Origin of the sequence: Enterococcus sp. DIV0421 (assembly GCF_051713745.1) — a bacterium.
GTDB lineage: Bacteria > Bacillota > Bacilli > Lactobacillales > Enterococcaceae > Enterococcus_D > Enterococcus_D casseliflavus.
Map to the genome: position 1 here is coordinate 2,192,058 of NZ_JBIOQM010000001.1, position 40,443 is coordinate 2,232,500.

The window sequence follows — 40,443 nt, forward strand, 5'->3', positions numbered from 1 at the left end:
AGAGTGTCAAAGAAGCAGCGGATCAAGGACTATTTGATGTAACGTTAGCTGTCAAAGGCAATCAGACCAGTACCCCTGTTGATCTGGTCATGGTGATCGATTATTCTTCCTCTATGACGGGAGAAAAATTGACCAACGCCTTGTTGGGGTTGCAGCAGTTTGGAAATGAATTGGCTGATTCGCTGGCGAATGGTTCCATTCGGATCGGGATCGTTGCCTACAATCGGGAAATCTACACCACCAATGGTTTTTCTACCGATATCGCCTACTTAGAACAATTTCTGCGGGAGACGGCCGAAACCCATTCTGGAACCTTCATGCAAAAGGGCTTGCTGGCAGGGCAACAGCTATTACTGGAAGAAAGTCGACCAGAAGCGGAAAAGCTGTTTATCCATATTGGTGATGACAGTGCCAATCGTAGTTATTTGCCAGCAGATGATGCAACAGTTTATCAAAATACTGGCGCAATCCGCGATTACAATGGCTATCACACGGAAAGCTATGTCGAGTCATTTCAAACATCGGCTACTGCTTACCATACGACAAGTAAAAATCCGTCAGATCCGCAAGCCATTCCTGTTAGCAGTAAGGTGGTGACCGACGAAACCCTTGGCACGATCGTCGCGCTTAAAAAATCTGGGTTTACCTATTATTCGGTAGCAACGGCGCCTTCCGCACGAGGGGAATACATTGGGCGTAATCTGGCGTCTGCACCAAGCAATTACTTAACGACGGATGAAAACCTGAGTGGATTGGGTTCAGCATTGACGGAGATCGCCAATCATATCGATAAAACCATCCCTGATGGGACGATTACGGATCCGATGGGCGAGGGTATTCTTTTGCAAGGAGCTGGCAATTTTGATGCTGACTCGTACCAGCTAGTCGGGTGGCGCAAAAATGCGCAAGGAGAGTGGGTCGAGGCGCCGGAAGTTGCAACTGGAGTAACCGTTTCTGAAAAGAATCAGACCATTACGGTCAGTGGGGTAGCTTTAGGTGAAAATGAAAAACTGACGTTGATCTACCAAGTTCGTCTGAATACGGAAGCCCCAGATTTTAAAGGAGAGACGTGGGTGTTGTGCAATGGCCGTACGACCTTAACCCCAGCAAGCGGTGATGAAGCATTAGATTTCCCAATTCCTTCCATCAAAGCACCCAGCGTTTCCCTTGAGGTTCTTAAAAAGTGGGTCAATGTTTCAGCAGCTGAGATTCCCGACCAAATCGATTATCAAGTCAAAAGAACCACTACTACGGCAGCAGACAGTTGGCAGCAGTCAGACCGTTTGACCCTTGAAAAAGCCAATGATTTTCAAGCATCATTCACAAAACTACCCGTTGCTGGTCAAATGGCAGACTTACCAAAATACAACAATCAAGGGGAAGACTTCGTGTATTGGGTTGAGGAAGTCAATGTCCCCGACGGCTTCGAAAGCAGTGTGACGACTGAGGGAGATACCCTTGTAATCACCAATACAAAAAAAGAAACCGAACCAAGCACGACGGAACCAAGTACCACAGAACCAAGCACCACAGAACCAAGCACAACGGAACCAAGTACCACGGAACCAAGTACGACGGAGTCAAGTACGACGGAACCAAGCACGACGGAGTCAAGTACGTCGGAATCAAGTACAACAGAATCAAGCACGACGGAACCGAGTACAACGACCACAAACAGTGACGGTGCCACACTAGGAAATTCCCATGAGAGCCAATCCACTGACACGAGTGCTGGTAGCGAAGCCACGAAATCTTCCAGTCAAGAAAAAGTAAAGGCTCTTCCTCAAACGAATGAGCAACGGGCTGCATGGCTGGTGATTCTAGGTGCAATCATGGTAGGCGGTGTGTTTATAAGCGTACTGAAAAAGAAATAGGAGATTGCTCTAACTTATAATTCTATATAGTCAGCTAGACAAGTGTCTAGCTGCTTTTTTGTGCTTCAATCAGTTGAAATCGGCGCTGTTACTAAAAAAGCTGTGGCTTATTTGTGAGTATAGCTAGAAATTGATGAAGGAGAAACAATAAACAAAAACGTAGCGGAACTATTTAAAATAACACTTAATATTTACCTTTGAGAGCCTGCAAAATAGATGAATATTGATAGAAAGTCAATATTTTTGCACCCTCGTGTGCAAATGCTGGATAAAAAATAGGTGGTAATTTTGTTAGAATCAAACAAGAAACATTGCAACGATTCGAAGGCAGCGCTAAAGGAGGGACCTATGATTTGATAAATAATTTATAGGAAATTTGCTAAAGGAGATTAAGCCCGTGAACAGTCTTACATTCCAATTGGTAACGAACTCAGTGAATCGAAGAAGCCTGATACTATTGGCGTACATGGAAAACGAACAGATTTTGAGTGTCAAGCAGCTCTCAGAAAAAGCGAGTATTTCTCGGCGGACGATCTTAACGGACTTAAAAGCACTACGCACATTTTTTGGTGATACGATCTCTTTTGAAGGGACCCATCACGGCATGAAGTTAGTGATCAAGGATCATGGTGAGTACTATAAAAAACGACGCTCTTTCTATGAGCGAGAACCACTGATTTTATTAGTACAAGCTTTTTATGCGGGACAAACGTTTCCTTTTCTAGCTTGGATACGAGCCATGCATATTTCAGAATCAACGGCAAATCGACTCTTAAAAAAATTACAGCTGATTCTTGATGAATACGGTTTGGTGGTAACCAAAGCACCGATTGGGCTGATGGGAGAAGAAATCAATCAGCGAAAGTTCTTCTGGGATTTTTATTGCGAAACGCACTATTTTGAGTTGCCAGTTATTGATCATCAGCTCCAAGAAACGCTTTTAAAAAGAATTGAGCAAAACGTGGGGATCGTTTCAAGAAAAAAGCTTCTCAATATTATTCGTTTGTCTTTTCAGCGTGCCACTTTTGGAACCTTGATCGTTGATCCTGAGGTCCAAGCAGTGATCCAGCAAGATCCGCTTTTTCTGACGATCAAGGAAACACTTCAAGAAAGTAGCAGTCTTCAACCCATCGCAAAAAAACGGCTCCTTCAGGAAGCGTGCTTTATTTACCTAATGCTCTATGCGCAGTGGGCGCTTCGGGGGAAAACGAGGATTCCCCTCAATACCTTTTCAAAAACGAGTAAGCGATTCGTTGAACTTTTTGTTGCTTTTTTTGAACAGCACAATTCTTACCTTGACGAACCTTGTGCAATTCAACAGGTCGTTGAAGATTTTTTAGTACGACAATATGCAAAAGTTGGTTTAGCACCTATCTACCTAAAAAATCCGGATAGTACGAATCAATTTGTGTTTTCTTTGCCTTTTGATCTGTATGAGCCTTTGATTAGGTTTATGGAAGTGAATGAGATTCCGCAATGTTTCAAAAATCAATTTTTTACGGACTTTTGTTGTTCCTTCGTTCTTTATCTTTTTGGCAATCAATTGATTCGGGTTTCGCAAAAAATCGTGGTGTTGCTTGCCAATAATTATGTGATCGATGAATGGGTCTATAGTATTTTTGAACATCATTTTAGTGGTCGGATGGCTGTGCTCTATGAAGAGCAATTAACATCGGAACAGATCAACCAACTTGACTGTGATATTTTGATCACCATTATCATCCCATTTGATTACTCCATAGAAAAGCAACCGCAGGTCTTTTTTTTGCCTAAATACATTGGGTATAAAGAAGCGATTAAAATGGTTGTCTCCATCCTAAATGAAGGATTGGAGGACTTCGTTTGTGTCTGAAGTATGTTTTTTGGAAGAGAAAAAGGAACGAGAGGAAAATGAGGAGGAATACATGGCGCTTCGTAAATTGAGGTATTTTATTGTACCAATGTTGCTGTTAAGTTGTCTGCTAGTCGCTGATTTCGTAGAAGCCAAAGAAGTGTCCACCGCTAGAACAGAAGGGGTCATCCGTTTTGTTGGTGGCCAGGAACCTGAAAAGCCAGAGCCAAAACCGCCGACAGGGGAATGGCGAGCACCTGAAGAAGATTCGTCTGATAGCGCAAAAAATGATCGTTTTCCGCAAACGAACAGTCACCAACGACTACTTATTTGCTGGATAGGTCTGCTGCTCGTCATCTTGAGTGTGGTTGTTTACTTGAAACGATGCGCAGGGCGATCCGCTAACGAGAAAAATGGCCTTTAGGCAATACGGTTGCGCACTTGTTTTAGGATAAGGCAGTTGTGGATTTTGAAGAAAAGGAAAGATTAGTAAGTCATCTGGCAACCAATTCTAGCGAAAAAAGGTTTATGCATCGATCAATAGTAATCATCGTAGATTCTTTCTGCGAATAATAATAGGAAAAGGAGTAATTTTTTATGAAACGTATTTATTTAGCAACAATCAGTATCATGAGTATCGCTGTGTTATCTGGGGGAGTGACCGCAGCAGCAACACCCATCCTGCAAGGAAATACCGAAAATGAAGTAGATTTCATCCCTGGAGAAGAGGAAGAGATCGATGTTGAATTACCTGAAAAAGAGCCAGAGGTAGAAATTGATCCGATCGATCCAGAGGTAATCGGTCCATTCACTTTGGTGCATGTGCCAAAGCGCTTCGATTTTGGGACCCAAGTGATCAGCACAGGTCCTGGAAAATCCGCCATGTTTGCGGAGCTAGAACGACTGTCTGATGGGTCAGGAACCGCGCCATATGTCTCTTTTGCTCAAGTATTGGATACCCGTGGTGGACATAACGGCTGGACGTTAAATGTCGGTTTGGATCAAATTTACAAGTACCGATGCCACTTCGAATCATGAATTACGTGGGGCTTATATCGAATTTCAAAATCCACAGATTCGTTCGAATGCATTAGATCCGGCTACCTTTCCAACGGCACCTAGCAATCAATTTAACCATCAAACCATCGATGTTGGGACGGAAGGCAACACCTTGATGTCTGCAGCTCCTGGCCAAGGGGCGGGTCTTTCAACGGTTCAATGGGGTGATCAAACCCTGCTAAATCAACAGCATGCAGCTGGGGAAGAGGATATTCTCAATGAAGCGATTTGGCTCCATATACCGACAGGAGCGAATCCGCAAGCAACCGCTTATACGGCTACTCTGACTTGGCATTTAAGTGCCACTCCTGGCAATTAAGGAATAAGTTTTTTGGGAAGAACACAGCAAAGAAGCCAGTCTTTTAGCTTGGCTCAAAAGCACGAATATGGGCACATGGTTTTAACGGATCATTTTACCAGTAAGCGCGAGAGCAAATAATCAGCATGTTGCGATTAGGGAAAAACGAGTCGGGAAGTGGGCAAGGGATATAGGGAATAGGCAGGAGACGAGTCGTTCCTGCCTATTTTGAAAGGAATGATTCATTATGAAGACACAAAGCAAGAGATCAATCAAAAAGAGGCTAGTAGCTGGGTTTGTTTTACTGGTGATGGTACTCGTTGGATTGCCGATGACAGGTTGGGCAGAAACACAATCAGAATTGCCATTTCATGTGGTCCCCAATTTACCGAAAAGCCAATTACCAGATGGGAATAGTGGCTATTTTGATCTAGAACTAGCGCCAGGGACCGATGATGTTCTAGGAGTGACGATTCAAAATCGTGCGGAAAAGGAAATCACGATCGAAATATCCGCACATACGGCGTTCACTAACGGAAATGGCGTCGTGGAATATGGCAAAGATGCCGCAGAACCTGACCCGACTTTGCCTTATTCGATAGCTGATCTAATCGAATCACCAGGAGAGATCATTTTGTCAGCCAAGGAAAAAAAGACGATCGAGTTACCCATACATATGCCTGAAGAAGCCTTTACTGGTAGTCTAGTCGGCGGTTTACGTATTCGAGAGGTCATCGCAGAAGCGACTGGATCAGAGGAAGAAGGTGTTGCGATCCAAAATCGGTTTGCTTATATTCTAGGCGTCGTTGTCCGCAATGAAGCTTCTATTATTGAACCAGAGCTTGCGTTATTGGATGTGTTTGCCGGTCAAGTCAATTATCGCAATGCGTTTCGGGCAACGCTGCAAAATCCGTTGCCGCGTTTTGTCAATCGCCTAGAGGTAGAGGCAGCTGTTCGACGAGCGGATCAGGAAGAAGTTTTATATGAAGCACAGCGTGAAGGGATGCAAATGGCGCCAAATTCACACTTTCATTTTCCCGTTTCATTGCAGGGGGATCGTTTTTACAGCGGAGAATATGTAATGAGCCTAACCGCTCGAGCTGAAGGCGAGGAGTGGACCTGGGAATTTCCGTTCACTGTGGAAGCAGACACAGCACGACAGTTGAATCGTGAGGATGTCACCATTGAAGAGGAGCAAAACTGGTGGTTGATCAGCGCATTAGGACTAGTAATTTTCCTTCTTGGCATAATCATTTGGCTGTTATGGAAGAATAAAAAGCCGACCATGGAAACGTAAGAAGTAAAGGAGAGCATGGAATGAAAAAGCAAAACTTGAAGTATTGGATTCGCTTGCTGCTTGTTTTTATGGGATTACGCTTGATGAGTGTCCCTCTCATCGTTGTTTTTGCTGAAACCGAGCCGCCTTACCTTGCACAAACGCTAACGGATGAGGGCGTTCTTGAGGAGTTTGCCGCAGAAACATCTGAGCCTGAAGGGACGGTGCAGTTCAAAGAGCCTAAATTTGCTGGTACGGTAGGTCAACCGCTTACGCTCGATTTGGTCAGCGACCGAGCAGTGGCAGAAATCTTCCTAGAATTACCAGCAGAAGTCAAGCTGATGACTGATGCATTGGCTCCCGGACAAACTGCAGTAAAACAATGCGATCAAGGCTGGCAGATCAAAGCAAGTCAAGCACAGCAGACATTTTCTGTTTTGGTCGTTGCCGAACGTCCTGGAAGTTTTGTTGTAGCCAGTGTAGGGAGTGAAGCGATCGTCGAAATAGCTGCCGCAGAGACAGAAAATGAGGAAACACCAAAAGACATGGAAAACGAGTCCCAAAAATCGCCAGAAAAGGACAATGATCCTGCTGAACAAGCAGCAGACGACGAAAGTTTGCAGCAAGCGGCAGAAGTGCAGGCGGCTAGTGCGATCGTACCAAGCGCCTTTGATGGCGGCACAGCTTTTGTAGCGAACATGTCGGAGTTTAGTAGTGCTTTACAAGATCCAGCCGTATCAATTCTTTCCTTGCAAGCAGACCTTGTCCAATCTACTTCCAGCATAATGACCATCGATCGTCCGATAATGATTCAAGGAAATGGCCATACATTGACCTTCACTAACAATAGTACCTATTTTCAATTATTAGCAGTTAATGAAGAAACGATTTTTCGTATCGAAAATCTCACGTACCAAAAAACAGGCAACACCGCTTTGATCCAGACCACCAATGCGTTGAGTCGAAACTGGGTCGTTGAACTAGAGGGAGTGGAAGAAGCCTCGGAGAATCGGTCGCCTTTTATTTTAGCACGAGAAGCGAAGGTTCATTTTACAGGCGGTATCAATCGCTTTGAAGCAATGACGATGGATTCTGATACTCTGTTCAATTTGAAGGAAGTAGAAGCGGGCAATCAAGCACAGGTGATCATTGATAAGCCGAATATGTGGATTTTTTATACAGCACCAGATATTCAAGAGCCACGATTTTTGCTTGGCGCAGAGACCCAAATGACCATCACTACGCGACAAGGGGACGCAAATACGATCGACCTGCGTGGGGATAATGGTCAAATGACAATTAACCACGGTGCCTCTTTAATCATTCAAAGCCCTGGAACAGCTGCTGATGCGACTATTTTGAATAACAATGCTGTTATCCTATCTGGGAAAAATCCCCGATTTATTGTAGCAGAGAATTCAGTTTTTTCCATCGATGTTGCGTTAAGAAAACGCGGGCTTGTTCTGACTGGCGAGCAGCCAGAATTGACGATCCAATCTGGTGCAAACGTAACGATAAACACAATGAATGCGAGCGCCATCCTCTTAAATGGCTTCTTTCCTTCCGCTACGATCGCAGGAGATGAAACGCAAGTGCGGGTAAACAATGAGACGGCAACAGATGCCAATGCGATCGAACTATTAGGAGATGACAGCAATTTTTATCTGATTGATGGAGGTACGCTCATTGTAGAAAGTCAAGGAGTAGCGACGGACACTTCTGAAGAACAAAATATTGCACTACTCATGAAGGGCGCTGATCCAAGAATGATAGTGGGGGAAGCTGCCTTATTGCAAATTGAAACGACACAAAAAAGGCGTGGCATATATCTGACTGGAGAGAATCCTGAGTTGACGGTCCAGAACGGTTCAAAAGTACGCTTGACAGCCGAAAATGCAAATGCTTTACGAGTCAACGGAAAAAATGCCGACGTCACCATTAGTGGCGAAGACACACATGTACGGATTTTCAGTGAGATTGCAGCGGCAGAAGGAGCAGCAGCTTTTGTTTTAACCACACCGTCGAATGCGGCAGAAGCTGGCGTTCTTACTTTGAGTCAATCAGCAATTTTAGAGGTTGAAAGCATCACTGCTAGTGCGATCAATATCACCAGTCTCAACTTTACCTTTGAAGTGCAAAGCAATGGACAACTAATAGCTAGCAGTCATGAGGCTGACGGTGACCATGCTGTGATTCGCTTTTTATACTTCGGTATGGTGACGTTTCATGTGACGGATGGTGGAATAGTAAATGTTCATAAAAAAGGGGGCAGCGCACCCTTGATTCGAATTCCTAGTGGAGGAAATTCTTTTGAGATCACCGAAGGCGGCATCGTTGATCTTTATAATCCAGGAAATGGCAACGCGCATGATGGGAATGTTGCTGGAGGAAACCAAGGGATTTTTTATGCCAGAGGTATCCATGATAACGGGACAGAGAATAATTTTTCAATCGTAGGTGTCGATAGTAAATTTATGTGTGTAGCAGATAGTGGCCCAGGGATCGACATGCACACCTACTTCAATTCAACGATTTACGTTGAACAAGGATATTTCCAAGTGGAAGGGCGGACAAGTACCCCGGATGGTGGGGTGTTTCGTTCAGGCAAACTATCTGTGTTCTTGAATGATCCAGTCTTTTTTGATTTTCGTAACGATCGGCTTGATGGAGGAAACATCTTTAGTGTTTCTAATCTTTCAACATTAACGGCGACGAATAGTGACTTAGCTGTCTGGAAAAATGGGTCAAATCTTTTAGGAGATCCCGATCTAAATTTCCCAACCCTTGATTTTGCTTTTTCAGGAGCTGATTTTGGCCTGTTGGGTTTGACGAATAAGCCCGAGATATTGAATACGGAGACCTTTGGCAATCAGGGACTGACAGCGTACTCTCGCGTAAGTTCAAACAATGCGCGTTGGGCGATCGTTGATGAGTTGCGGGTGCCGACGAATGCGGACAAAAAAATTCATGGGCGAGTCAGCTTGCCTGTTGGGTTTGACGGGACTCGACCAGCTTGGGACGATGAAGCGAAAGTGACCGTTGAAATTGAAACAGCAGATGGTCAGAAGGAAAAAGCCACTGCAAAAACCGTTGGACATACAGAAGACACACCGGGGATCAGTATCTACGGAGAAGAGGCGCAAGGAGGAATTTTTGAGATTCCTCTTGAGGCTCCCTTGGAAGCAGGAACCATCGTCCGAGTCATCGCCGTCGAATTAACCAGCGGCGAACTGACAGAAGGTGCCCAGCATCAAATACGAACCGAGCCTGTGCAGGTTTTCCCCATTTTGCCGCCAACGCCCGCAGCTTTTGCTTCCTACGTTCTTCTTGAAGAAACAAACGAGATCCATGGTCACACGGAAGACACAAAGGTTGAGCTAAGTGCTACCCATAATGGTATCTGGTTTGATACAGAGGCGGTGGTTATCGATGAAGAGGGAACGTTTACGATTGATGTAAGTGATCGGCAGTTAAAAGCAGGGGATGAGATCCAAGTCTTTCTGAAAGATTCTGCTGGTTCGGCAAAAGAAGCTGGAGTGATCAATCCGCCGTCAACGAATGACGAACAGGGCAATCAGAATCCAGCTTCAGAACTCGTTTTTCGGGATGCTGTGTTTCCCGCTACAACTACCCTGCGAATCGCCCAGACTGGCCCACTGCCGCCGGTTGATCCATTGGAACCGGATGTAGAAGTGAATCCAGAAAATCCACCGGTCATTCCTGAAGACCAAGGATTACTTAGTCTTGATTTTGTTTCTCAGTTCCGTTTTGGTCAAGCGCCGATCCGCAGTACCAAAGGAACGTATCACGCATTGCCTCAGCAAATGATTCCTGCTGAAGGGGCAAGCGAAACTAAGGAACGTCCAAATTATGTACAGATCACGGATCAGCGTCAGGATACAGAAGAGACGAGTTGGCGTCTATCTGCGACTCTTAATTCACAGGGCTTTCGAAATGAAGACAATGAGCCCTTGATCGGTGCTCAAATCAGTTTAGCCAATCAACGGCTTATGACGACTTCAGAAAATTCCAATGCTAGTATGCCAGAGCTTTCAACGATGAAGGATAGGGTAACTTTGGCGCCAGGCGAAGCGCAGCCTCTACTAACTGGCGATAGTCAGAGTACGGGAACATGGGTCTATCGTTTTGGTGATCAAGAGACGGCAGCCACCAGTGTCACCTTAGAAGTACCTGCTGGTGCAAATCCCAAGTTGGGACGGTACCGTGCAACGATTGAATGGTCGTTAAGTAGTGTGCCAGAGTGAAGAACAAATACTACTCGTCCATAGAAACGAATGGAAAAGACGTGTGCGGCGTTCAAGTGCCGCACACGTCTTTTCAGTTATAGAAGGAGCTTTTTTCGGTGTTTTGCAACGCAAAATTATGGATGATTTTTGGGTTGATGATTTTCAAGAAATTGTTCCAATCATCTGCATCTGGGATCGATTTTATTAGGAGGCATTCAACATCCAGAATATACTCTTCCAAATACTCTGCGTAATTCGTCACGACTAGATCAATCTTGTTTCGTTCCACATAATCCAAAGAAAACTCACTGGAATCAGGGAATTGTAAAACATGATATCGACCAAAATATTTTACAGCAAAAGCATTGATGTGAAGGCAAATATGCGCATCCCCTTCTAAAAGAAAGGCGATTCGGCGTGGGTTGCCCCAGTATTTTTCTTTTAATCCTTCAAAGTACAAAGTGAAGCGGGCACTGATTGCTGGCAGAGCAGTTGCTTCAAAGAGAGGCTGTCTAAAAAGAAACCGTGTATTTTCCTCATACTCTTTAGGGTATTGTGTTTGTGCGTAATTGGAAATTTCTTCCATGCTTTGATTGTAGGTAGGGGAAATCAGCTGCTTTATTTTTTCCGTAATAAAGAAAGAATGGAGAAAAACAAACTCTCGGGACTGATCATGATCGGAAATCTGCTGGAGCTGGCAAAAATTGGCAGTCAGTTCTTTTAGCTCAGGCCAATGGTCAAAGCGGGTAACAAATGATATTTCTCTAAGATAGTTGTTTATCCCACGGTTACTTGCTAGTAGAGCGAAAAGATAGACCAGCTCCTCTGATGGTAAAGACAAGGAAAAAGCGGTTTGGAGTCGTTGATTGAGGGGCTGGATTTCTTGGAAGAGTTCATCTGCCAAGACGATCTTTTTTAATTGTTCGGAGACAACGACAGTTTCTCCCGCTTGATAACGCTCAAGGATAATATACAACCAATAACTGATATACCAAAATGAAGCCGTATTATTGGTTTTGCCGCGTATATTGCGAAAAAAATCTAAGACGATATTTTGCACAGCAATGGTTGGACGTACCGTATGAGGCGTAGCGTCCGACTCATAATAAAAGGCATGGAAAAATTTGCGAATATCCGCTTCTGATCCGATCAGACGGAAATTCTTATGGTCAACAGATAACTGAAAGGGCTTCAGGGCTTTTTCAAAAAGTGTCAAATAGCGTAAAAGGGAACTCTCAGAAAGATAAAAATAGTCTGCCCATTCGGAGACTGTCCGATATTCTCCCTTAAACAGATGCTCAAGAATAACGAATAACGGTTCATTTTGAAGGAGCGCTCGTTTTCGTTCCAGATATTCTTTCGGTAGTAATTCATGAAGAGAATAGCCATTCGACGTGGATTCGATCATTAGCGTACTTCCAAAGTAGCTCCGTAGCCCCTCCATATCATAAATGATCGTGCGCCGCGAACTCTGGACAGCTTTTGACAACTCACGATTCGAAAGGGTCTTATGCCGTTCCAAAAGATTCAATAGTTTCAACCAACGAATGGTGGTCGTAGAAGTAATAAACGTCATCTGAAAATTTTTCATTTGCAACACTCCCATACGGTCTGTTTGATGGATCATCGCTCACGTCTGATTATGGAATATGGATACGGGCAAGGCAAGGGAAAGGTTTTTGGATTCAAATTATCGAAATGGGCGCAGAGTATAAGGAGAATTTCACCAATTCAACTTTGCTTTCCCTAGCTTTCATTGTATATTTAGGTGAAAGCGTATTTAGGAGGTAGCACGAATGGAAAATAAAGGAACCTCAGTCAGAAGTCTTTTGTTGCGCTATTTAAATAATCAGAAAAAACAAGACAATAATTACTTTATTGCACAGGCGATTCTAAGAAGTTTTTCGAAAATCCCTAAGATGACCATTTATGAACTCGCAGAAGAATGCTTTGTGTCGACTGCAGCGATTTCGCGATTCATTCGAATTTTGGCTTTTTCATCTTATACGGAATTCAAACAAGCGGTTGAAAAAGAGATCGATATCGTCAGCGATTATTCCAAAAAAGTGATCCAGCCCGTGGAACAAAGGGAGGAATTTCTGGACGAATTCACCTCAAATCTTTTGATCAATTTGAGGTACGCCAAAGAACATCTCTCGATTTCAGAACTTGAAACAGTGGTCTCTGCGATCCATGAAACAGAAAACGTTGCTGTGTTTGGCTTAGAATTTGCTGCTTTTATGGGACAGCATTTGCAAAGCAAATTAGCAAGCATGGATAAAATTATTCGGATTGGTTTTACAGTGGAAGAGCAATTAAAAATTGTGGAAGAAAGCTCGCCAGATAGCTTGGTTTTGATTTTTTCGATGGAGGGTGGTTTCTTTTACTTTAGTGAAAAAGTGATTGCAGCCTTGAAGAAAAAGGGAATCAAAATTATCGTCTTTACGTTTAAGCATTCTCCAATCATTGAGCGAAGTGCAGACCAAATTATCCTCTGTGGAGAGATCAACGAAAACACCGAAGGACGGATTGCTATTCTATATATGATGGAGTTACTGATTTATATGTATATGAAAAAGTTCTATTTGCCTCAATAGTTTCATATTTTGAAACAAGACCTTTGGATTTGAAACCAGAGGTCTTGTTTTGTTGTCGTTAGAATTAATTCTGAATGGTATCGTTTTCTTATAAGGGAAAGGTGGAAGGAACAATGGTCAAAAAAGATTTTTATTGGGGGGCATCAACCTCAGCATTTCAAGTAGAAGGAGGCTTTGGTGAAGGTGGAAAAGGGATTGCAACAACAGATGTGCGTCACGTACCGGAGGGAATTGCAGATTCGAAGATCGCGTCCGATCACTATCATCATCTAAGCGAAGACATTGAATTAATGGCAGACTTAGGGATCGATCTCTATCGTTTTTCGTTCAATTGGACACGTGTCATGGGTGATGGTGATCAGCCGAATCAAGAAGGCATCGATTTTTATAATCGTTTGATTGATGGGTGTCTTGAAAAAGGAATCACACCTTTTCCTACCCTCTATCATTTTGAAATGCCGCAAGCATTAGTAACCAAATTTGGCGGATGGAAATCAAGAAAATGTATTGATTATTTTGTTGCTTATGCAAAAGTTTGCTTTCAGCATTTCGGTGATCGCGTCAAGCTGTGGGGAACGATCAACGAGCAATTGATCGTCACAGCAGCTTCTGATTTAAATGGCAATCACGAAACGGATGCAGATGAAAAAATGAAGCAGATGTATCAAATGAGTTACAATATGTCGCTAGCTGAGAAAAAGACAATTCAAGTTTTTCGAAAAATCGTAAGAGATGGTCAAATTGGTCCCGTGTGCTCTATGCAAGTTGTTTATCCTGAAACACCTTCGCCAAGGAACATCTTAGCAGCTAAGAACGCCGAAGACTTTTTACAAAATTGTTTTCTCGACATGTCAGTATTCGGCGAGTACCCGAAAAGCTACTGCAATTATTTGAATGAAAAAGGTTGGTATCCAGAAACGGAACCAGCTGATCGAGAAATTTTGAAGAAGAATAAACCAGATCTTATAGGGATAAACTATTACTGTAGTACCTGTATTCGTGCCGTTGAACCGGGAGAAGATACAAGCAAACTACCACCATTTTATCGAAATGAGCGATTTACGTTAGGGAACAATCCTTATTTAACGAAGACGAAATGGATGGAATTTGGTATTGACCCTGAAGGATTATATATAGGTATGCGGTCGATTTATGAAAAATACCATTTACCAATGATGGTAACTGAAAACGGTTTAGCGTATTCTGATAGTATTGAAGACGGGCAAATTCACGATGTCTATCGTATTGATTACTTGGAACAGCATATTAAGCAATGTGAGCGTTTTACAGAGGAAGGATATCCTTTATTGGGTTATAGTCCTTGGTCACTACTTGATTTGGTTAGTTCACACCAAGGGTTTAAAAAGCGATATGGTTTGATTTTTGTTGATCGCACAGATGAAGATCCGAAAGAATGTCGACGAATTCCCAAAGACAGTTACTATTGGTACCAAAATAAAATAAAAAACACTAAAAAGGGGTAAGAAAAATGAATGCATTTATCCACTTTATGGAAAAAAGATTTATTCCCGTTGCGAATAAAATTTCTTCGAATCGCTATTTAAAAAGTGTGAGTACAGGTTCGATGTCATTACTAGGCGTTATTATGTTAGGTGCCATCTTTACAGTTATTTCTAGTTTAAGCTGGGAACCGTATCAAAACTTTCTATCAGTGACCAACATTGGAACAGTGATGAATTATATTCCAGCTTACACAATTGATTTATTAGGTTTGTATATGGCATTTAGTATTGCCTACTGTGGAGCAGGAATATTCGGGATCAAAGAACAAGCTTTAGGGACGGGGTTCATCTCATTGGTATGTTTCCTGTTATTAACGCCACTCACTGAAAATCCCGAAGCAAGAGCTTCATTTTTAAGTACCAATTATTTAGGCGCGCGCGGGGTCTTCGTGGCAATTTTCGTTTCACTGATCACGATTCAACTGATGAAATTGTTTGTGGAAAAAAATATTACGATCAAAATGCCTGATGGGGTGCCAGAAATGGTGACCAAGTCATTTACTTCTTTAATTCCAGCAGTTGTGATTGCGTCACTTTTTGGAATTGTTAAATTTGGCTTTAGTGTAACTAGTTATAATTCGGCGACAGATTTTGTTTATACATTGCTTCAAGAACCATTGCAGCGATTGACGGGTTCCTTAACTGCCTTTTTGATTCTTATTTTGATCTCGAATCTCTTATGGTTTTTCGGGATCCATGGTTCAATGACCGTATTGCCGATTCTCATGCCAATTTTCTTGGGTTATCTTGCAGACAATAGTGCTGCTGTGGCGGCGGGAGAAGCAGTCCCTCATGCCATTAATTTTGGGTTATACGATTTGGCATGTTTAGGGGGCAGCGGTGCAACGATTGGTTTAGTGACTGACATGTTTTTATTTTCCAAGAGTAAGCGCTACAAATCATTTTCAAAAATCGTATTTCCAAGCGGTCTTTTTGGTGTAAATGAACCAGTTGTCTTTGGAATGCCGGTAATGTTGAATGTGATGCTTTTGATTCCGTTCTTATTGACGCCATTAGTGATCACTTCTCTTGGGTACGCATTGATTTCCATGGGAATCATTACCGCACCGATTGGCATCCTAGGGGCGGGCTCGTTACCTCCGCTGATCCACGGCATCGTTCAAGGGAGCCTCTCTTTTGGTATCTATCAACTATTTGCAGTTGCTATTTCTATGGCTATCTATTACCCGTTCTTTAAAACCTTAGATAATCAAGCAGTTCAAGAAGAACGTTTAGCACAAGAACAAGCTGGATAAGAAACTCGCACAGGATTTACAGTTAACCATAATAACAACAAACGAGCGCAAGAGTGAAGTGATTCTTGCGCTCGTCGTCTGTGAAACTATCGATTGGAGGACAACTCAGTGAGAGAGACAAGAGAAACACTTTTCAAATTTACAGAGACAAGGAAAAAACAAATTCAGAAGATCGTAGAAAACATGTCAGTTATGGAAAAAATTGGTCAGCTTTTTTTCGTGATTGGACAATCAGGTTCTTTAAAGGAATTGACGGCTTTTATTAAGAAATACCAACCGGGAGGAATGATGTATCGCCCCGACAATGCTGAAAAATTGAAGGATCAGCTAAGAGCAGTCCAAGATGCTAGCACAATACCGTTATTTCTTTCAGCAAATTTAGAGTCAGGTGGGAATGGTATTCTTACGGAAGGGACATGGGTCGGTAATCCTATGCAGATTGCCGCTACAGATTGCACCGAAAATGCCTATTACTTAGGAAAAATTGCTGGGCTGGAAGCGGCTCGAATTGGTATTAATATGGCTTTTTCACCGATTGTCGATATTGATTATAACTTCAAGAACCCAATCACGAATACTCGCACATTTGGATGTGATCAAAAACGAATTATTCGCATGGCTCAAGCGCAGATAGACGGTTTTTCTGAGAGTAACATCATTCCAGTGATCAAGCATTTTCCTGGGGATGGTGTTGATGAAAGGGATCAACATTTACTGAGTTCGATCAATTCACTCTCCGCGAATGAGTGGATGGAATCGTATGGGACTATTTATCGCCAGTTTATTGAAAAAAACGTCAGCTGTATCATGGTGGGACACATTTATCAGCCTGCGTGGGAGCGAAAACTTTCACCAACGATCAGAGAAACCGAATTGATGCCTGCTTCTTGCTCGAAACTTCTAGTTAACGGGTTACTAAGAGATACACTGGGCTTCAATGGTTTGGCTATCACTGATGCAACACCAATGGTCGGTTACACGACGATCATGCCTCATAGAGAGCGACTCGTTGCTTCAATCAATGCAGGAATCGATATGTTGCTTTTTAATAAAAATATTGATGAAGATTATGAAGTAATCACATCTGCTGTAAAAGAGGGAAACATTCGTATGGAACGTTTGGATGAAGCAGTCGCACGAATTTTAGCAGTCAAAATGTACCATGGTTTATTGACTGAAGTAAGGGAAGAGACAGTCAATAGTACTCCTAAAAGTGTCATCGATCGTACTGAATATCAGTGGGTAACGAAAAAAATTGCTGATGAGTCGATTACATTGGTCAAAGACAGAGAAAAACACTTACCACTCACCCCACAACGATACCCTCGAATCCGTCTCGTTATTTTGGGTGATTCTGACGACGGTGGATTTAAAGAGGGAGGACGAGTGGGTCCGCTTTTTAAAGCTGGATTAGAAGCTGCTGGATTTGAAGTCAACCTTTTCGATAATCAACAATTGGATTTCCAAGAGGTTTTCGAAGCAGGGGTTGAGGATCTTAGAAATAAATTTGATTTGGCATTGTATGTTGCTAATGTTGAGACCGCCAGCAATCAGACAACAGTTCGTTTGGATTGGAATCATTTGATGGCCGCAAATGCTCCCTGGTATGAAAAGGATCTCCCTACCATTTTTGTTTCTACTGCCAATCCCTATCACTTATTTGACATCCCTTATGTTTCAACTTTTATCAATGCGTATACAGGAAATCCAGAAACAGTGGAGGCTGTAATCCAGAAATTGCTAGGGAAAGAACCGTTTAAAGGTAAGAGCCCGATCGATCCATTTTGTGGGGACTTTTTAGCTAGAGCAAAATAACTTTTATAAGAAGGAGGAGAAAAAATGAGACAAAATCGATTACTGAATGATGGCTGGCAATTTCACTTAGGTGAGATAGAAGAGCCAATGAAAACAGTCAGAAAAGCCGCAGCTATCGGTGGCTTGGCAGCTCCGCTTGAAAATGAAGCGGGGGATACTGTTTTGATAGGTGCTGGTGGAGAACATTTTCTACGGCTGATTGCTCAAGGTGATCGTGAAAAAGGCTTGAGAATGTTGGCGAACACTGCTTTGGGAAGTGAACTTGACGAAGATTGGGTATCTGTTGATCTCCCTCATGATTGGAAAAATGAACTTCCGTATGTTAATGATCCCGATTTACTGATGAGTGGATCAAAGCCAGATGGCATTGCCTATTACCGTAAGACTTTTGCGTTAACTCTAGATGAAGTGAACGAAAAGCAAGTGACTCTCCACTTTATGGGCGTCATGCGTATGGCATCTGTCTGGTTTAATGGTGTATTTCTAGGTGATCATTACAGTGGATACTCTGATTTTTCTTTTGATGTCTCTGAACTGATACGCATCGGCTCAGAGGGAGTGAATGTGGTGTTGATCAAAGTGGATACGACGAAAGGCGCGGAAGGCTGGTGGTATGAGGGAGCAGGTATATATAAGGATGTATATTTAGAAATAAAGCCAAAGCTTCAGATCGTGGCAGAAGCATCGTTTATCGAAACAACTGAAATAAACCAGCAGGAAGCGCTCCTTAAAATCACCGTTGGTCTTGCTAACCATCATTTTGAGAAAAAACAAAAGATAACGATCAAAAGTCAGGTGGCTGATCAACAAAATATCCATGAGTGTAACGTGGATCCTTTGGCGACAACAGAATGGAGTTATTGTCAAAAAATCTGCGCGCCTCAGCTATGGTCTCTCGAGAATCCACATCTATACCAAGCTACTTTTCAACTATTTGATGGCGAGAACCAAATCGATGACTATCAGCTTTTTTTTGGTATTAGGACAGTCGCATATACTACGAAAGGTTTTCTGCTTAATGGGGAACGTAAAGAATTAAGAGGGGTCTGTGAGCATCAAGATTTTGGTGGTCTAGGTGTCGCATTACCAAAAGATATTTTACGGTATAAGCTGTTGAAAATGAAAGAAATGGGGGTAAACGCCTATCGCAGTGCACATCACTTTGCTTCTAAAGACCTCCTTGAATTATGTGATGAGTTAGGTATCATCGTTATGAACGAGAACCGCATCTTGGAATCTAGTGAGTGGCGGACAAATGAGCTGGCAAAAATGGTGAAGCAAACACGTAATCATCCTTCTCTTTGTTTTTGGTCCCTTTGTAATGAAGAGGTGATTGGTCATACGCCGCTTGCTTACCGAATGGCACAAAAATTAGCAGCTGTGATCCGAACCCATACTTCGCAAAGTCTTATTGTTTCAGCGGAATTACTTAATCCTGCTGGTCAGGTGGATGCTTCTTATATGCGTATTTTTGATGTGAACGGGGTCAATTATCCTGAGTCTGCTGTAAATGGGACAGGTTTAGTTGCTGTAAAGGAAAAGTATCCGCTATTTTCATATCTTAGTACGGAAAGTGCTTCTTACTTTTCGACAAGAGGGGTCTATCAAGATAACAGCGAAAAATGTCATACTTCAAACTTTGGTTCTCTTTATTCTATGGTCTTACCTGGGAAACGAAAGCCTGAAGAGCCAGGAACCGGTGGTACGGCTAAACCGAAAGAAGTACTGCGTTACTTAGAAGAACATGCCTATATGGGAGGTGTCTTCTTGTGGACATTTATGGATTACTACGGTGAGCCAGCACCGTTTCGCTGGCCTGGGATCAGTTCTCAATTTGGAATTACAGATACGGTCGGATTTGAAAAGGATTCTTTTTATTATTATCAATCAAGGTGGACTGAAACACCAATGGTTCATGTGTTTCCTCACTGGAACAAAGAAGGGTTAACAATTGACCAAGGGGTTACGGAGGTGAGGATTTTTTCTAATTGTCATACTGTTGAGTTGTTTCTGAACGGGAAGAGTTTTGGAAAGAAAAAAAATGATAAAGATGGCCTATCTTGGCGTATTCCTTATGAACCAGGTTGTTTAAAAGCCATTGGTGTCAAAGAGGAACAAACAATTGAAGCAACTCGAAAAACAAGTGGTCCGACTGATTCTGTCACAGTTAAAGAACGATTCTGTGGAGCGGACTACTCTCTATTTGAGATCCAAGGAATCGATTCAGAAGGGATCGAGGTGCCAACTGCAGACGAACTTGTAGCGGTTTTGGTAAAAAATGGCACAATCCTCGGACTTGCTAATGGCGATCCCGCAGATCTAGACGGGTATAATTGCCAAGAGAAAAAACTTTTTTCAGGAAAATTAATGGCAATCATAAAAAAAGAACCAGGAAAAGTACCACTTATCCAAGCAGCACTAAAAAAAGTTGAGTAAAAGAGAAACAATTGAAGGTAATAGTAGTTAGCTTTGGTGCTCACAGATTTTAACGGAAAAAGAAAAAAGCCGAACCACAACCTCGACAGTTTATAAAGTCATTGGTTGGTGGTTCGGCTTTTTCATCAAGCTGTTGCAAACTGGCTGTTATATAGTTGGGCGTAAAGGGAATCTTGTGCCAATAATTCTATATGGGAGCCTTTTTCGACGACGGAGCCGTCTTTCATCACTAAGATCAAGTCAGCGTTTTTGATGGTAGAAAGACGATGGGCGATGATAAAGCTGGTTCGTCCTTGGGTCAAACGATCCATCGCCGTTTGGATCATTTGTTCCGTCCGCGTGTCGACACTGGAGGTGGCTTCATCAAGGATCAGAATCGTTGGGTCTGCTAAAATCGCCCGAGCGATCGTCAATAATTGTTGTTGTCCTTGTGACAGTTCGCTTTCGGAACCAATGACGGTATCGTAACCGTTGGGCAGGGTCCGCACGAAGTGGTCGCATTGGGCGGCTTTGGCGGCAACCAAGATGTCTTCTCGAGTGGCATCGGGATTGCCATAAGCGATATTTTCAGCGATGGTTCCTTGGAATAGCCACGTATCTTGCAGCACCATACCGAATTTTTTCCGTACTGCTGGTGCCGAAAAGGACATCATGTCTTGATCGTCCAGCAAGATCTTCCCACCATTTAATGGATAAAAGCGCATCAAAAGATTGATCATGGTGGTTTTTCCAGCACCTGTTGGTCCAACGATCGCGACCGTTTGTTTTGGTTTGACGGAAAATTCGACGTTTTCCATCAAGAGTTTTTCCTTGCTGTAGCCAAAGGAGACGTGTTGAAAATCGATTTTTCCTTTGATAGTTTGTGGAACTGGCAGTTGTTGGGTCGCAGTTTCTTCTTCAGGATAATCAAGGATCTCAAAAATTCGTTCGAGAGATGCTAAGGCACTTTGCAAGGTGTTCATAATATAAGAGGCTTGCGTGATCGGTTCAGACACTTGGTTGATGTATTGCAGATAGGCTTGTACGAGACCAATGGATAATTGCCCTTGCAACACCATTAGACCACCAACGACGGCGCTTAAGATAAAGCCGATTTGATTGATAAAGCGCACGAATGGATTGATAGCTGCACTGACGAACTGTGCTTTCCGAAAGGCTTTAAATTGGGCTTCACTCAATTCCGCCATTTCCGCTTCAACGGCAACTTGTTGGTTGTAGGATTTGATCAGCGGATTTGCGGTATAAAACTCTTCCGCACGACTGCTGACTGCACCTAATGTTTCTTGGTTTTTGGTAAAGTAGCTCAAGTTTTTTCGTGCGAGAACGGTAGTCACAAAAGCACTCAAAAGCAAAATCAGGACCACGCCGATCGTCAGTAATGGGCTGAGATAAAGCATGGCGATCAAGCCGAAGGTAATGCTGATGGTTGCGGTGATCAGCTGCATCAAACCGACTTGTAAGACCTCGGATACTTTATCTAAATCGAGAATCACTCGGCTTAAAATATCGCCAGTATGATGTTTGTCGTAAAAACTGATAGGCAGGCGATTGAATTTGTCACTGATTTGTTTGCGTAAAGTCAAGGTCAGGGTTTCACTGACACTGGCCATTGTATACTCTTGCAGCAAGGAAAAGAGACTGATCAAAAGCCACGTTCCCGCTAAAAGGACGACTGGACCTAAAATACTTTGCCAAAAATCATTGATCTGCCAGCCTTCTTGTTGAAACAAGGCAATCAGATTATCCAGTCCACGCCCCAAGATCAAAGGGGCGATGGACATTAGTAAGGAAAAGAACAAGGCGGAAGCGATAATCAGTAGAAAGCGGGCTTTTTGTTCCATCAGCAAACGCAGCAAGCGTCGGCTTGTATGTTTCATGTTTTTTGGGGTATCCATTGTTTGTTTACTCATCCTTCATTCCTCCCATTCCTTGAGATGAGGCAAACTCTTGATAAGTTTGGCAATTGCGTAATAATTCTTCGTGGGTTCCTTTACCGACCATTTTGCCGTTATCCAAGACAATGATTTGATCGGCATTTTTGACGGTCGATACCCGCTGAGCCACGATAATGACGGCGGCATCTTTCGTGTATTCTTTCAATGCACGCCGCAAGTTGGCGTCTGTTTGATAATCCAAAGCAGAAAAACTGTCGTCAAAGAAGTAGATTTCTGCTGGCTTTGTCAGCGCTCGGGCAATACTCAGTCGTTGCTTTTGACCGCCAGAGAAATTGCTGCCTTTTTGAGCAACCGGACTTTCATAACCTTCAGGTAAGCCTTCAATAAATGACTTGGCTTGAGCAACTTCAGCGGCTTTTGCCATCGCCTCATGGGTTGCTGGACGATTGCCGAAACGCAAGGTTTCTTGAATCGTGCCGCTAAGCAAGAGCGCTTTTTGCGGGACATAACTAATTTGGTCCCGTAATTCGGCTTGTGAGATCTCTTTGATGTTGCGGCCAAAAAGCGTGATCGAACCAGCAGTCACATCTTTGAAACGCAACAGCGCTTTGGCGATGGTGCTTTTTCCAGAGCCAGTTCCGCCAACGATCGCTGTCGTTTTGCCTCGGTGGATCTCAAAGCTGATATCTTCTAAGACAGGTTCTTCGGCGCCTTCATACGTAAACTGCACGTGATTGAAAGCTGCGATCGTTTCTGACACGGCAGTCTTGTTTAAGGTTTGGTCACCGTCGATCAAATCAATTGGTTCTTCCAAAACTTCTGTGATCCGTTGCAAGGAAGTCAAGCCTTTAGGCACCATCACGATCACCATCGCTGCCATAGTCAAAAACCAGAGACTCAGGATCGTGTATTCGATGATGGCAGTAATACTACCAATAGCAAGGTGGCCCTGCAGACTTTGATAGCCGCCGTAGACAAGGATAGTCGAAATCGAGAGTCCCATTACTAAATTGACGGTCGGATTCAAGACAGCAAAGAGGCGATTGACTTGGATCATGGTTTTCGCATATTCCGTCAGTGTTTGATCTGTCCGTTCTTTTTCGTAAGCAGCTTTGTCGAATGCTCGAATCACCCGAGCGCCAGTAAAGGTTTCTCGTAAGATCCGCATCATTTTATCGACTAGTTTTTGCGTGATTTGTGATAATGGGATCGCTTTGCGAATCACTCCATAAGCGATCATTGAAAAACATAGGATCGCTACGATTGGGACCCAAATCATCCGTAAAGAGACGGTGCCGGTTAGAAAAATTGAAGCAGCGACGATCATTGGGGCTGGTAAAATCATTTGCAGCGCCATCATCAAAATTTGTTGGATGTTGTTGATGTCGCTGGTGGTACGTGCCAGCAAAGTGGGCGTACCATAGCCATCAACAGCGGATACAGAGAGTTCTTGTGTTTTTTTGAAAAGGCGCATCCGCAAAAAATGCCCGAATTTTCCTGAAAGGTGGGCAGATAAATAACTACCGCCTACAGAGACGATCACGGTGCCGATGGCAATGGCAAACATCCACCAGCCATTGTGCCAAATGGCTGTCGTGTCGACTTTCAAGATCCCTTCGTCAATGATTTTTGCCAAAAAATACGGCAACAGGAGTGTGCCGAAGGATTGGACCAGCATCAAAAGAAATAAACTGAAAAAGAAGCGTCGTTCTTCTTTATAAAATAACTGTAATTGTTTCATGATTTCCCTCCAAAAATGTCGTTCTATGGTAGAATAAACTGTAACGTTACGTTACAGTCAAGCAAGGAGTGAAATTTTTTTGAAAAAACAATTGACCATCAGTGAGATGTCCGCTTATGCTGGCGTGAGTCGGCGCACATTGATTTATTACGATCAGATCGATTTATTCAAACCGCAATCGATTGGTGAAAACGGCTATCGCTACTACGGCTTTGAACAATGCCTTGAGTTAGACGTGATTTTGCTCTTGCGTTCTTTAGACATGCCCTTGCAAGACATTCGACAATTTTTGAAAAACCGCAACCCTGAATACACGCAAAAGGAACTTGTGGAACGGCGAGGAGAAGTTCGTGCCAAAATCGCTGCGCTGCAAGAATTGGAACGAACCTTCGATCGCTACATCCAGCGCTATGAAAAAGTACAGAAAGCCGATTTTGAGACCTTTACGATAGCGCACCACGAAGCAGAGGCGTTTATCGTTTCCGAAGAGATCGCTGGCGATGATCCGGAATCTGCTTATCAAGTGTACGCCCGTTTTTATCCGCTAGTGGATTATAAAGATGCCTTCAGTGGCTACCCCATCGGCTTTTTAAGTGCTGGAACGACATTAGAGGATCAGACCTTTCACGCATCGCCTTATCGGGCACTGATCTTGATTCCACAAGATCGGCTGCATCTCTATCCTGAAAAGCTGATCATCACGCGTCCTACTGGCACGTATGTGTCTGGTTTTGTCAGTGAGGGAGAGGAGCAAATTGCTGCTTTTACCCATCGCATCCAAGCCTTCCTAAAAGAGAATCAGTTAAAGATCGATGGCGATGTTTGGGAATTGTTATGGCAAGATGAAGTCTTTACCGCCCAAAAAGAATTGCAGATATTTGAAGTGATGGTTCCAGTGAAGCCCGAGTAATGGACGAGGCACGCATATCTGTAGGAACCGAAAATCAAGATACGCAATGGCAATGGTTGTTGCGGGCTTTTCAATGGAAGCAAAATAGAAGCAAAGGAGATGGACGAAGCTAGATCGTATCCCTACAAAGAGCCCTGTGAAGCGTTGAAATTCCCATTTTCCTTTTTTCTCGTTATACTTGAAAGAACAGATGAGAAAAAAGGGGAAATTTTAATGAAAAAAGAAACAGGATTACGCTCGCTTTATGCGTTGATTGGTGTCGCCATTTTAGGATTCGGGGCGGCATTGCTGCGGGTCGGCGGAGTGGGACTAGACCCATACACTGCAGCCAATATCGGTGTCGGCGAGCTGCTAGGGTTATCCCTTGGGGTCTATCAATTGATGATCAATATCGCTGTCCTAGTATTGATTTTTATCTTTGGCCGTCGCCATATCGGTATCGGGACGGTCATCAATATGGTGCTGACAGGATTTTTCATCGACTTTTATACCAACGTTTTTGATTGGTTATCCGTCGGTCCAAATAACTGGTGGCAGCAAGGCTTGTTCTTGTTGATCGGGATTATCTTCTTTACCTTCGGTGCGTCGTTTTATATGTCAGCGAATTTGGGCAGCGCCCCCTATGACGCGATCGCCCCAACCATCGTCGATCAGACGAAAGCCAACTATCGAGTGGTGCGGGTGATTCAAGACGTTGCCTTTGCCTTGATTGGCCTCTTCACAGGCGGGCCTATTGGGATCGGAACCTTCATCAGTGCCTTTTTAGTGGGCCCACTGATCAAATTCTGGGACAACCGTGTCTCTCAGCCATTCATCGAAAGCAGTGTCAAAAAAGCGATTTTTAAATAAAAAAGATCTGCAGCAAAGAGAAGTCGAAGCGATTTAGTCGCCCACTTCACTCAGCTGCAGTTTTTTTGCCATTTGATCAAGGAATTCTTGCATAATTGCTTCTCAGTCGCTAGAATAAAAAAGCCGAGGAGGGGTAAGTATGCAATTACCAACACCATTTATTGAAAAATACCAACGGTTGTTAGGAGAAGAAGCACCAGCTTTTTTTACCGCTTTGACCGATAATCAGCCAGTCAAAGGCTTTCGCTTGAATGTTGCTAAGCCGCACGCACAAGCGATGCTGGCAAAATATGGACCCGCCGCTGTACCCGCCCCCTATGCAGAAGCTGCTTATATTGGCGAAGTCAAAGGCCGTTCGCTGCTCCATCAAGCTGGCTATGTCTACAGCCAAGAACCTAGTGCGATGATCGTAGCAACGATCGCAGCCGCTCAACCAGGGGAGCGGGTCTTAGATTTATGTGCGGCACCAGGGGGCAAAACAACGCAGCTGGCAAGCCAATTACAAGGGAAAGGGCTGCTTGTAGCAAATGAGATTTTCCCCAAGCGTGCCAAAATCCTATCAGAAAATGTGGAGCGTTGGGGCTTTCCGAATGTAGTCGTCACCAATCAGGCTCCACAAGAATTGAGCCGCCATTTTCCTCAGTTTTTTGACAAGATCGTAGTGGACGCCCCATGTTCTGGTGAAGGGATGTTTCGTAAAGATCCCGTCGCCTTAGAAGAATGGCAAGCAGAAACACCTGATCACTGTGCGATCAGGCAAAAAGACATTTTGGCACAAGCCGTTACGATGCTAAAACCGGGGGGCCAGCTGATCTATTCCACCTGTACCTTTGCCCCAGAAGAAAACGAAGCGATGATGGCTTGGTTAATGGAGGAGTATCCCTTCACGATTGAAGCGATCGACTTGGACAATGTATCTCATGGGCGCAGGGAGTGGGGAGCTGCACCTGGGATTGAGAAAACCATCCGCTTATGGCCGCATTTAAACCAAGGAGAAGGTCATTTCGCTGCGAAATTGACCTCGCTAGCAGAAGCAGCGCCAGTGAAAAAGAAGAAAAAAGGCAAAGGAGCGACAGCCAAGAGTCCATTGGATGCAGCGACTCAAAAGTTGTGGCAAGCCTTTCGCAAGGAGTTTCCTTTTTTACAGGCACTGAATGCGACGCCTCAGCTGCTAGGAGAAAACCTCTGGCTCGTTCCTGAAGAAATGCCTTCTTTAAAAGGGATCAAGTTTATGCGCCCAGGTTTGCACGTCGGCGTCGTTAAGAAGAATCGGATCGAGCCAAGTTATGCGTTGGCATTGGCGATCCATGCAGAAGAAGGGGCACCGATAGTGCCGATCACTTTGCCGCAATGGCAGCATTATGTGGCGGGTGAAACCTTGAGCGTGCCAGGAAATGCTGGGTGGGTGATTTTGACAGTCGATGAGATCCCAGTCGGTTTTGGAAAACAAGTCCAAGGAACCGTGAAAAACTTCTTTCCTAAAGGATTAAGATTCAAAGCGATTTAAACGAAATAGTGTTTTTATTTCAGTCCTCGTGCTATGATGGAAGTAGCAAAATAAGGGAGCTGATCGATATGAAAACATCATCAAAAGTAACGATTGGATTAAGCATTGCAGCGATCGCTGGGATCACTACTGCCGTCGTTGTATCAGACAAAGTATTCAATAAAGTACGCTTCGCTTGCAACCGACACAAAGTAAAGAAATTTGTCGATGACAAATTCAACGGCAATGAAAAATTGCTGGATGTCGTAGACGGCTTATCTGACAATGAATTGGATTCGTTGTTAGGTGTGATGAAAAAAGTCAATGAGGGCCGCAACAAAATCTCTGTTTACGGAGACAATATCAAAGATTCGACAGAACATGTCAAAGACAAGTTGACGAGCTTTGTTGATTCCGTCTTTTAAGCCAATCATGCCATTTGAAACTCGCAGGGACATCGGTCTTTGCGAGTTTTTCTCGTCTTTCTAAGCGTTTTTCGTTATACTAACAAGGAAATGCACGAAATGGTGCGAGGTAGAGGAGTGAAAGTGAAGTCGTGGAAAAAACAAGTACCTTGACTGCCGAGGAAAAAGCGTTCTTTATGGAAGAAGCAATCAAAGAAGCCCGAAAAGCAGAAGGGTTGGCAGAAGTACCGATCGGTGCTGTCGTCGTCTTGGATGGTAAAATCATTGGTCGTGGACACAATCTACGAGAAACGCAGCAGCAAGCCGCAGCGCATGCGGAGATGTTTGCGATCGAAGAAGCCTGTCGCACTGTCGGAAGTTGGCGCTTAGAACAAACGCAGCTGTTTGTGACCTTGGAACCATGCCCGATGTGTAGCGGGGCGATGTTATTGGCACGGGTGGAAGAAGTGTATTTTGGTGCATACGATCCCAAAGGCGGCACTGCTGGTACATTGATGAATTTATTGGAAGATGAGCGCTTCAACCATTGGTCCTATGTGGAAGGCGGCATTTTAGAAGAAGCATGCGGCCAGCTGCTAACAGATTTTTTCCGAGCATTACGAGAAAAGAAAAAACAAAAAAAGGCTGGCAATCTCTAACGAAATACGTTATACTAAGTTTTGCCGAAAGGCTAGGACAATGGAGGTCTTGTGAAGCGTGTCAGATCCGGAAGGAAGCAGCACTAAGCAGGATTCTCCATGTGTCTGATTGAAAAACTGCCTGCTATTGAAGAAAGCAGTAGTACTAATTGAATCGATGATCATTCAAACCTGAGACAGACTGTCTTAGGTTTTTTTATTTTTGAAATTCTTTGTGACACCAAGGACTGTTCTAATTGTATTCTGCTTTAAATCTAGGCAATCGATAGCAGCGCTCAGAGGGCTAAGTTGTATTTTTGATACAAAGGCTTTATTCCTGTTTAGAACCTTACTCTGATAACTTTTGCGTTGGCGATTTTTATACTCTCAAAAAATCAGTAATGGTACGTATCATAGTGGTGGATGATGATAGAGAATATCTGTTTTTGTGCTCTCAAAGAATCAGTAGTTCTGACGAACTGAAACATGGATTACCTGCTCTCGATATTCGTTAGAATATTCGTTTCAAGAACTCTTTATTTTCGCTTCAACGAATTGCCGCCGCCGTGTTATCGATAGAACTTTCCAAAAATAACCAGAAAAAATCACTTTCCTTTTTACAGTCAGAAAAGTGATTTTTTCTTTTGAACAACTGTCACTGCAGCTGGTTGTTTTTTACAAAAAGTCACCATTCTTTTCCAAGCATTCCAATGGTTTCCCAGAGATTTTATGCTATGCTTATTTTGTAGAGACTTCCGTCGTCTTTCTACTGGCAACCCTTGATGCCAAAAGAAATGGATAGTGATTTCAGGCGACGTATTTGAAAAGAGGCGCACAATGGAAAAAATTACGATTATCCATACCAACGATCTGCATTCCCACCTAGAACATTGGCCGAAGATGCGGCGTTATTTGGATCAAAGAAAACGAGAAGCGGATACGACCGAAGAGACAGTGATCGCAGTCGACTTAGGCGACTTTGTCGATCGCTGGCATCCTTTGACAGAAGCAACTGACGGCAAGGCAAATGTCGATTTGATGAATCAAGGGCATTACGATGCGGTGACGATTGGGAACAATGAAGGGGTCGGCAATCCTAAAGAGGTCTTGCAGCATTTATATGACCAAGCAGAATTTCCTGTCATTTTAGGCAATTTATTTGATAAACAGGATTTACGTCCGCCAAAGTGGGCACAAGAATACAAAATCATGGAAAGCAATCAAGGAGCTAAAATCGGTCTGATCGCTTTTACAGCACCGTTTCCGCTGACATATGCCCCAAACGGCTGGGACATTCGCGAACCCTTGGAGATTTTGCCTTCATTGGTGCAGCATTTGCGCCCCGAGGTCGATCTGCTGATCTTGATGAGCCATCTAGGCATCAATGCTGACCGTCAGATTGCGAGGGACTTTCCAGAACTAGATGTTATATTAGGTTCCCACACGCACCATTTGTTTGAAAAGGGCGAAGTCATCAATGGCGTTCAAATTGGGGCAGCTGGCAAGTTTGGTTTTAACATTGGCGAAGTCGAAGTGGTCTTAGATGGTCACCACCGCCCGATCAAGCATCGCGCCCGTGTGATTCCGACGGATTCGTTGGTGGCTTTTCCGCAAGATGAGGAAGAGATCGCCGAATATCTATCGATCGGCCATCGCTTGCTGCGGGCAAATCAGGTGGCAGAAATTCCAGCAGCGTTTACGAGGGATTGGCAAAGTGAACATTCCTTGGTTCGGGAGGCGCTTTTGGCATTATGTGCCAAAGGACAGACAGATGCCGCCATCTTAAATACGGGGCTATTCTTAGATGATTTGCCACAAGGACGGGTTGATCAAGATCAATTGCACACGATTTTGCCCCATCCGATGCATTTGATTCGGGTGACGCTGCAAGGCGCGGATGTCATTCGATTGGTCTTAGAGATGGAAAAAAATCGCAACTTTTTGCGCAATTTCCCAATTATGGGAATGGGTTTTCGAGGGAAGATTTTTGGCGAACTGGTTTATGAAGGCATCCGCTTTGATGAAAAAAACCACCAAGTATTGTGGAAACAAGAGCCCGTCGATCCTGCTCAAAGCTACACGTTGACCCTTGTGGATCACTACTTGTTTATTCCGTTTTTCCCGACGATCGAGATTGCTGGAACCGTTGAGTTTCTTTTTCCAGACTTTATTCGCACAGTGGTCGGTGATTACCTGAGTCAGAAATACCCCATCCAGTAGTTCGTCACTCCTCCAGCTGGATTTTGCGAGAAAACCGCGACTATCATTGGGGAATAAAACAAGGTATAATAAACAACAGGTGGTGAAAAAATGACCGAAAAACAAACGATCACAGATGAAATGACATCTGTACTAGAAGAAATTATTGAAGAACCAGCGAAACAACCGCAAAAAGGCGAGTTGGTGACTTTGTTAAATGATGAAGAATTAATGATTGGCAATCGACAATACAAATTGGTCATGGATTATCGTGAAGGCTTCAATCCAGAAAAACTTGGCGAGCGTTACAGTGAAGTGTTGGCACGTTATGATTATATCGTAGGCGATTGGGGTTATGAACAGTTGCGTTTGAAAGGCTTTTTTGAAAAAGATAACCGCAAAGCATTACCCGATCAGCGTATCGACATGCTGGAAGACTATTTGTATGAGTATTGCAACTTCGGTTGTGCCTATTTCGTGATCCAACGAGTTGGCGGCAAGAAAGAAAAAAGTACCTCCCGCCGACGCAAGAAAAAGCCAACCCAAAACAATCAAAATCAAAACGCACAACAAAACGCCCATATAGAAGAAAAGCGTGACACAGTACCGCAGAAAAAAAGCAAACCAACGATCAAAAATCGTAAACCAAAAGAAAAGAACGTCAAAAAAACCGAAACAACCACGGTGAAAAAAGGCAAAAAAGAGTTTACGATTCGACAAAGGGAAGAATAAGATGAAATATAAAGGCTATTTGATTGATTTAGACGGCACGATTTATTTAGGAAAAGCGCCGATCCCTGCTGGGAAACGTTTCGTAGAGTCCTTACAAGAAAAAGGACTGCCCTATTTATTTGTGACCAATAATACGACCCGCAGTCCTGAAGTCGTGGCGCAGCGATTAGCGGATGAATTTTCGATCCATGTGGCACCAGAAACGATCTATACCGCAAGCTTGGCGACAATCGATTTTATGAAAGACCATGGCAAAGGCCGCAAAGTATTTGTGATCGGCGAAGCGGGGTTGATCGATTTGATTTTAGCTGCTGGGTTTGAGTGGGAGGAAACCAACCCAGATTATGTCGTGGTTGGCTTAGACAACCACGTGACGTATGAAAAATTTGTTCTAGCAACGTTAGCGATCCAAAAAGGAGCAACCTTTATCGGGACCAATCCCGACAAAAATATCCCAACGGAAAGAGGTTTATTACCTGGTGCAGGTTCACTGATCGCAATGGTGGAGACTGCCACCCAAACGCAACCGATCTTTATTGGCAAACCAGAAGCCATCATTATGGAAAAAGCGGTGGCACACATCGGCTTATCAAAAGAAGAGGTCTTGATGGTGGGGGACAATTACGAAACCGATATTCGCTCGGGGATCCAAAACGGGATCGATTCTTTGCTCGTATTATCTGGCTTTACCCCGAAAGCGGCAGTTCCGACATTACCAGTAGCACCAACCTATGTGGTGGATTCTTTAGATGAGTGGGATTTTGAACAATGAAAAAACAAGTGTGGCTTGAACGCTTAGGATTTGTCTGCTTGTTTTTGTTTTTGGTCAGTCTAGCGATCACCCTAACGATCAATTTTCGACCGTTATATTGGTTTGATGTCGATCACTTGAATCTGCTGGATTATACCTCGCTAACAAGAGAAGAGTTGTTGAAGAACTATGGCTTATTGTTAGATTTTCTAAACAATCCCTTTGCAAGTACGCTCGCCTTGCCAGATTTTCCAATGTCTGAAGCTGGCGCTGGGCATTTTTACGATGTGAAACAGTTGTTTCTATTAAATTATGCCGTCATGATCGTCACTTTGCTGCCCAGTATCTGGTTCGTCAATCGGTTACGGCGAAAACAACAGCAATGGCGCTTGATTCGTCCCTTTCAATGGGGAATGATTTTGCCGCTGACTTTCGGGTTTTTGATGGCTGTCGGCTTTGACCGCTTTTTCGTTACGTTCCATGAGATTTTCTTCAGTAACGACGATTGGCTCTTTAATCCAGCCACCGATCCGATCATCAACGTGCTGCCAGAAACGTTTTTCATGCATTGCTTTATTCTCTTTTTCGTCTTGATTGAAGTCTTCTTTTTTGCCTTCTATTGGTGGGGCAAACGAGGCTTGAAAAAAACAGCGTAATGAAAAAAAGACCAACGATCCCCTTCCTTTGAGGGAGGCGAATCGTCGGTCTTTTTTTTATTGCGTAATGTAATGAGATTTACTTGGGTGTTGATGGGCTAAGCGACTTGCGGCAGAAGCTGCGATGGCACCTACGATATCATCTAAAAAGGTGTGAACGCGGGGACCGTCGTGCTTGTTCAGTTCTTTCAAAATACCCGGTTTGACTTTATCAATGTATCCGTAGTTAGTAAAGCCGATCGAGCCGTACACGTTGACGATGGATAGAGCGAGGATCTCATCGATCCCATAAAGCCCTTCGTCTTCTTTAACGATTTCTTGCAGTGGATGCAGCAGTTGATTTTCTTCTGCCAAAATATCTAACTGGACACCCGTTAAAATCGTATTGTGGACTTCCCGCTTGCTTAAGACAGCGTTGACGCTTTCGATACACATCTCCAAGGTGATGCCTTCAATGTAATCTTTTTGCAAGAACATCACCAGTTCACCGATGTCTTGCAGCGAGACACCGCGGTCGGCCAACAATTCTCTTGCTTTGTCTTCAAGTGTTTTGCTTTCTAATACCATATAGTTCCCCTCCATGTAAAAATAGTTTATTCAAAAGTCAACATGCGACTGATGGATTGCGATCATAAGTAGTGGCCTATTCCAGTTGCAGGCCATGCCGTTTGGTTTTTAATCCCTTCTGACATCCACTGAAACACAGGTGTTGGCTAGTTCTGCTTTGGCTGCCACTGCCCAAGGATGGGGGACCACCAAGTCACCAGCAAAAAGCCAGTCCATATAATACCCAGCGGCGGCTTCCAAGGAATCATCGAGGCGGTCTAATAAGCCGGTTAAGAAAGGCGCTTGATCTTTGCGATCCCATTTGATTTTGTCGGCTAAAAAAACAACTAGATCGAGACGACGATAATGGGCCTTTAAGGTGGTATGACAGCTGATGGCGGACAGAATGTCTGGATCAGACACCTGAAAAACCGTTTTTGCCAACAAAGCGGATTGCTGCTGATGCAGCAAAAAAGGTGCTTGCCGCTCCGCATCTAAGATCGGTTCGCCTACCGCTATCTGCAAGGCGATTCGCTGGTCATGAGGGATGACGACGCTGACATCGTGCAGCAGTCCTGCCAAGTAAGCTTTCTCCGCATTGACTTGAAACCGTTCTGCCAATCGTTTGGCTTCTTGGGCAACGGCTAGATTGTGGACTGCCGTTTCGGCATGATCGAAGGCTTCCAGATACTGAACCATTTGCTCAGTGAGGGTCTCTCCCTGCAAAGGGAGGGTATAGGCGGCAAGTTGACGTTGACCAGCTTGTTTCATCTCAGCTACTCCTTAAAAAGACTTGTACTATGAGCAGGTTGTGTCCGCGTTTTGGGATTAATGTAGTGGAGCGCATTGTTCACCGCGGTTGGGGCTTCCCCGAAACCAGTAGCGATCAGGTCGACTTTTCCATCGTATAAAACGACATCCCCACAGCCATAGATCCCAGGAATAGACGTGCTCATATCTGAAGAGACGAAGACTCCTTGGCGGCTGCTTTTCATGCCCCAATCCTTGATGTTCAATGTGGAAGAAAAACCGTAATTGACGATCAAAGCATCCAATGAAAGGCTGACTGTTTCATCACCCTTGACTTGCTGCAACGAGACGCCAGTCAAACGTTGCTCTCCTTGGATTTCTTGGATCACATAAGGAGTCAAAATGTTGACGGCAGAAGCTTGCAATTTGCTGACGCTATGTTCATGGGCACGAAATTCAGGACGGCGATGGATCAAGTAGACTTCACTAGCGATCGGCTCCAGCATCAATGCCCAATCGATGGCAGAATCGCCGCCACCGGCGATCGCTACTTTGCGTCCAGCATACTTCATCAAATCGGTGACAAAATAGTCTAAGCCGTATCCTTCAAACCGCTCGCTTTCTGGCAAAGTCAGTTTGCGCGGCTGAAAGGAGCCGTTTCCTAAAGCCAAAATCACGGCTTTCGAGTAATGGATTCCTTTGTCGGTGGTGACTTCGATATAGTCTTCTTGTTTTTCGACCGACAAGACGGTTTCTTCTAAACAATATTGGTGATTGAAGGTCGTCAACTGTTTTTCCAGGTTTTGGACAAGATCGCCCGCTTTGATTTTCGGATAACCTGGGATATCGTAGATGTATTTTTCTGGGTATAAAGTAGCAAGCTGACCGCCTAATTGCGGCAAGCTGTCGATGATCTTGGTTTTGGCGTTACGCATACCGGCATAGAAAGCAGAAAACATCCCGCTAGGTCCCGCGCCGATAATCGTTATATCAAAAATATCCATGTTATTCCTCTTTTCTAACCACGTTGGGGTGAAGCGTGTTCGTAGTGTACGAATAGCTTCATTATAGCAAAAATTATCCAAACTAGCATTTTTTCAATTTTCTGCTATCATGGATTTATGAGAGAGAAGGAGGAGTTAATGTGTCTGAATTTCCACAGTTAGCATTAGAAAAACAAACTGGCCATAAAGCAGTCATCAAAACCAATCGTGGGGATGTAGTTGTACAATTGTTCCCAGAATTGGCACCAAAAACAGTGAAAAACTTCGTTGAATTAGCGAAAAAAGGGTATTACGATGGGATCATCTTCCACCGTGTCATTCCTGATTTTATGATTCAAGGCGGTGACCCAACTGGCACAGGGATGGGCGGCGAAAGCATCTATGGTGGCAGCTTTGAAGATGAATTTTCAAAAGAATTGTTCAATCTTCGTGGCGCTTTATCCATGGCAAACGCTGGTCCGAATACTAACGGCAGCCAGTTTTTCATCGTAAACAATCAAAATGTTCCTAGCAACATGTTAGGTCAATTAGAAGGTGCTGGTTATCCAGCTGAAATCATCGAAGCGTATCAAGCAGGTGGTACTCCTTGGTTAGATTTCCGTCACACAGTTTTCGGTCATGTGATCGAAGGAATGTCAGTTGTTGATGAAATCGCTGGCGTGCAACGGGGACCACAAGATCGTCCGGTGCATGATGTAGTGATCGAAACGATCGAAATCAGCGAATAAAACAAAAGAACCCAAAAGCAGTTTCAACGGTCATCCTCAAGGAGATCGTTGAAATGGCAGCTTTAGGGTTCTTTTTTTCATAAGAAAGAGTTAACCGATCGGTTGGTCTTTAAACGCAGCGGCGATTTGATTGAGTGCTTTTTCTAATAGCTCTTTAGGACAGGCAAAGTTCAGCCGCATATGGTGACTGCCGTGGGGACCAAAGATATTTCCTTGATTCAATACGACATTGGCTTCTTTAATCAGTTTTCTTTGTAGCTGATTATCCGTTAGGCCATAGGCAGAAAAATCCAGCCAGATCAAATAAGTACCTTCGGGCTTTTGAAACGTCACTGCTGGGAGTTGTTCAGTCAAAAAGTCGCAGACAAAGGTGCGATTTGCTTCTAAATAGGACAAAAGTTCTTCTAACCATGCTTCAGATTCACGATACGCTGCTTCAGTAGCGACCAACCCAAACGTGTTGATTTCCCCTTGAACGTTGCGTTCTTGTGTTTTTGCAAATTGGCTGCGCAAGGTTTTGTCTTTGATGAATACCATCGAATTTTTGATCCCAGCTAAATTAAAGGTCTTGGTTGCTGAGGTCAAGATGATCGAAAAATCGGCAAAGCTTGGCTCGACTGTTTGGAAAGAGACAAATTGATTTGGTGCAAAAACGATGTCTTGATGGATCTCATCACTAACAACGACCACCTGGTGCTTTTGACAAATACGGCCGATCGTCAGCAGTTCTTCTTTTGACCACACGCGACCGCCAGGATTATGAGGATTACATAGAAGAAACAATTTTACCTTCTTTTCGATGATGGTTTGTTCCATCGCCTCAAAATCGATGACGAAGTGGCCATCTTTTTCCAATAATGGTTCTTGAATTAAGGTCCGCTGATTGTTTTTGACAACATGGGCAAAGGGATGGTAGACCGGATCGTGGATCAATACGGCATCTCCTTCTTGCGTATAACTTTGGATCGCCAGTGCAATACTAGGGACGACACCGCTGTTAAAAAGGATCGCTTCCTTATTGATGGTATAACCATGACGTCTTTGCTGCCAATCGATGATGGATTCAAGCAGCGAATCAGGGATGGTAGAGTACCCATAGATCCCTTGGGCAACTGCTTTTTCTAAAGCTTTTTTCACAGGTTCTGGTGCCAGAAAATCCATGTCGGCTACCCAAAGCGGCAACAAGTTTTCTTCCTTATAGGTTTTTGCAATGGTATCCCATTTGACGCTATTGGTATTTAAGCGCGGATGAACTTTGTCAAAATTGATCATGCGTTTCCCTCCTATATTGTGCAACGTTGTTTCTGATGCTTCAAATCTACCACTAGTTCAAGTATAATGAAAGTGGAAAAGAGAGGAAAGACTATGAATTATCAAATCGGGAACATTATAGAAGGAACAGTCACTGGGATTCAACCCTATGGTGCATTTGTTTCGTTAGATAAGGAAACACAGGGATTGATCCATGTTTCAGAGATCCAATCTGGGTTTACCAAAAATATCCATGAAGTCTTACAGATCGGGCAAAAGATCCGTGTACAAATCATTGATATTGACGAATACAGCCAAAAGATCAGTTTGTCCCGCCGTACATTGGAAACGAGTTTTGTTCAGCCACCCTTTAAGCGTAAACGCTACTTTACAAATAAGAATAAGCGGATCGGTTTTCGTACGATTGGAGAAGCTTTACCAGTGTGGGTGAAAGAGGCCAAAGAAATGTTAGAAAAAGAAAACAGCAGCAGATAATCGTGCATATTTTCTGAAAATGTGCTAAAATTAGTTTACAAACAGATGAATAACTGAGGTGGGTATTTTGGGATCCAAAAAAGTAGCGGGTACAGTTATGATGCACTTAGCAAATGGTTCGAAACGATTTTTGATGCAAATACACGAAGGCACTGCGGAATTAGCGTCAACGGATTTTTCTGAAGATAAAACCGGCTTGGCTACGATCTTACAATTGTTTAAAGACCGTATCCACCTTGATGTGACAGCGATCGAACTCGTTGAGCTCACAAATGGCAATATTGATACGCAAAACATTCCTTTATTTGTTTTTGAAACACAAGAAGCAGGACAAACGCAACAGCTGCCAGAAGGGTATGCGTGGGAAGAGCCCAATATCTTTCGTAAGATCATTGAAGACTACGAGATTGAAGGCGTTCCGTTCTTTTAGCACCTGAATATTAGCGAAAAGACTGAAGACCGTTACGACGGTCTTTTTTTATTGAAAACTTTTTGTAAATAAAATGAAATATTTCCTTGACCTGAGTCAAGAAGAATGGTAAATTAGTCAACGTTGGCAATTGAGCCAGCGGGTCAAAACAACAGTTGAAAAAACTTCAAAAAAAGACTTGACCAAAAATGCAACAGATGATATTATAACGAAGTCGCAATAATAAAACAGTTAATCAATGTTGATACATCAACAAAATTAATTGAAAAAAGTTGTTGACAAATAACAAATCATTTGTTATTCTAATTAAGTCGCTGAGACAGCCGCTACGAAGTTGAAAAACAACGAGCGAAAAAAAACTTTTAAAAAAAGAGTTGACAATCAAACGTCGCTCTGATATGATATAAAAGTTGCTAACACAGCACGGTAGACCTTTGAAAACTGAACAAAGCAAGCAAACGAACCAATGTGTAGGACGTTTCAATTTATTGAAACAAATACATGCAAGCAATAGCTAGCAAAGTTAATTTTTATGAGCTTAATGACCGTATGGTCATTCAAACAAATCATTATGAGAGTTTGATCCTGGCTCAGGACGAACGCTGGCGGCGTGCCTAATACATGCAAGTCGAACGCTTTTTCTTTCACCGGAGCTTGCTCCACCGAAAGAAAAAGAGTGGCGAACGGGTGAGTAACACGTGGGTAACCTGCCCATCAGAAGGGGATAACACTTGGAAACAGGTGCTAATACCGTATAACACTATTTTCCGCATGGAAGAAAGTTGAAAGGCGCTTTTGCGTCACTGATGGATGGACCCGCGGTGCATTAGCTAGTTGGTGAGGTAACGGCTCACCAAGGCAACGATGCATAGCCGACCTGAGAGGGTGATCGGCCACACTGGGACTGAGACACGGCCCAGACTCCTACGGGAGGCAGCAGTAGGGAATCTTCGGCAATGGACGAAAGTCTGACCGAGCAACGCCGCGTGAGTGAAGAAGGTTTTCGGATCGTAAAACTCTGTTGTTAGAGAAGAACAAGGATGAGAGTAAAATGTTCATCCCTTGACGGTATCTAACCAGAAAGCCACGGCTAACTACGTGCCAGCAGCCGCGGTAATACGTAGGTGGCAAGCGTTGTCCGGATTTATTGGGCGTAAAGCGAGCGCAGGCGGTTTCTTAAGTCTGATGTGAAAGCCCCCGGCTCAACCGGGGAGGGTCATTGGAAACTGGGAGACTTGAGTGCAGAAGAGGAGAGTGGAATTCCATGTGTAGCGGTGAAATGCGTAGATATATGGAGGAACACCAGTGGCGAAGGCGGCTCTCTGGTCTGTAACTGACGCTGAGGCTCGAAAGCGTGGGGAGCGAACAGGATTAGATACCCTGGTAGTCCACGCCGTAAACGATGAGTGCTAAGTGTTGGAGGGTTTCCGCCCTTCAGTGCTGCAGCAAACGCATTAAGCACTCCGCCTGGGGAGTACGACCGCAAGGTTGAAACTCAAAGGAATTGACGGGGGCCCGCACAAGCGGTGGAGCATGTGGTTTAATTCGAAGCAACGCGAAGAACCTTACCAGGTCTTGACATCCTTTGACCACTCTAGAGATAGAGCTTCCCCTTCGGGGGCAAAGTGACAGGTGGTGCATGGTTGTCGTCAGCTCGTGTCGTGAGATGTTGGGTTAAGTCCCGCAACGAGCGCAACCCTTATTGTTAGTTGCCATCATTTAGTTGGGCACTCTAGCGAGACTGCCGGTGACAAACCGGAGGAAGGTGGGGATGACGTCAAATCATCATGCCCCTTATGACCTGGGCTACACACGTGCTACAATGGGAAGTACAACGAGTTGCGAAGTCGCGAGGCTAAGCTAATCTCTTAAAGCTTCTCTCAGTTCGGATTGTAGGCTGCAACTCGCCTACATGAAGCCGGAATCGCTAGTAATCGCGGATCAGCACGCCGCGGTGAATACGTTCCCGGGCCTTGTACACACCGCCCGTCACACCACGAAAGTTTGTAACACCCGAAGTCGGTGAGGTAACCTTTTTGGAGCCAGCCGCCTAAGGTGGGATAGATGATTGGGGTGAAGTCGTAACAAGGTAGCCGTATCGGAAGGTGCGGCTGGATCACCTCCTTTCTAAGGAATATTTCGGAAGACTACACATCGTTTGCCTTTGTTCAGTTTTGAGAGGTTTACTCTCAAACAAAATTTGTTCATTGAAAACTGGATATCGAAGAAATAATCAAAACAAGTAACACACACCGAGTTGAAATGTTAAAAGAGTTTTTTAATAAGTTCAACGCTTATTTTCTTGAGCAACCTTCTATCGCTAGAAGAAGTACTCAAAACCGACCGTAAGGTCAAAGGTTAAGTGAATAAGGGCGCACGGTGGATGCCTTGGCACTAGGAGCCGATGAAGGACGGGACTAACACCGATATGCTTTGGGGAGCTGTAAGTAAGCTATGATCCAGAGATTTCCGAATGGGGGAACCCAGCATCTTTTATAGGATGTTACGTCTGCGTGAATACATAGCGCAGTCGAGGTAGACGCAGAGAACTGAAACATCTAAGTACCTGCAGGAAGAGAAAGAAAATTCGATTCCCTGAGTAGCGGCGAGCGAAACGGGAAAAGCCCAAACCAACAAGCTTGCTTGTTGGGGTTGTAGGACTCCGATATGGTAGTCTATTCAGATAGTCGAAATACTTGGAAAAGTATGTCAAAGAGGGTAAAAACCCCGTAGGCGAAATTTGGATAACACCTAGGAGGATCCTGA

The 40,443-nt window shown here is 43.8% G+C and carries 31 protein-coding genes, 2 rRNA genes and 1 other RNA gene (2 of these 34 running past the window's edge); 27 read left to right on the forward strand and 7 right to left on the reverse strand.

Features of this window, described 5'->3' with window-relative positions; genetic code table 11:
- From IGI96_RS10550 to IGI96_RS10580, 7 genes are all read left to right on the forward strand, one after another.
- Positions 1 to 1,874, forward strand: the 3' portion of a protein-coding gene (locus IGI96_RS10550) for a VWA domain-containing protein (RefSeq protein WP_086339136.1). Its footprint begins 256 nt before the window's first position; 1,874 of the gene's 2,130 nt are visible here — the last part of the coding sequence; the start codon falls outside the window, past its left edge; its stop codon occupies positions 1,872 to 1,874.
- Between the two features lie 397 nt (positions 1,875 to 2,271).
- Positions 2,272 to 3,726 carry a helix-turn-helix domain-containing protein gene (locus IGI96_RS10555; RefSeq protein WP_438785100.1) on the forward strand — a complete coding sequence of 485 codons (1,455 nt, stop codon included), beginning with the start codon at positions 2,272 to 2,274 and terminating at the stop codon, positions 3,724 to 3,726.
- Complete coding sequence (locus tag IGI96_RS10560; protein WP_034858588.1) at positions 3,719 to 4,129, forward strand: hypothetical protein; 411 nt, start codon at positions 3,719 to 3,721, stop codon at positions 4,127 to 4,129. Before IGI96_RS10555 ends, IGI96_RS10560 begins: the two co-directional genes overlap by 8 nt.
- Before the next feature lie 173 nt (positions 4,130 to 4,302).
- Positions 4,303 to 4,743 carry a WxL domain-containing protein gene (locus tag IGI96_RS10565; RefSeq protein ID WP_438785102.1) on the forward strand — a complete coding sequence of 147 codons (441 nt, stop codon included), beginning with the start codon at positions 4,303 to 4,305 and terminating at the stop codon, positions 4,741 to 4,743.
- Positions 4,694 to 5,083 carry a WxL domain-containing protein gene (locus IGI96_RS10570; protein ID WP_438785104.1) on the forward strand — a complete coding sequence of 130 codons (390 nt, stop codon included), beginning with the start codon at positions 4,694 to 4,696 and terminating at the stop codon, positions 5,081 to 5,083. Before IGI96_RS10565 ends, IGI96_RS10570 begins: the two co-directional genes overlap by 50 nt.
- Positions 5,084 to 5,309: 226 nt before the next feature.
- Complete coding sequence (locus IGI96_RS10575; RefSeq protein ID WP_086339138.1) at positions 5,310 to 6,359, forward strand: DUF916 and DUF3324 domain-containing protein; 1,050 nt, start codon at positions 5,310 to 5,312, stop codon at positions 6,357 to 6,359.
- A 20-nt stretch (positions 6,360 to 6,379) separates the two neighbouring features.
- Positions 6,380 to 10,603 carry a WxL domain-containing protein gene (locus IGI96_RS10580; RefSeq protein ID WP_086339139.1) on the forward strand — a complete coding sequence of 1,408 codons (4,224 nt, stop codon included), beginning with the start codon at positions 6,380 to 6,382 and terminating at the stop codon, positions 10,601 to 10,603.
- A gap of 73 nt (positions 10,604 to 10,676) precedes the next feature.
- On the opposite strand, the gene IGI96_RS10585 is transcribed toward IGI96_RS10580, so the two are convergent.
- Positions 10,677 to 12,176, reverse strand: coding sequence for a helix-turn-helix domain-containing protein (locus IGI96_RS10585; RefSeq protein ID WP_034858590.1), 1,500 nt, complete (start codon positions 12,174 to 12,176; stop codon positions 10,677 to 10,679).
- Between the two features lie 205 nt (positions 12,177 to 12,381).
- Between IGI96_RS10585 and IGI96_RS10590 the strand changes: the two genes are divergently transcribed.
- The 5 genes from IGI96_RS10590 (at position 12,382) to IGI96_RS10610 (ending at position 20,212) form a co-directional block, all read left to right on the forward strand.
- Complete coding sequence (locus tag IGI96_RS10590; RefSeq protein WP_005232001.1) at positions 12,382 to 13,182, forward strand: MurR/RpiR family transcriptional regulator; 801 nt, start codon at positions 12,382 to 12,384, stop codon at positions 13,180 to 13,182.
- A gap of 113 nt (positions 13,183 to 13,295) precedes the next feature.
- A complete protein-coding gene (locus IGI96_RS10595; protein WP_086339140.1) occupies positions 13,296 to 14,666 on the forward strand; it encodes a glycoside hydrolase family 1 protein in 1,371 nt (456 codons plus the stop codon).
- A 5-nt stretch (positions 14,667 to 14,671) separates the two neighbouring features.
- Complete coding sequence (locus IGI96_RS10600; RefSeq protein WP_008378054.1) at positions 14,672 to 15,961, forward strand: PTS sugar transporter subunit IIC; 1,290 nt, start codon at positions 14,672 to 14,674, stop codon at positions 15,959 to 15,961.
- Positions 15,962 to 16,069: 108 nt separating this feature from the next.
- Positions 16,070 to 17,776, forward strand: a complete 1,707-nt coding sequence (locus IGI96_RS10605) for a glycoside hydrolase family 3 protein (RefSeq protein WP_086339141.1) — start codon at positions 16,070 to 16,072, stop codon at positions 17,774 to 17,776.
- Positions 17,777 to 17,800: 24 nt separating this feature from the next.
- Positions 17,801 to 20,212, forward strand: coding sequence for a glycoside hydrolase family 2 TIM barrel-domain containing protein (locus IGI96_RS10610; protein ID WP_086339142.1), 2,412 nt, complete (start codon positions 17,801 to 17,803; stop codon positions 20,210 to 20,212).
- Positions 20,213 to 20,337: 125 nt separating this feature from the next.
- On the opposite strand, the gene IGI96_RS10615 is transcribed toward IGI96_RS10610, so the two are convergent.
- Together IGI96_RS10615 and IGI96_RS10620 are read right to left on the reverse strand one after the other, a co-directional pair.
- Positions 20,338 to 22,122, reverse strand: coding sequence for an ABC transporter ATP-binding protein (locus IGI96_RS10615; RefSeq protein WP_086339143.1), 1,785 nt, complete (start codon positions 22,120 to 22,122; stop codon positions 20,338 to 20,340).
- Positions 22,115 to 23,848 (reverse strand): ABC transporter ATP-binding protein, encoded by a 1,734-nt coding sequence (locus tag IGI96_RS10620; protein ID WP_015509023.1) that lies wholly within the window; start codon positions 23,846 to 23,848, stop codon positions 22,115 to 22,117. The genes IGI96_RS10615 and IGI96_RS10620 overlap by 8 nt, the downstream gene beginning before the upstream one ends.
- A 106-nt stretch (positions 23,849 to 23,954) precedes the next feature.
- Here IGI96_RS10620 and IGI96_RS10625 point away from each other — a divergent pair, with 106 nt between their 5' ends.
- The 10 genes from IGI96_RS10625 (at position 23,955) to IGI96_RS10670 (ending at position 32,473) form a co-directional block, all read left to right on the forward strand.
- Entirely contained in the window at positions 23,955 to 24,758 is an 804-nt protein-coding gene (locus IGI96_RS10625; protein ID WP_080583842.1) for a MerR family transcriptional regulator, read from the forward strand.
- 99 nt (positions 24,759 to 24,857) lie between these two features.
- Positions 24,858 to 25,607 carry a YczE/YyaS/YitT family protein gene (locus IGI96_RS10630; RefSeq protein WP_015509025.1) on the forward strand — a complete coding sequence of 250 codons (750 nt, stop codon included), beginning with the start codon at positions 24,858 to 24,860 and terminating at the stop codon, positions 25,605 to 25,607.
- 139 nt (positions 25,608 to 25,746) lie between these two features.
- Positions 25,747 to 27,114 (forward strand): RsmB/NOP family class I SAM-dependent RNA methyltransferase, encoded by a 1,368-nt coding sequence (locus IGI96_RS10635; protein WP_086339144.1) that lies wholly within the window; start codon positions 25,747 to 25,749, stop codon positions 27,112 to 27,114.
- A 68-nt stretch (positions 27,115 to 27,182) separates the two neighbouring features.
- The gene (locus tag IGI96_RS10640; RefSeq protein ID WP_005227636.1) at positions 27,183 to 27,518 is read left to right on the forward strand and encodes a hypothetical protein; all 336 of its coding nucleotides are present in this window, start codon (positions 27,183 to 27,185) and stop codon (positions 27,516 to 27,518) included.
- Between the two features lie 131 nt (positions 27,519 to 27,649).
- Positions 27,650 to 28,156, forward strand: coding sequence for a tRNA adenosine(34) deaminase TadA (tadA, locus tag IGI96_RS10645; protein WP_086339145.1), 507 nt, complete (start codon positions 27,650 to 27,652; stop codon positions 28,154 to 28,156).
- A 29-nt stretch (positions 28,157 to 28,185) separates the two neighbouring features.
- Positions 28,186 to 28,272: signal recognition particle sRNA small type (gene ffs / locus IGI96_RS10650), an RNA gene on the forward strand.
- 700 nt (positions 28,273 to 28,972) lie between these two features.
- The gene (locus tag IGI96_RS10655) at positions 28,973 to 30,355 is read left to right on the forward strand and encodes a bifunctional metallophosphatase/5'-nucleotidase (protein WP_086339146.1); all 1,383 of its coding nucleotides are present in this window, start codon (positions 28,973 to 28,975) and stop codon (positions 30,353 to 30,355) included.
- Positions 30,356 to 30,445: 90 nt separating this feature from the next.
- The gene (locus IGI96_RS10660; RefSeq protein WP_005227649.1) at positions 30,446 to 31,066 is read left to right on the forward strand and encodes a YutD family protein; all 621 of its coding nucleotides are present in this window, start codon (positions 30,446 to 30,448) and stop codon (positions 31,064 to 31,066) included.
- A 1-nt stretch (position 31,067) separates the two neighbouring features.
- The gene (locus tag IGI96_RS10665) at positions 31,068 to 31,838 is read left to right on the forward strand and encodes a TIGR01457 family HAD-type hydrolase (RefSeq protein ID WP_010748835.1); all 771 of its coding nucleotides are present in this window, start codon (positions 31,068 to 31,070) and stop codon (positions 31,836 to 31,838) included.
- Complete coding sequence (locus tag IGI96_RS10670; protein ID WP_438785107.1) at positions 31,835 to 32,473, forward strand: TIGR01906 family membrane protein; 639 nt, start codon at positions 31,835 to 31,837, stop codon at positions 32,471 to 32,473. The genes IGI96_RS10665 and IGI96_RS10670 overlap by 4 nt, the downstream gene beginning before the upstream one ends.
- A 57-nt stretch (positions 32,474 to 32,530) precedes the next feature.
- Here the strand turns inward: IGI96_RS10670 and IGI96_RS10675 are convergent, their stop codons facing one another.
- From IGI96_RS10675 to IGI96_RS10685, 3 genes are all read right to left on the reverse strand, one after another.
- Positions 32,531 to 33,040, reverse strand: coding sequence for a phosphatidylglycerophosphatase A family protein (locus IGI96_RS10675; RefSeq protein ID WP_005227653.1), 510 nt, complete (start codon positions 33,038 to 33,040; stop codon positions 32,531 to 32,533).
- 108 nt (positions 33,041 to 33,148) lie between these two features.
- Positions 33,149 to 33,790: a bis(5'-nucleosyl)-tetraphosphatase (symmetrical) YqeK gene (yqeK, locus tag IGI96_RS10680; protein WP_086339148.1), complete on the reverse strand. Its 642-nt coding sequence runs from the start codon at positions 33,788 to 33,790 to the stop codon at positions 33,149 to 33,151.
- Positions 33,791 to 33,795: 5 nt separating this feature from the next.
- The gene (locus IGI96_RS10685) at positions 33,796 to 34,773 is read right to left on the reverse strand and encodes an NAD(P)/FAD-dependent oxidoreductase (RefSeq protein WP_086339149.1); all 978 of its coding nucleotides are present in this window, start codon (positions 34,771 to 34,773) and stop codon (positions 33,796 to 33,798) included.
- Positions 34,774 to 34,913: 140 nt separating this feature from the next.
- On the opposite strand from IGI96_RS10685, the gene IGI96_RS10690 reads away from it, so the two are divergent.
- Positions 34,914 to 35,501, forward strand: coding sequence for a peptidylprolyl isomerase (locus tag IGI96_RS10690; protein ID WP_005227659.1), 588 nt, complete (start codon positions 34,914 to 34,916; stop codon positions 35,499 to 35,501).
- 90 nt (positions 35,502 to 35,591) lie between these two features.
- Here the strand turns inward: IGI96_RS10690 and IGI96_RS10695 are convergent, their stop codons facing one another.
- Positions 35,592 to 36,773: a MalY/PatB family protein gene (locus tag IGI96_RS10695; RefSeq protein ID WP_086339150.1), complete on the reverse strand. Its 1,182-nt coding sequence runs from the start codon at positions 36,771 to 36,773 to the stop codon at positions 35,592 to 35,594.
- Positions 36,774 to 36,866: 93 nt separating this feature from the next.
- Between IGI96_RS10695 and IGI96_RS10700 the strand changes: the two genes are divergently transcribed.
- From IGI96_RS10700 to IGI96_RS10715, 4 genes are all read left to right on the forward strand, one after another.
- Positions 36,867 to 37,247 (forward strand): CvfD/Ygs/GSP13 family RNA-binding post-transcriptional regulator, encoded by a 381-nt coding sequence (locus IGI96_RS10700; RefSeq protein WP_005227662.1) that lies wholly within the window; start codon positions 36,867 to 36,869, stop codon positions 37,245 to 37,247.
- A gap of 67 nt (positions 37,248 to 37,314) precedes the next feature.
- Positions 37,315 to 37,677, forward strand: a complete 363-nt coding sequence (locus tag IGI96_RS10705; protein WP_005227664.1) for a hypothetical protein — start codon at positions 37,315 to 37,317, stop codon at positions 37,675 to 37,677.
- Between the two features lie 567 nt (positions 37,678 to 38,244).
- Positions 38,245 to 39,804, forward strand: a 16S ribosomal RNA gene (locus tag IGI96_RS10710).
- Positions 39,805 to 40,033: 229 nt separating this feature from the next.
- A 23S ribosomal RNA gene (locus tag IGI96_RS10715) occupies positions 40,034 to 40,443 on the forward strand (it continues 2,505 nt past the right edge of the window).
- The 16S and 23S rRNA genes sit together here, the layout of an rRNA operon.

Bases quoted from the DNA above. Each gene is read 5' to 3' on its own strand.
- IGI96_RS10565 (WP_438785102.1), top strand. From the start codon at position 4,303: ATGAAACGTATTTATTTAGCAACAATCAGTATCATGAGTATCGCTGTG.
- IGI96_RS10570 (WP_438785104.1), top strand. From the start codon at position 4,694: ATGTCGGTTTGGATCAAATTTACAAGTACCGATGCCACTTCGAATCAT.
- IGI96_RS10575 (WP_086339138.1), top strand. From the start codon at position 5,310: ATGAAGACACAAAGCAAGAGATCAATCAAAAAGAGGCTAGTAGCTGGG.
- IGI96_RS10580 (WP_086339139.1), top strand. From the start codon at position 6,380: ATGAAAAAGCAAAACTTGAAGTATTGGATTCGCTTGCTGCTTGTTTTT.
- IGI96_RS10585 (WP_034858590.1), bottom strand. From the start codon at position 12,176: ATGAAAAATTTTCAGATGACGTTTATTACTTCTACGACCACCATTCGT.
- IGI96_RS10590 (WP_005232001.1), top strand. From the start codon at position 12,382: ATGGAAAATAAAGGAACCTCAGTCAGAAGTCTTTTGTTGCGCTATTTA.
- IGI96_RS10595 (WP_086339140.1), top strand. From the start codon at position 13,296: ATGGTCAAAAAAGATTTTTATTGGGGGGCATCAACCTCAGCATTTCAA.
- IGI96_RS10600 (WP_008378054.1), top strand. From the start codon at position 14,672: ATGAATGCATTTATCCACTTTATGGAAAAAAGATTTATTCCCGTTGCG.
- IGI96_RS10610 (WP_086339142.1), top strand. From the start codon at position 17,801: ATGAGACAAAATCGATTACTGAATGATGGCTGGCAATTTCACTTAGGT.
- IGI96_RS10615 (WP_086339143.1), bottom strand. From the start codon at position 22,122: ATGAGTAAACAAACAATGGATACCCCAAAAAACATGAAACATACAAGC.
- IGI96_RS10620 (WP_015509023.1), bottom strand. From the start codon at position 23,848: ATGAAACAATTACAGTTATTTTATAAAGAAGAACGACGCTTCTTTTTC.
- IGI96_RS10625 (WP_080583842.1), top strand. From the start codon at position 23,955: ATGTCCGCTTATGCTGGCGTGAGTCGGCGCACATTGATTTATTACGAT.
- IGI96_RS10630 (WP_015509025.1), top strand. From the start codon at position 24,858: ATGGACGAAGCTAGATCGTATCCCTACAAAGAGCCCTGTGAAGCGTTG.
- IGI96_RS10635 (WP_086339144.1), top strand. From the start codon at position 25,747: ATGCAATTACCAACACCATTTATTGAAAAATACCAACGGTTGTTAGGA.
- IGI96_RS10640 (WP_005227636.1), top strand. From the start codon at position 27,183: ATGAAAACATCATCAAAAGTAACGATTGGATTAAGCATTGCAGCGATC.
- IGI96_RS10655 (WP_086339146.1), top strand. From the start codon at position 28,973: ATGGAAAAAATTACGATTATCCATACCAACGATCTGCATTCCCACCTA.
- IGI96_RS10660 (WP_005227649.1), top strand. From the start codon at position 30,446: ATGACCGAAAAACAAACGATCACAGATGAAATGACATCTGTACTAGAA.
- IGI96_RS10665 (WP_010748835.1), top strand. From the start codon at position 31,068: ATGAAATATAAAGGCTATTTGATTGATTTAGACGGCACGATTTATTTA.
- IGI96_RS10670 (WP_438785107.1), top strand. From the start codon at position 31,835: ATGAAAAAACAAGTGTGGCTTGAACGCTTAGGATTTGTCTGCTTGTTT.
- IGI96_RS10675 (WP_005227653.1), bottom strand. From the start codon at position 33,040: ATGGTATTAGAAAGCAAAACACTTGAAGACAAAGCAAGAGAATTGTTG.
- yqeK (WP_086339148.1), bottom strand. From the start codon at position 33,790: ATGAAACAAGCTGGTCAACGTCAACTTGCCGCCTATACCCTCCCTTTG.
- IGI96_RS10685 (WP_086339149.1), bottom strand. From the start codon at position 34,773: ATGGATATTTTTGATATAACGATTATCGGCGCGGGACCTAGCGGGATG.
- IGI96_RS10695 (WP_086339150.1), bottom strand. From the start codon at position 36,773: ATGATCAATTTTGACAAAGTTCATCCGCGCTTAAATACCAATAGCGTC.
- IGI96_RS10700 (WP_005227662.1), top strand. From the start codon at position 36,867: ATGAATTATCAAATCGGGAACATTATAGAAGGAACAGTCACTGGGATT.